This window comes from Mesorhizobium tianshanense, from assembly GCF_007830515.1.
GTDB classification, from domain to species: domain Bacteria; phylum Pseudomonadota; class Alphaproteobacteria; order Rhizobiales; family Rhizobiaceae; genus Mesorhizobium; species Mesorhizobium tianshanense.
Window position 1 is genome coordinate 1 of the sequence record NZ_VLKT01000052.1, and the last position, 48619, is coordinate 48619.

The window sequence follows — 48619 nt, forward strand, 5'->3', positions numbered from 1 at the left end:
ACAGCGGCCCCGTCTCGAACACGACCCGCCAGGCATACGGTGCGCGCTTGCGGATCACCGCCGCGAGCAGTTGCGGGTCGGACGCGCACTTGCCCCGCCAAATCCTCTTGCCGTCCTGCCGGATCGAAATTGCCGTCTCTTTTATGGATACGTCGAGACCGATATACTGCTTCATGGCTGTCCTCCGTTCGATGCCTGGGCCCGGTGTCCATCGTGAGCCCGTTCTTCATCCTAGCGGGGGACAGCCAGCCGGCTAGAGCTCCGAACATCGCCGCCACAGCTTTGGTGGCCACCGCTCCCGCGATTACGTCATGTTCGTTCTTCGGCCCTTTTCGGTTGTTCAATGATACGCGTCGCGATGGCTGGTTATGGCGCAATCACGCCATTCCGGCAGATATGAAAGGCAAAGTCCCACCCAACCTTGCCGTTCCGAGGCCAGGCTTTCACCACTAGGCGCCTGCCTTCTTCCAGCCGTTCTTGATGTGCTTGTAGCCTTCGCGATAAACGGCTTCCGGGCTTTCGGAAAAATCGCGCCACACCTTGGTGGCCGCCGCCAGATCTTTCAGCGAGCGACCGAAGGCTTCGATCGTCAGCCAGTCGTCATAGCCGTTCTTGCGGATGGCCGAAAACGTCTCTTTCCACGGGATGTGGCCGCGCCCAGGCACGCCGCGATCATTCTCCGAAATATGGATATGGACGACATTCCTGCGGTTGCGCGTATAGGCGTTAATCGGGTCGGCCTCCTCGATATTGGCGTGGAAGGTGTCATACATCGCCTTGATGTGCGGACGGTTGATTGCGTCGATATGCTCCGACAGATCGTCCATCGTGTTGAGCAGGTAGCACTCGAAGCGATTGAGTGCCTCCAACCCGATGGTGACGTTTTTCTTGCCGGCATGGTCGCCGATGGCGCGTTGCGAGGCAACCGAGCGCTTCTTCTCCGCCGCCGTCGGCCCACTGCCGGAGAAGGCGCCGAGCGTCGAATGCAGCGGGCCGCTCAACGTTTTGGCGCCAAGCGCTTGTGAGCAGTCGATCGCCCATTTCATATAGTCGATGCCGGCCTTGCGCGTTGAGCCATCGGCCGAGATCAAGTTCATCGCTGGATCGCCCATGGCCGAAACGGCGGTGCGCTCCAGTCCAATGCGGTCGAGCAGTTCGCCAAGTTTTGTGTAGTCGTCCGGCGTGCCGGCAAAGATCGGTATCTCGACGCCATCGAAGCCAGTCGCCTTGATATCCCTGAGCAACGGCTCGTGTTTCTTCGACACGGCCGTCGTCCATAAGAACATGCACATGCCGATTTTCATCGACGCCCCCTCCCCTTTGATCCCTTCCGCTTGTTAAATCAGAGCTTCGTCCAGGCCCCGTTCTTCTTCGAAGACTTCACGCAGGCCTCGATGAACGCCATGCCTTCGACGCCGTCCTGGATGGTCGGGAAGATGACATCCTTAGCCGGCTTGCCGCCTTTGCGGCGCGCCGCGCGGATGGCGCGGGCCGCCTCCTGGTAGATGTTGGCGAAACCTTCGAGATAGCCTTCCGGATGGCCTGAGGGAACACGGCTGACGCGCCCAGCGACGGGCAGCGCGCCGGCGCCATTTCGGGTGATCAACTGCTTCGGCTTGCCGAATGGCGTATACCAGAGATAGTTCGGGTCGGCCTGCACCCATTCGAGCCCGCCCTTCGTGCCGTAGATGCGCAGCTTCAGCCCATTCTCGTGGCCGGGGGCAACCTGGCTCGCCCACAACATGCCCTTGGCCGGGTGCGACTTGCCGACTGGCTTGAAGCGCAGCATCACGTTGACATTGTCATCGAGCTGCCGCCCCGGCACGAAGGCGTCGAGATCTGCGGATAGCGAATCGAGTTCCAACCCGGAGACGAAGCGCGCCAGATTATAGGCATGCGTGCCGATGTCGCCCAAAGCACCGCCCGCACCCGCCTGCTTGGGATCGGAGCGCCAGGCCGCCTGCTTCTGGCCGGTGGCGGCAAGGTCCTCGGTCAGCCAGTCCTGCGGATATTCCGACTGCACGATGCGGATGTCGCCAAGCTGGCCCTTGGCCACCATCTCGCGCGCTTGCCGTATCATCGGATAGGCGGTGTAGTTGTGGGTGAGGACGAAGACCTTGCCGGTCTTTTCGACCAATGCTGCCAGCCTCTTCGCTTCCGCAAGCGTCGTCGCCAGCGGCTTGTCGCAAATGACGTGGATGCCAGCCTCGAGAAAAGCCTTCGCCGCCGGTACGTGCACATTGTTGGGCGTGACGATGGCCACCGCCTCGATGCCGTCCGGCCGCTTGGCCTCGGCCTTGGCCATCTCGGCGAAGGAGCCGTAGCTGCGCGTCGGATCGAGCCCGAGTTCCGCGGCCGATGCCTTGGCACGCGCCGGATCCGACGACAGGGCGCCGGCCACCAGCACGAACTCATTGTCCATGCGCGCCGCGACCCGGTGCACCGCACCGATGAAGGCGCCTTGCCCGCCGCCGACCATGCCGTAGCGGATCGGGCCGCCTCCCGTTTCCGACTTCGATGCGCCGACCATGATTTTCTCCTAGCTGTTGCTTACCTCCCCCTTGAGGGGAGGTCGATCCGCGCAGCGGATCGGGTGGGGTCGCCGGGCGTGGAGCTCGATATGAACCGACCCCACCCGGCCCTTCGGGCTTCCCCTCCCCTCGAGAGGGAGGGGAAGCCGCTTCAAATTCCCATCATGGCGCGCAGCACCTTCTTGTCTGTCGCGCCGCCGGCGAAATCGTCGAATGCCTTTTCCGTCACCCTGATGATGTGGTGCTGGATGAACGGAGCGCCTTCGGCCGCCCCGTCCTCCGGATGCTTCAGGCAGCACTCCCATTCCAGCACCGCCCATGAATCGTAGTCATACTGGGCGAGCTTGGAGAAGATGCCGCCGAAATCCACCTGTCCATCGCCGAGCGAGCGGAAGCGTCCGGCCCGGTTCGTCCAACTCTGGTAACCCGAATAGACGCCTTGCCGGCCGGTCGGATTGAACTCGGCATCCTTGACGTGGAACGCCTTGATCCGCTCGTGGTAGATGTCGATGAAGTCGAGATAGTCGAGTTGCTGCAGCAGGAAATGCGACGGGTCGTAATTGATGTTGCAGCGCTTGTGGCCGCCGACAGCGTCGAGGAACATCTCGAAGGTCGCGCCGTCGAACACGTCCTCTCCTGGATGGATCTCGTAGCCGAGATCGACGCCATTGTCCTCATAGACGTCGAGGATCGGCTTCCAGCGTTTTCCCAGTTCGGAAAACGCTTCCTCGATCAATCCCGCCGGCCGTTGCGGCCAAGGATAAAGGTAGGGAAAAGCCAGTGCTCCGCAAAAGGATACCGACGCCTTGAGCCCGAGATTCTTCGAAGCCTTGGCGCCGAACTGCATCTGTTCGACCGCCCATTGCTGCCTGGCTTTGGGATTGTTGTGCACCGTCGGCGGCGCGAAGCCGTCGAACTGCGCGTCATAGGCCGGATGCACCGCCACCAACTGCCCCTGCAGGTGTGTCGACAGCTCGGTGATCTCGACGCCGGCGTCAGTGCAGATGCCCTTCACCTCGTCGCAATAGGCCTGGGAAGACGCCGCCTTCTCGAGGTCGAACAGCCGGCTGTCCCAGGTCGGGATCTGCACGCCCTTGTAGCCCAGCCCGGCCGCCCATTTGGTGATCGATGGCAGCGAATTGAACGGTGCGGCATCGCCCGCGAACTGCGCCAGAAACAGTCCGGGACCCTTCATCGTCGACGGCATCGATATCCTCCCTAATTATCCATGACCAAGCATAGCGCCGATTGAAAGCAGGGCCAGCCTCTTTGGTCTTTTCGTACAGTGCGCTGCGCACCGCTATTCTGGTATTACCAAATGTCAAAATCTGGTCAAGTCATCTGACTTGCCTTCCGAAGCCTGCAACTATGCCGAGTTATGCCGCATATTGCAATATAATCAATGCTGTAAACAGGGATCTGAGCAGCACTTCAGCACTTCTTGCCGTCCAGATGAAATTGCTGTAGACCTCCTTACAGGCCCAATTGGTCGAACCAGTTTACAAAAATGCTGGAGCGCCTTGGGGAGGAATCACGCAACGCACTCTGGTGGAGCGCGTCACGGGCGAATTGTTATAGGCGAATTCTGGGAAGGACAGACCATGCATCTTTCGACGCACAACTGGATGCGGGCGGAACCGTTGGAGACGACGCTCAGGCGCATCAAGAAATTCGGCTATGAATCGATCGAGATTTCCGGTGAACCCGAGCAGTACAAGACCAATGAGACGCGTGCGCTGCTGAAGGAGCACGGCATCCGCTGCTGGGGGGCGGTGACGTTGATGCTGGGCGAACGCAACCTGGCCGCCAAGGACCAGGGTCAGCGCGAGCGCTCCGTGCAGTATGTCAAGGACGTGCTGACCATGGTGAGCGAACTCGACGGCGAGATCATCACGCTCGTTCCCGCCACCGTCGGCAAGGTGGTGCCGGACGGCACCGAGGCGGAAGAATGGAAATGGGTGGTCGACGCCACCAGGGAATGCTTCACCCATGCCAAAAAGGTGGGCGTCAAGATCGCGGTCGAGCCGCTCAACCGCTTCGAGACCTATCTGTTCAACCGCGGCGCCCAGGCGCTGGCGCTGGCCGATGCGGTCAGCCCCGAATGCGGCGTCTGCCTCGACGCCTACCACATCCATATGGAAGAGTTTAACGTCTACGACGCCATCCGCCAGGTCGGCAAGCGCCTGTTCGACTTCCACGTGGCCGACAACAACCGCTTCGCCGCCGGCCTCGGACAGATCGACTGGCCGAAGATCGTCGGCACGCTGAAGGAAGTTGGTTACGACGGCGCGCTGACCAACGAGTTCGTCGCCCCCGTCGACCGCACGCCGGCCGCTCCCTATCCCGACATGGTCGAGCGCAATCCGGTCGACATCTCGCCGGAGCAGCTCAAATTCATCCAGGACCACGGTTCCAGCGTACTGACGGAAAAGTTCTACACCGATCAGATGCGCATCAACGCCGAAACGCTGCTGCCGCTGATCAAGTAGTCGATCCGTTTGGGAATGAGCCCTTCCGCCCTGACTGGCGGCTGGGCCGGGGATGAACATGCGCATCAAGACGGTCCAAGCCTGGTGGGTCCGCATACCGATCGAGGCCGCGAAGCAGCACCGCAGCGACTTCGGCCAGGTGACGACGTTCGACGCCGCCATCCTGCGCATCGAGACCAACGATGGGCTGGTCGGCTGGGGCGAAGGCAAGAACGCCGCCGGCAGCGCCGGCAGCTATGGCGCCCTCGTCCATATGCTGAACAATGAAGTTGGCCCGCAGCTGATCGGCTGCGATCCGGCCGACATCGGGGTGATCTGGGAGATGCTCTACAATGGCGTGCGCCACGACAGTGCCGCGCAAAATGGCCACGCCATGCCGCAACTGGCGCGGCGCGGCATCAGCGTCGCCGCGATCAGCGCCGTCGACATCGCGCTATGGGATATTCTGGGCAAGTCGCTGGGGGTTCCGGTTTGGCGGCTGCTCGGCGGCCGCAAGCTCGACCGCATGCCGGCCTATGCTTCCGGCGGCTGGGCCTCCACCGAGGCGATCGGCGACCAGTTGAAATCCTATATCGCCAAGGGCGGCTTCAAGGCGCTGAAGATGCGTGTCGGCGCGATGGACGGCGCTCCGCACATTTCCGCCGCCCGCGTCCGCGCCGCAAGACAGGCGCTCGGCCCCGACGTCGAGCTGATGGTCGATGCGCATGGCACCTATACGGTGGCGGAAGCCAAGCGCTTCATCCATCTCGCCGGCGATCTCGATCTGGCCTGGTTCGAGGAGCCGGTCATTGCCGACGACAAGCCAGGGATGGCCGAAGTGCGGGCGTCCGGCTCCATCCCGATCGCCACCGGCGAAAGCGAAGCGACGCGCTATGCCTTCCGCGACCTCGCCACGCTCAAGGCGGCCGATATCTTCCAGCCTGACCCCGCCTTTTGCGGCGGCATCAGCGAGGCGATGAAGATCGGCACCATCGCCAGCGCCTTCAATCTGCGCTTCGCGCCGCATCTGTGGGCCGGCGCGCCTTGCTTCTTTGCCGGGCTCCATGTCTGTGCCGCCTCGCCGGCGAGCTTCACCGTCGAATATTCGCTCGGCGCCAACCCGATGATCCACGACCTGGTCGAGGAGACTGTCGAAGCAAAGGACGGTATGATAGCGATCCCCGAAAAGCCCGGACTGGGATTCACCCTTTCGGAACGGTTCCTGGAGGCGCACGCGCTACGCGGCTGATCATGAAAGAAAAGAACCTTCTCGCGGAACTCGCCGCCCATCTGTTCTCCCACTCCGACAAGGCGACGGGCCGAACGCCGTCGGAGCGAGAACTGGCGGAGCATTTTGCGGTCAGCCGCGGCCAGATCCGCGAGGCGCTGGCCATCCTCGAAGCCATGCGCATCGTCGAGCGCCGGGCCAAATCCGGAATCTACATCGACACCAAGCAGGCCAGCGTCGAGGCGATGGCGCTGTTCGCGCGAGCCGGCCTGCCGCTCGATCCGATCCAGATCTACGAGACGGTCGAATTGCGCAAGATCCATGAGATCAAGGCGGCCGAGCTTGCCTGCTCGCGCGCCACCGAGGAAAATTTCGAACGGCTGCGCGAGATCCTGAAGGCTTCGGAAGAGCGCATTGCGGCAGGCGAGGGCCTCGCCAAGGAGGATCGCGAGTTTCACCTCGAGATCGTGCGGGCAACCAAGAACAGCGTTTTTCACAACATATGCAGCGTCTACTACATGATGGGCGAGCAACGCCTGCCGATCTATTTCAACGATCCAGAACGCAACGTGCGCTCGCATGCCGAGCACATCCAGATCTACGAGGCGCTGCTGCGCCGCGACGGCAATCTCGCCCAGGCGCTGATGAGCGCCCATCTGCAAGGTGCGGAGAGCTACTGGAAAGGCCTGATCGAGGGCGGCGGGGCGGAACCTCACAGCCCGGCGCTCGAACAGGTCTGATATGCCCAAGATCCTGTCGACGCACACGCTGCACCCGCGCGCCTCCGCCATGCTGACTGGTGCCGGCGACCTCGTTGTCGCCTCCGCCCTCGATGCGGGCACGCTGGCCGCCGAGGCGAGGGACGCCGATATCATCATCGTTCGCGCGCCGCTGCCATCAGCGCTTTTCGAAGGGGCGACGAAGCTCAGGGCCGCAATCCGCCACGGCGCCGGGCTCGACATGGTCCCGATGGAAGCGGCCAACGCAGCCGGCGTGCTGGTGGCCAACGTGCCGGCGGTCAATGCACGTTCGGTCGCCGAATATGTGATGTTCGCGGCCCTGGCGCTGCTTCGTCGTTTCCGCATGGTGGACCGCGACCTGCGGGCGAAAGGCTGGCTGGCCGGCCGCGACCACACCATTCTTGCCAGCGAGCTCGCCGGCAAGACAATCGGCATTGTCGGCCTCGGCGCCATCGGACGGGCCGTCGGCCATATCGCGGCGCATGGTTTCGACCTGAACGTGGTGGCGACGACGCGCAGCATGGGGCCAGCGCCGGACAGGGTCGGCTTCCTGTCGATCGACGCGCTGGTCGAGCAGAGCGACATCATCGTTCTGTGCTGCCCGCTGACGGCGGAGACGCGCGGATTGATGAGCCGCGAGCGCATCGCCCGGATGAAGCCGGATGCGCTGCTGATCAATATTTCGCGCGGGCCGGTGATCGACGACGACGCGCTGATCGAAGCGCTGCAAAAGGGCCGTATCGGCGGTGCTGCGCTCGATGTCTTTGCGACGCAGCCGCTGCCTTCGGATCATCCCTATTTCAGCTTCGATAATGTCATCGTCACCCCGCACATGGCCGGCATCACCGAACAGTCGATGATGCGCATGGGCGTCGGTTCGGCTGCTGAAACCTTGCTGGTGCTGGCCAACAAATTGCCGGTCAATCTGCGCAATCCCGAAGTGGTCGAGCACTACCGGCGGCGGTTTCCGGCCGACGCATAGCGCCACCGCCGTTTCGCCCCATTTCTCCATGACGCTGAGCCCATGCTTGTTCTTCGCCGCACGCCGCTGCCTGCTACCATCTTTTCGATCTGCGCCCTGCCCTCGGTCGCTGCGGCCGAGAGCAGTTATGTCTATTGCGACAACGGCCTGCGCTGTGTGATGGCGCCCTGTCCGTCGAACAGCGCGCTCGATCTTGCCACGGGCAAGATCATCAAGGGCGTGTCGATCGACATCGATGGGTTGCCGCAGGAGGACAAGGCGCTCGATCTCTCGGACAAGCTCTACGCCGGCAAGGTCGTCGTTGTCGGCTCCATCGAGAACCGGACCCAGACCCTCAACGGCAAGCAATACACTCTGCCCTGGCTGGTCGCTACCGGTATCGAACGCGCGTCCAGGAACAGCGAACGCGGCCACTGTTCGTCGCACTGACGTCCCATCCTCAACGGCCAAGCAGTGTCTCGACTTCCGCCGCGATGCGCAGGAGACGGTGGTCGTGGCCGTTGCGCGCCGCCAGCATCAGCCCGGCGGGGCGGGCCATTCCCGGCATCGGCAGCGAGATCGCACAGAGGTCGAACTGGTTGGCAACCTGCGTGTTGCGCAGCAGAAGGCCTTCCGTCCTGTCGCACAGACCCTCGTCGCTGGTCATCGACACGATGGTCGGCGCGGTGACCGGCGTGGTCGGCAGAGCCAGCACATCGACCGATGCCAGCCGCTCATCCATGGCCGCCAGAAGCGCCGTACGGCGGCGGACTGCCCTAATATAGGCCGTGGCCGGAACGGCGGCAGCGCGCGACAACGGCTCGCTCACCCGCGGATCGACCGGCGTCGTCGCGCCAGCCGCGAGCCAATCCGCATGGACCTCGGCGCCTTCCATTGCCGCGATCGAGGCCTGCTTGGTCACCGCACGCAAACCGGCAAGGAGGTCATCGATGGACAGATCGGCGAGGCCTGCACCGGCAAGCTCTATCTTGCGAACGCATTCGTCGAACGCCGCCGCGACCTCTTCTTCCGTATCCTCGAAGAGCACGCCGCGTGGCACGCCGATGCGCAGTCCGGCAAGCGGAAGCGGAATAAGCGCCGCAGGCTCCTCGCCCGCCATCACCGCGTCGGTTGCGGCACATTCGGCAACGGTGCGGGCAAGCGGACCAATCGAGTCCAGCGTGGCCGACAGCGGGAAAACGCCATCACGCGGCACGCGCCGTGCCGTCGGCTTGAAGCCGACGACACCGTTCAGCGATGCCGGGATGCGCACCGAACCGCCGGTGTCGGAACCGATCGAGATCTCGCTCGTGCCTTCGGCAACGGAAACACCGGCGCCGGAGGATGAACCGCCCGCAATCCGGCTGGCGTCGGTCGCATTGCCGGGCGTACCGTAATGCGGGTTGACGCCGATCGCGGTGAAGGCGAATTCGGTCATGTTGGTCTTGCCGAAGATGACGGCGCCCGCCTGCCGCAACCGTTGCACGATGACGGCATCCCGCAGCGCCGGCGCCGCGGTGCTGAGCAACAACGAACCGGCTGTGGTCGGCTCGCCGGCGACATCGAACAGATCCTTGATCGAGACGATCGCTCCGTCGAGCGGCCCGAACGTCACACCCGCCTTGCGCCGCGCATCGGCGGCATCGGCTGCCACCCGCGCGGCTTCCGGATAAAGTTTTACGAATACGCTTTCATTGTCCGCGCGGACGGCGAGACGCGAAAGGACGACTTCGAGACGGTCACGGACGGACTGCATTTTCGGTGTCGGACTCCGGACGCCTGCAACGTCTTACAGGCAACAGCCAGCACGTGGCTCGCGAGACATAACCCGGCATGGGCAGATTTGCACCCCTGTCGAACGGAAGGAGGAGACCTGATGCTCTACAAAGGCAGCTGCCACTGCGGCAAGGTGGCGTTCGAGGTCGAAGGCGAATTGACCGCAGCCCTGCGATGCAACTGCTCGATCTGCTCGCGCAAGCGTGCGCTGCTATGGGCCGTGCCGCATGGCACGTTGCGTGTGCTTGCCTGGGGCGATGATCTCGGCAGCTACACATTTGGCAATCACGTTATCGCGCACCGCTTCTGCCGCACCTGCGGCATTCACCCCTTCGCCGAGGATGTCAGCGAAGGGAATGAACGAAGTGCCTATGCCAACGTCAACTGCCTCGACGATCTCGACCTTGACGCGGTGCCGGTGATTGATTTCGACGGTCGCGCGGTTTGACCGAGCTCAACTGTCGGCTGCCTTTGGGCCGAGCAAGAACGCCGCCAAGGCCGCCAGCAAGGTCGCGATCCCGCAATAGGCGAAAGCGCTGGCAACGCCGGCATTGTCGACCAGCAGGCCGCCGAAAACAGCGCCCAGCGCGATGGCCACCTGGAATGTGGCGACCATCAGCCCGCCGGCGCTTTCGGCCTGGTCGGGAGCGGCCCGCACTAGCCAGGTCTGCAGCCCGACCGGCACCGCGCCGAAAGCGAAGCCCCAGGTTGCGACCGCCATTGCCGCCACCACTGGCGAGGCACCAAGAACGAGCAGCAGCAGCGCTGACAATGCAATCAGCAGAGGTGCCAGGCCGACGGCTGCCTTGAGGTTCCGCTCGGCCATGAACCCGCCGGCGAAATTGCCGAAGAACCCACCGATGCCGTAGGCCAGCAGTACAAGCGAGATCGTCTCTATGTCCAGCGCCGGAACCTGCTCGAGGAATGGCCGGACATAGGTGAAGCCGGCAAAGTGGCCCGAGGCGACCAGCAGAACCACCAAAAGTGCTGCCCTGATCGTCGGCCGCTTCATTACCTCAAGCAACGTGCGAAAACTGGCCACGCCCGCCGGCGGCAATCGCGGAATGGTGGCGATCTGCACCAGGAGCGCCAGGGCGCCGACGACGGCTGCGATCATGAAGGCGGTGCGCCATCCCCAGATGTCGCCGACATACGCGCCAACCGGGGCCGCGGTGACGGTTGCGACCGAAACGCCGGTGAGGATGATCGACATCGCGCGCGGCATCAACCGCATCGGCACGAGCCGCATGGCCATCGCCGCCGACATCGACCAGAAGCCGCCGAGGGCGATGCCAAGAACGACCCGGGCGGCCAGGAGAACGGGAAGCGACGACGCGAAGGCCGCCAGCAGGTTGGAGACAATCAGCAGCACCGTCAGTCCCCACATGACCAGCCTGCGGTCCAGCCGTTTGGTGACAATGGCCATGGTTGGCGCCGCGATTGCCCCGACCACAGCCGTTGCGGTGACCGCTTGTCCGGCCGCGCCCTCGGTGATGCCGAGATCTTGCGCCAGCCGCGTCAGCAGGCTCGCGGGCAGGAATTCGGCGGTCACCAGGCCGAACACGCCAAGTGCCAGCGACACCACCGCCCCCCAAGCCGGCTCGGCTCGTTCTTCGGATTCGGAGGAGTCGAGAACAGCGGCATCGATGATGCCTGTGGCGGGTTCGGTCATGATGGATCTCCGGTCTGGTTGCAGCGCAACATTTGGCTGCACTGCAACATGGGGGTGACTATCTGGAGTTTCCATGCTAGAAACACCGGAATGAATTACAATTCGTCCAAAACACCGCTGGCGACTTCCGGTGATCCCTTGACCGACATGCTGCGTGGCCTGCGCCTTGATGGCGTCGACTATGGACGCTGCGTGTTGGGAGAACCCTGGGCGGTGTCCTTCCCTGCTCAGAAGGCAGCACGGTTTCACTTTATCGGTCAGCAGGGCTGCTGGCTGTTCGCTCCGGCCAAGGAATGGATCGAACTGACGGTGGGCGATGCGCTGCTGATACCGCGCGGCGACGAGCATGTGCTGGCCAGCGCGCCGGGGGTCTCAGCCGTACCGATCGGCCGCTACAGCATCGAGCCAGTGTGCGAAAACATCTACGACGTCTCGAACGAGTGCGGCGGCCCCAAGACCCTGCTGTTTTGCGGCAGCATGCATTTCAATCTCGATGGATCGCATCCGCTTTTGGACATGATGCCCGACCTGATGAGGGCACATGAGCTGATGGCGAATGCGCCGGGCATCCAGCATCTGCTTGATGCGATGGCGGGCGAGGTGACGATGGACCGGGTTGGGTCCGGCGGCATCCTGGCGCGCCTTGCCGACGTGCTGGCGGCGACGATCATCCGTTCCTGGGTGGAGAATGGCTGCGGCGACGCCACTGGATGGATCGCGGCGGTCAGAAATCCGGATGTCGGCAAGGTGCTGGCGGCCATTCATCTGCAGCCGGAACGCGACTGGACGGTCGAAGCCCTGGCGCGGATGATGGGGGCCTCGCGCTCCGCCTTTGCCCAGCGCTTCGCGACAGTGGTCGGCGAGACGCCGGCCAAATATGTCCTGCGCGTGCGCATGCACCAGGCGCGGCAATGGCTGGCCCGCGACAGAATGAGAGTGTCCGTGGTCGCGGCGAAGCTGGGCTACGATTCAGAAGCGTCTTTCAGCCGCGCTTTCAAGCGGGTCATCGGCGTGGCGCCAAGCCATCTGCGCAATACCGGCGGCAGCGACGACGAGAGCTGAAACCGGAAAGCTCGGCCGTGCTGCCGGACCCTGGAGGAATTGCCAAGTCTTTTGGACGGAGTGTCATTGCCCGGCGGCGTTTCGTGAATAATTTGGCCAGCGGAGGAAACCTCGATGGCCAATTGCTTTCCATTGTTTGCGCTCGCCGCCTTGTCCTTCATTCCGGGCCGGGTGCTTGCCCTTGAAGACAGCTACCTGCCGGCCGACAAGATCCCTTTCGTCGCCGAAGTGCCTGACCAGCCGCATAGGCTCGGCCCGTTATGGGGCGAACGGGCCAAGGGCCCGGCGGGCACGTTGCTCAAAGTCCCCGGCAACTGGCACGCACCGGTTCATGCGCATACCGCCGATTACCGCGCGGTGGTCATTCAGGGGCTCTGGGCGCATTGGCAAATGGACGGCGGCGAAGCAACCAAGGTCGAACTGCCTCCGGGGTCGTATTGGACCCAGAAGGCCAATGAAATGCATGATGACGCCTGCCTCTCGGACACAGAATGCGTGATCCTGCTGATCAACGAAACGCCTTACGAGACCTACTTCCCGAAATAGTTGGGCGGCGGCCCACAAAACGACCAGCCTTGGCCTTAGCTGGATCGGCCGGCGGTCGTCGGCGATACCGTCGCGCAAAAGTGTGCAGCGGTTTTGCGATAACGACATGCATAAAAGCAACAACCTAAAGCGCGTCGCATGAGGCCGGCAAAACGCGACGCGCTTTAGCTGGCATGGCGGAGATTTATCCCGCTGCCCTTGTCGAACAGCACCACCTTGTCCGGGTTCCAGGCAAAGCGCACCGCCTGCTCGATCTCGACATCGGTCCTGGCCGGCACCGTGGCCCGCAGCATGGCGTCGCCAACCCGCAGCGTCAGGATCTTTTCTACGCCATGGTTCTCGACATCGTGGATGCGGGCTTCCACCGGCGCCCCGGTCTCGAGATAGACGTCCTCGGGACGAATACCGAAGACGAGCGGGCGGCCGTCCGCCGCCGCGCCCGTCTTGGCACCCCCCGCGAAAGGCAGTTCGAAATTCAGCGGCGCCATCACCGCCCGGCCGTCGACGAGCTTGCCGTCGATGAGGTTCATCGGTGGCGAACCGACGAAGCTCGCCACGTAGGTGTCGCGCGGATTGTTGTATATCTCGTGCGGCGTGCCGGTCTGGACGATGCGGCCATGGTTGAGCACGCCGACCTTGTCGCCCATCGACATCGCCTCGATCTGGTCGTGCGTCACAAACAGGAAGGTTGCTCCGAGCTGCATCTGCAGGTTCTTCAGCTCGGTGCGCAGTGCCTCGCGCAGTTTGGCGTCGAGCGCCGACAACGGCTCGTCCATCAGGAACACGCGCGGCTTGCGCACGATGGCGCGGCCGATCGAGACACGCTGCATCTCGCCGCCCGAAAGCCGGTCCGTCTTGCGGTCGAGCAGATGCTCTATCCGCAGTGTCCTGGCGGCGCGGTCGACACGATCCTTGATCTCGGCGTCGGGCAGCCGGCGTATCTTCGGCTTCAGCGGAAATTCGAGGTTTTCGCGCACCGTGTAGCGCGGATAGAGCGAATATTGCTGCAGCACCAGCGCCACGTCGCGCTCGGCCGCACCCCAGTTGGCGACATCGACGCCGTCGATGAAGACCTGGCCTTCGGTCGGCTTTTCCAACCCCGCGATCATGCGCAGCGTCGTCGTCTTGCCGGCGCCCGTCTCGCCGAGCAGGACGAAGAACTCGCCATCGGCGATGTCGAGATCGAGCCCGGTCAACGCGGTGTGATTGCCGAATGTCTTCGAGATGTTCTTGAGCTGGATATGGGCCATCAGAGTCTCACCCCCAGCGATTTGCCGCTCGCCGTATCGAAGAAATGCGCCTGGGCCGGATCGATCCTGGCGAAGACCTTCACGCCGGGCCCGCTGACGAACCCGCTCCTGGTGCGGGCACGCAGCATCTTGGAGCCGATCTTCAGGTCGACGATGTCGAAGGATCCGAGCGGCTCGACGATCTGCGCCTCGACCGGCAAGAACCCTTCCGCCGCTTCGCGGCGAACGATGACGCCTTCCGGCCGGATGCCGAGCGCGAGTTTGTCGCTGGCATGGCCGTTGAGCTTCGACAGCAGCGCGCGCGGGAACTCGAAGCCGGTGGCCGCTCCGCCGACCGTCACCGAGGCAGACGAGGCTTTTTCCGCCACAGCCACGTCGGCGACGTTCATCACCGGGCTGCCGACGAACTGCGCAACGAACAGATTGGCCGGCCGCGAGTAGACCTCGTCCGGCGAGCCGACCTGCTGCAGCACGCCTTCATGCATGATGACGATGCGGTCGGCGAGGCTCATCGCCTCGATCTGGTCATGGGTGACATAGATGGTCGTCGAGCCCTGCTTGATGTGGAGGCGCTTGATCTCGGCCCGCATCTCCTCGCGCAGCTTGGCGTCGAGCGCGCCGATCGGCTCGTCCATCAGCATCGCCTTCGGCCGCCGCACCAGCGCCCGGCCGATGGCCACGCGCTGCATGTCGCCGCCCGACAGCGCCGAGGGCTTCCTGGCGAGGAGATCGCTGATCTGCAGCGTCTTGGCGACCGAGCGCACCTCGCTGTCGATCTCGGCCTTACTCTTGCGCGTCGCCCTGAGCGGGAAGGCGATGTTCTCGTAGACGCTCATATGCGGATAGAGCGAGAACGACTGGAAGACCATGGCGATGTCGCGATCGGCCGCCTTGAGATGCTGGACCGGCTTGCCGTCGATGAGGACATCGCCGCCGTCGATCGTCTCCAGCCCGGCGATGGCGCGAAGCGTCGTCGTCTTGCCGCAGCCTGACTGGCCGAGCAGCACGATGAACTCGTTGTCGTCGATCTTAAGATTGAGGTCCTTGATGACCTGAACGGCGCCGAAATATTTCTGGACGCCGCGAAGCTCGATTTGGGTCACGTGCGGCCCTCATTGTGGTCGGAGACGTCGAAGACCCCGTCTGTTCTCTCGGTTTCATCGTCCGGCTTGCCGAACCAGTTGGTGCACAGGAAGGTAACGAGCCCGATCAGGATGATCGTCACCCCATAGCGGTGCAGGAAGAGATTCCACGGCTGGCAGAGCGCGATGATGCCGCACACCATCACGATCTCGGCCGTGCGCTGGATTGTAGCATGGCGGATCATTTGCGGATCGCTCCGAAGGACATGCCGCGCAAGAGGTGGTTGCGGAGCAGGAAGGTAAAGATGGCGACCGGCAGCAGGAACAGGAAGGTTCCGGCGGCAATCACCGTCCAGTCCGGCAGTCCGGAGCCGACCTGGCTGGGGATGAAGGGCGGTGCCGTCTGGGCGCGGCGGTTGGTCATGATCAGCGCAAAGGCATATTCGTTCCACGCCGTGATGAAGCAGAACACCGCGGTGGCGGCGATGCCGGTGGCGGCCTCCGGCAGCACGATCTTGAAGAAGGCCTCCATGCGCGTATAGCCGTCGACGAGGGCCGCCTCCTCATACTCCTTCGGAATCTCGTCCATGAACCCCTTCATCAGCCAGACCGAGAAGGACAGGTTGAAGGCGGTATAGAGGATGATCAGGCCCCAATGCGTGTCGTTGAGGCCGACGACCCGGTACATCAGGAACATCGGGATCGCCACCACCACTGGCGGCAGCATGCGCGTCGACAGGATGAAGAAGAGCAGGTCCTGTTCGCCCTTTATCTTGAAGCGCGAGAACCCGTAGGCCGTGAAGGTGCCCATGCCGACGGCGAGGACGGTGGAGGTGATGGCGACGATCAGCGAATTCATGAAGCGGTTCGGATAGCCCGACCACTGCACCTCGCCCCTGCCCGAGCGCACCACCTTCTCGCCGCCGTCAAACACCAGCCGCTCCCACCACGGGGCGGCGGCGTATTGTTCCGGCGTCGGCGCGGTGCGCAACTGCGACCGCTTGGTGAAGAGCTTTACGAAGGGCGATATCTCCGGTTGGAAAACCACCGTCGGCGGGATGGTGGTGGCAAGATTGCGCGGCTTGAACGCCGTCGAGGCTATCCAGTAGATCGGCGCCAGGAAGATCATCGTGACGATCAGCACACCAACGATGGCCAGCTTGTTGAGCGAACGCTCGGTAGAGGTGGTGACAGCGGCCATTCTAGCGCTCCTTCACCTTGTTCAGGTATTTGACGTAGATGTTGGTGATCGCCAGAATCATGATCAGCACGATGTAGGCGAGCGCGCAGGAGCGCCCGGTCTGCCATTCCTGGAACGCCATCTTGTAGAGCCGGATCGAGATCACCTCGGTGGTTGGCTGGCTGGTCAGGATGTAGGCGAGATCGAAGGTCTTGAACGCCTCCATGGTGCGGAAGATGATCGCGATCATCAGGATCGGCGCGACCAAGGGCAGCGTGATGCGAAAGAAGGTGTAGAACGAGCCGGCGCGGTCGATCGCCGCTGCCTCGTAGAGATGCTTCGGCACTGCCGACAGGCCGGCAAGCGACAGCAGCATCACGAAGGGCGACCACATCCAGATGTCGGTGATGGCAACCGCGTAGAGCGCCATGTCGGGGTTGGACAGCCACTCGAAGGAGCCGAGGCCCAGCGTATAGTTGATGATGCCGAAGGACGGATCGTAGAGCAGTTTCCAGAACAGGCCGACGACGGCCATCGACAGCATCATTGGCAACAGCAGCAGTGTCGTCAGCAGGCCCTTCAACGGGATATCGCGGTTGAGCAGCAACGCCACGCCGAAGCCGACGATGACCTGGCCGACGACGGAGACGATGACATATTTGGCGGTGATGGCGAAATTCGACCAGATGAACGGGTCGTTGAGCAGCTCGCGGTAATTCTGCAGTCCGACGAAATTGGCCGCCGCGGGGCTCGACGCGCGAAAGTCGGTGAACGAATAGCCGAGCGAATAGAGCAGTGGAAAGATGTTGAAAACGATCAGGAAGATGATCGTCGGAATGATGAAGAGATTGCGGATCGTGAGGTCGCTCATGCCTCGGGCGGCGGAGCGCGAATTGGGATCCAGCGTGGTCATGACTGCAGTGGCCAAGGCCCGTTCCTTCCTTGTCCGGAAAAGAAAACGGAAGGGGCGGGCTCCCACCCCCTCCGAGCGTTAGTGCCGTTTACTTCACGCGGTTGTATTTCTTGAACGTCGCGTTCCAGTCCGCCGCCAGCGAATCGAGCACTTCCTTGGCCGTGCCCTGATTGCCGGTGATGTACGGATAGACGCGTTGGTTCATCTGGATGAGCAGTTCCGCATATTCCGGCGTCGCCCAGAAGTCCTTCACCTTGAACATGGTTTCGTAAAAGGCCTTGTTGTAAGGCGTGGCGTTCTGGAATTCAGGCGACTCGAGGACCTTGGCGCTTGCGGTGTAGCCGCCGAGTTCCGCCCATTTCTTCTGCGTATCCTCCTTGATGAACCATTCCAGGAACTTCATCGCCTCTTCCTGATTCTGGGAATAGGAGATGACGGAGATGCCTTGGCCGCCGAGCGCGGCGAACTGGTCGCCGTTCGGTCCTGGCGGGTTGGCGAAGAAGCCGGTGACCTTGGCATTCGGGTTCGAGGCCTCGTTGATGAGCGCCGGGAAGAAGGCGAAGTAGTTCATGCTCATCGCCGCCAGGTTCTCGGTGATCGCCTGGTTGTCCTCGATAAAGAAGCTCTTGGCCCAACCAGGAGGGGTGAAGGAATAGAGCTCCTTATAGGCCTCGAGCGCCTTGACGTTCTGCTCGGAGTTGATGATCCCGTCGACCTTGTAAGTGGCATAGTCGCCAAGTTCGCCGCCGAAGGAGAAGATGGCGTTCTCGACGCCCATCACCAGAGCGTCATACGAGTTGTCGGTGTAGATGGCGATGCCGTAGCGCTTCTCGTCGGGACGGTGGAAGAATTCGGCGATGTCGCGCAGCGCCTTGAAATCCTTCGGCACGTCGAGATCGTAGCCATACTTGGCCTTGAAGGCTTCCTTTTCCTTGGGATCCTCGAACCAGTCCTTGCGGTAGGACCAGCCGACCGCGTCACCCTCGGCCGGGATCGACCAGTACTTGCCGGAGTTCGACGGATATTCGGCGTAGTACTTGACCGTCGCTGGCGCCATCACCTCCTTCAGATTGTGTTTGTTGAAGAAGTCGGTGAGGTCGACATAGTGGCCCGCCTCGGACGCGGCGCCGATCCACTGCGAGTCGCCGACCACCATGTCGTAGGCGCTGCCCTTGGCGTTGAATTCGGTGAATGCCTTGGTCTGGAAGTCGGACCAAGGCGTGGTTTCGACCGTGACTTTCACGCCGGTCTCGGCCTCGTAAAGGTTGACGAGTTCCTGCAGGTAATTGGCCGGATCCCATTCCGCCCAGAAAATCGTGAGCTCCTGCGAATACGCCGCCGTTCCGCTGGCCAGCGTCATCGCGATACCAGCAAGCATGCTGGTCATTGTCTTGCGCATAATGATTTCCTCCCTTGTGCGCATTCTACCGTATCATGCAAGCCGGCGGCGAGGCCGGCCCTGGTAGTTCCTCCCGTGATGGCACCGTTCCGGCTTTCGAGCCTCCTCGCCCAGCCGGAAATGGATCGCAGCCCTCACTCTTAAATCCGCTTTATTGTCCTGATCTGGTATTACCAATTTCGGACGCACGTCAAGCTCTTTCTTGAACGATGGTAGGCTCTCAGGCAAGCGGATTCCAGCAACATCTGCCTGTTTTTCTTAAATTTTCCTACTCCTTGATACGCAAGGGCCTTGTTTGCGCTACAGCACTGCGACTATTGTCAGCAATGGGCATCCTCATCTGGTCGAACCAGATCGACACTATTCCGTAGCTGTCGCCCGTGCGCTTCTGTCTCCTTCGGTCATCGATTCCACCACTGCAGCCCGTACCAGGGCGCCGGCTGCCCATTGCGCCACCGACATCATCTTGCGGCTGTCCAGCCCCCATATGTCTTTCAGCACGATGAGCACTTCGACGCCAAAGATCAATGACAGGGCCTGCGCCAGGCGCTTGAATTCGCGTGGCGGCAGCCGGTCCTTGAGCGGTGCGATCGCGTCCTTGAGCAGATCGACGCGATGGCCGCGCGTAAAGGCCGGCTCGCCGCCAAGCGTGCCGGCTTGCCGCCGCGCCCACTGGTCGAGCGACAGCTTCAGCGCCGCCTTGAACGTCGCCTCGAAGGCCTCTATGCGCGGCATCGCCGTGTCGAACAGTTCGGCGACCCGACGCTCGGGATCGGCGGAGTCCGATTGCCAGGTGAGGATCGGCCCGAGCCCCTCGTCGACCACCGCCTGCACCAGCGCCGCCTGGCTCGGAAAATAACGATAGGCGGTGGCGCGGGAGACTTCCGCCGCTTCGGCGACCTCGCTGACCGAGGGCGTGGCGCCGGCCTGCATCAGCCTTGTCGCCGTCTCCAGCATCAACCGTCTTGTGCGCGCGCGCGGTCCGCGCGCGGTTCCAAAGCCGGCATCGTCGGACATTGCCACTTGTTGACGTGAGACATTCATGTCAATACGATACGCGCGTCTCAAAATAATGCAATGGCTTCCCTTTTTGGAGTGGTTACGTTGACGCTCTACCGCGCCCCCTTTGAGCCAGCCGCTGAAGAGAGGCGCAGATGAAGCGCATCTATGTGGTGGGCACCGCCGATACCAAAGGCGAGGAACTCGCCTTTCTTGCCGATGCCATCACCGCCACCGGTGCCGTTGTTGCCCGCGTCGATGTCGGAACGCGTGGCGCGACCGTGCCGATCGACGTCTCGGCCGAAGAGGTCGCCGGCCATCATCCCGGCGGCGGCAGTGCCGTTCTGGGCATCGACGATCGCGGCACCGCGGTAGCGGCAATGGCCGTCGCCTTCACCCGGTTTGTCCAATCGCGCACCGACATATCCGGCATGATCGGCATCGGCGGCGGCGGCGGCACCTCGATCGTCACATCGGGCATGCGCACGCTTTCGCTCGGCTTGCCCAAGATCATGGTCTCGACGCTCGCCTCGGGCGACACGGCGCCTTATGTCGATGTCTCCGACATCGTCATGATGCCGTCGGTGACCGACATGGCCGGTCTGAACCGACTGTCCCGTGTCGTGCTGCACAATGCTGCCCAGGCGATATCCGGTATGGTCGCGAAGCCGCCGCCGCCGCCCGACGGCAAGCCATCGATCGGCCTCACCATGTTCGGCGTCACCACGCCATGCGTGACTTCCATCGCCGAGCAGCTTCGTTCGACCTATGACTGCATGGTCTTTCACGCCACCGGCACCGGCGGCCGCACCATGGAAAAGCTGGCCGACAGTGGCTTGCTGTCCGGCGTCATCGACATCACGACGACCGAAGTCTGCGACCTTCTGTTCGGCGGCGTGTTGCCGGCGACCGAAGACCGCTTCGGCGCGATCGCCCGCACGAGGCTGCCCTATGTTGGCTCGGTCGGCGCGCTTGACATGGTGAACTTTTGGGCGAGGCCAACCGTTCCGGAACGCTATCACGGACGCTTGTTCTACGAGCACAACCTGAACGTGACGCTGATGCGCACGACCTCTGAGGAAAGCCGCAAGATCGGCGAATGGATCGGCGCAAGACTGAGCCTCTGCGAGGGACCGGTCCGGTTCCTCATTCCCGAAAAGGGTGTCTCGGCGCTCGACATCGAAGGCGGCGCCTTCTTCGACCCTGAAGCCGATGCAGCACTCTTCGAGGCTATAGAGCGCGCGATCATGCCGACCGACACGCGACGCGTGACGCGCCTGCCGTTGCACATCAACGATCCCGAATTCGCCGAGGCAGCGGTTGCGGCCTTTCTCGACATCGTCAGACAGTGAGACACGAAACCATGCCCGCCATAACGCGCAAGAATATCCTGGAAAAATTCCGCAAGATGATTGCCGGCGGCGTGCCGATCGTCGGCGGCGGCGCCGGCACCGGCCTTTCGGCCAAGGCCGAGGAGGCCGGCGGCATCGACCTGATCATCATCTACAATTCCGGCCGCTACCGCATGGCCGGCCGCGGCTCGGCCGCCGGCCTGCTCGCCTATGGCAACGCCAACGAGATCGTCAAGGAAATGGCCTACGAGGTGCTGCCGGTGGTCAAGAAGACGCCGGTGCTGGCCGGCGTCAACGGCACCGATCCCTTCGTCATCATGCCGCTGCTGCTGGCCGAACTGAAGACGATGGGCTTTTCCGGCGTGCAGAACTTTCCGACCATCGGCCTGTTCGACGGCCAGATGCGGCAGAGTTTCGAGGAAACCGGCATGGGCTTCGGGCTCGAGGTCGACATGATCGCCGAGGCACACAAGCTCGACCTCCTGACCACGCCCTATGTGTTCAACCCCGACGAGGCGCGCGCCATGACCAAGGCCGGGGCCGACATCGTCGTCGCGCATATGGGCGTGACCACCGGCGGCTCGATCGGCGCGACATCGGCCAAGTCGCTGGACGACTGCGTCACGGAAATCGACGCCATCGCCGCGGCAGCGCGCTCGGTGCGCAAGGATGTCATCCTGCTTTGCCATGGCGGGCCGATCTCGATGCCGGACGACGCCCGCTACATCCTCGAACGCTGCAAGGGCCTGCACGGTTTCTACGGCGCCAGCTCGATGGAACGGCTGCCGGCGGAAGCGGCAATCGCCAGGCAGACGGCGGATTTCAAGGCCGTCACGCTGGAGCATCGGACCCAAAAGTGGGAACCGGTTTTGGGAAAATCCGATGCTCAAACAAAAAGACAAAGCGGCGCAATCGCCAAGAAAAAGAAGGGATAAGACGATGACCGACAAGAGCAAGGTGTTCGTGTATCCGAAGGACGTCAGCGCCTTCGGCTTCGAGTGGGGCAGACTGTCGCTGACGGTCGCGCCCGAGGTGAACGCCGCGACGCGCTTTTCCGGCGGCGTCGTCGACCTGCCGTCTGGCATGGGCCACACGCGCCACAATCATCCCGGTGCGGAGGAGATCATCTTCGTCATTTCAGGCAATGGCGAGCAGATGGTCGAGGACGAGAAGGGCAATCCGGTCGTCGAGAAGGTCGGCCCCGGCTGCACCATCTATGTTCCGGAAAGCCGCTTCCATTCGACGCTGAACACCGGCGACGGGCCGATGCAGCTTTTCGTCGTCTATTCGCCGGCCGGGCCTGAACTGGTGCTGCGCGACCTGCCGGATTTCCGGCTGCTGCCGCCGGGCGGGAGTCATTGACAGTACTGTTCACCGGTGGGAGTTCCTCTCACCGGTTTGCTGGCAAACCGTCGCGCCCCAGCTTCACCGGCGAAGCTTTGCCAATCACGCTTAACAGCCTATGCTGTCACATCGGCCGCCAGCTTGCTTCGGATGCCGCCGACAGTAAGAGGGTACTCGCTCTTGCCCGGGAGAGAGCCGTGCCCCAATCCCTCGTTCGCAACCATGTATTGAAAACCCTCTCTTCGGAGGATTTCGCGCTTTTGCAGCCGGCAATACGTCACGTCGAACTGGGCATCAAAGCCCGGCTTGAAATCCCATATCAGCCGATCGAGCATGTGTATTTTCCAGAGGCGGGTATCGCTTCGGTGGTCGCAACGCTGACCGGAGGGCGGCAAAGCGAAGTCGGCATCATCGGCAACGATGGCATGACCGGGGTTGCGGTCATTCTCGGCCAGGACAGCTCTCCCAATGAAACCTATATCCAGGTCGCCGGCAATGGCTGGATCCTGCCGGTTGAAGATCTTCGCTCTGCGATTGCAGAAAGCCAGTCCCTTCGCGAGTCACTGCTTCGTTATGCCCACGCGTTCCTTGTCCAGTCGTCGCGGACGGCACTGGTCAACGGCCATTCGAAAATCGAGGAGCGGCTCGCCCGCTGGTTGCTGATGGTCCACGACCGCGGTGAAGGAAACAAGATCTACCTGACGCATGAGTTTCTGGCGACCATGCTTGGCGCTCGGCGTCCCGGCGTTACCACAGCCCTTCAAATGCTTGAATATCGGGGGCTGGTTCACGCCAAACGCGGCGAGATCACGATCGTCGACCGCGCCGGAATGATAAAACTCACACATGGTGCTTATGGCGAGGAGGAGCAGCGCTATTTCGGCCTGGCTTCCGCCTGATTGTCCGCTTTCAGACATAAGCTTGAAGGCCGCTGCATGTTGGCCGTAAATCGTGTTGGTCAGGGTTTCAGGGAGGAAATTCTCGATGACCAACACTTTTCACACAGTCACGGTTGAAAGAGCCGCCGAAGCCTATGTTCTTTCCAGAGGCAAGGCCCGGTTCCTCTCCATCGCACAGGCAATCCGCGCCATCCGAACACTCATGCCGGCATGCAAGGCCACCGACCACGAGTTGGAGGAGATGCTGGCGGAGGCATGCATCGCTCACGGTGTGCCCGTCGCTTTCGACACAACAACGGCCGTTGGCGTAGAATCACGGCTCCACTCATAGGGCCGGAGATGCTCGCGCTCGCGCAGACGCCCACCGTATCGGACGTTCGCCAAGCGATCGTCTGCTATCTGATCGACAACATCGGCAGGGCGAGCATTTCGATTTCCGAGGCTAGCCATGCCGTGAGGAGAATGTTTCCGCTTTGCGAACTCACGGATTGGGAGCTTTGTGATCTCATTGCGCGAAGCGCGATCGACGCGGAATTTGCGATCGAATTCGACGCCACAGAGCTCTGAAAGGCTTGTCGAGACACCGTTCAGAGTGACGATTGGGCTTTGATAAGGCGCGCTCTAAGCCACCCCGCCCCTATTCCATCCCCGACCCCGATCGCCAAACATGACATAGCCGTTCTCGGTGACCGCCACCGTGTCCTCCAGCTTGATGAAGCCGCGTGTCGGGTGAAGCATGGTCGTCTCGATTGAGAGCACCATGTTCTTCTCCAGCGGCTTTTCGGCATAGGTGCCCTCATAGGTCACCGGATGGTTGGTCATCAGGAACGGCGCTTCATGCGTGATCAGTCCCATGCCGTGGGCGAAGAAATCGGTATAGGGCGCGACCTTGGATTTCTTCAGCACGCCTTCCGCGTGGGAGATCATGTCGCCGCCAAGCGTGCCCGCCCTGACCTTGGAGAAGGCCGCCTGCTGCACCGTCTCGACCTCGGCCAGCAGATCCTCCAGCTCGGCATCCGGCTCGCCGAGAATACCCATGCGGCAGAGGTCGCCGATATAGCCGTGATAGTTGCCGCCGGAATCGATCGACAACACCTCGCCCTTCTTCCAGGCCTGCGGCGAGGCGGCCCGGTTGTGGCTGGCGCCCAGCGTCAGCAGGCAATATTCGAAATGCGCGCCACGATTGGTCTCCTCGCGCCGCAACTGCTCGATGATTTCGCTCTTGGTCATGCCTTCGCGCGCCCAGGCAATGGTCGCCAGCATGGAATCGGTGATCAACTCGGAGGCAATGCGCAGCTTTTCCAGCTCAGCTTCCGTCTTGATCGCCCGCATCCGCTCCAGCATATCAGTCGCATCGATCAGCTTAGCGTCGGGCAACGCCTTGCGGATCAGCGTGTAGGCGTCGGACGGCAGGAAAGCCGGCTCGATGCCGATGCGGGCATCGCCCTTGCCGATTTTCATCAGGTGCTCGACCGCGAGATTGGCGGCGTCGAGCGTGCCCCAGCAGGCGGCGTGCAATGTCGGCGTCCAGAACGGGTGGTTCTGATGCTCGCCGCCCTCCATGCGGTTGCCGATATAGGCGGCATGCTCCGGCCCGCCTTTCTCGTAGACGACAACAGGCAAATATCGGCTGTGGCCGATCGCATCCATGGCCGCGAAGAAGATGAACTTGTAGCCGCCAAGCAGATACTGCGTGTTGTGCTTGGAGGTGGCGAGCAGCACATCGATGCCGGCCTCCTCCATCAGCCGATCGACCCTGGCATGATCGAACGGGATGGTGCTGACGGCGTTCTTGCCCGGAGCGACGTTCATCTTTCTCTCTCCCTGAATTCCCTGGCCGACTGGTCGGATCGCCTGGCTGCCGGTCAAATCTGCACTAGTTTACCCAGTCTGGTCCAGCCAGAAATAGTTAGAACCGCCGCGGCGACGCACTCTGCAGTCGTATACGGCGGCGCCAAATCTGATCTGGTCCTACCAGACAGGTCGACTTGAACCGCTTCCCACTGGTCCAGCGGACGGAATTTTCAAAGCCACAAGAGGATGCGCCAAATCCGTCTCTGGCGAAACCCTTGGCAAGGCTCATAATCACCTTGCAAGGATGCCGTGTAGCATCCGAGGGTATCGGCCCACCCGGCCGGGTGACTGAGAGGGGGCGGAGTTCGATCATGTCAGAGTTCACGATTTCCCGGCGCACGGTGCTTGCCGGTTCGGCATTTCTGCTGGCTTCGACGGCGCTGCCGACCATCGGTCTGGCACAAACGCCGAGGAAAGGCGGGCGCCTCGTCGTCGCCGCCGATTCCGAGCCGCGCAACCTCAACCCGGCGATCGTCGCTTCCAACGGCGTGTTCTTCATTTCGAGCAAGGTCGTGGAAACGCTGGCCGAGGCGTCATTCGACGGCAAGGACGGGCTCGACCCGCGCCTCGCGCTCAGTTGGGAAGGCGCTGCCGACGGCCTGTCGGTGACATTCAAATTGCGCGACGGCGTCAAATGGCATGACGGCAAACCCTTCACCTCCGCCGACGTTGCGTTCTCGGCGCTGCAAATCTGGAAGCCGCTGCAGAATCTCGGCCGCACCGTGTTCAAGGATCTGGAGGCGGTCGACACGCCTGACGAACTGACCGCGGTGTTCAAATTCGCCAAGCCGACACCGTTCCAGCTGATCCGCAATGCCTTGCCGGCGCTGAGCAGCGTGGTGCCCAAGCACATCTACGAGACCGGAAAGATCGAAGAGAACCCGGCCACCAACGCGCCGATCGGCACCGGCCCGTTCAAATTCGCCGAGCACAAACCCGGCGAATATTACCGGCTGGAGAAGAATGCCGACTATTGGGTCAAGGACGAGCCCTACCTCGACGAGATCATCTATCAGGTGCTGCCCGACCGCACCTCGGCGGCAAGCGCGCTCGAGGCGGAAGAGATCCAGCTCGCCGCCTTTTCCGCAGTGCCGCTGGCCGACCTCGACCGCATCTCCAAGCTGCCTGGCCTCAAGGTGATCACCAAGGGTTATGAGGGGCTGACCTATCAGCTCGTCGTCGAGATCAACCATCGCCGCAAGGAGCTGGCCGACCTGAAGGTGCGCCAGGCGATCGCTCACGCCATCGACAAGGATTTCGTCGTCAAGACGGTGTTCCTCGGTTACGCCACCACAGCCACCGGCCCTGTGCCGAAAAACGATCCGCAATTCTATACGGCCGACGTGCCGACCTATGCCTTCGACGTGGCCAAGGCCAACGCCCTGCTCGACGAAGCCGGCTACAGCAAAGGCGACGACGGCAAACGCTTTTCGCTGAAACTGCTGCCGGCGCCCTATTTCAACGAGACCAAGCAGTTCGGCGACTATCTGCGCCAGGCGCTCGCCGCCATCGGCATCGACGCCCAGCTGATCAATAACGACTCGGCCGCGCACATCAAGGCCGTCTACACCGACCACGCCTTCGACCTTGCGGTCGGGCCGCCGGTGTTCCGCGGCGATCCGGCGATTTCGACCACCATTCTGGTGCAGAGCGGCATTCCGGACGGCGTGCCTTTCTCCAACCAGGGCGGCTACAAGAGCGACGAACTCGACGCCCTCATCGCCAAGGCATCAGAGACGCTCGACACGGCAGCCCGCACCGAACTCTACAAGGCGTTCCAGAAGAAGGTGGCCGAAGACCTGCCGCTGATCAACGTCGCCGAATGGAGCTTCATCAGCGTTGTCAGAGACACGGTTGGGAATATCGCCAACAACCCGCGCTGGGCGGTGTCGAACTGGGCGGACACCTATTTGGCGGGTTGATCTCCAGACTTGCAGATCGACTGTCTGGGTGCTCAGTTTCGACAATGAGAGTTCCTTCGCGCCCCCCTCTGTCCTGCCGGACATCTCCCCCACGAGGGGGGAGATCGGCTGTCATCGCGGCTTTCGCCAATCTCCAACGTTGCGGAACTGAGCGAGACGCCAAAACTGCCAATCTCCCCGCTCGTGGGGGAGATGTCCGGCAGGACAGAGGGGGGCGCCGTAGAACGCGACCTCAAGTGGCCGCCAGCGGTGTCCTTTCCCCATGAACCGCGCCCTCACCCTCATCCGTCGCCGCCTCATCGGCGGCATCTTCGTGCTGCTGATTGTCGTCATCGGCACCTTCCTTTTGCTGGAAGCAGCGCCCGGCGATGCGGTCGACGCCTATATCGCCTCGACCGGAGGCGACGCCGGTATGATCGAATTGCTGCGCCATAACTGGGGCCTCGACCAATCGGCGCTGACGCGGCTGGCCAACTATCTCTGGGCCCTGCTGCATCTCGACCTCGGCCAGTCCTTGGCCTTTTCGCGGCCGATCCGCGAGGTGATCCTTGAACGCCTGCCCAACACGCTGCTTCTGATGGGCAGCGCCACCGCGCTCTCCTTCGGCCTCGGCTCGGCGCTTGGCATCTATGCCGGCGCCAGGCCCGGCAGCTTCCGCGACCGCTTCCTGTCGATCGGCTCGCTGGCGCTCTATGCCGTGCCGGGCTTCTGGTTCGGGCTGGTGCTGATCATCGTCTTTGCCGTCGACCTGCGCTGGTTTCCGATCGGCGGCATCGAGAGCATCGCCTCGGGCAAGGCCGGCCTCGACCGGGCCGTCGATATCGCCCGCCATCTCATCCTGCCGGTGTCGGCACTCGGCTTCATCTACCTCGCGCTCTATCTGCGCATGATGCGCGCTGGAATGGCCGAGGCCTGGCGACAGGATTTTGTCCTCGCCGCCCGCGCCAGGGGACTGTCCCGCCGCCGCATCGTGCTCGCTCACGTCGCCCGCAACGCGCTGTTGCCGCTGGTCACGATGCTTGGCCTGCAGTCGGCGCAGATGCTCGGCGGCAGCGTCGTCATCGAAAGCGTTTTTTCCGTGCCCGGCCTTGGCCGGCTGGCGCAGGAAGCGGTGGCCGCGCGCGACACACCATTGTTGCTCGGCATCATCTTGGTCAGCGCTGTGCTCGTCATCCTGATCAACCTTCTCGTCGACATCGCCTACGCTGTCCTTGATCCGCGCGTCGGCGCCAGCGAGGCCGGCGCGTGAGCCCGCTTTGCCGTTTCCTTCGCACGCCGGAAGCGGTCGCAGGCGCGATCATTCTGGTAGCGCTGTTCGCCATGGCGCTGACAGCGCCGCTGTTCTTTCCCCGCGACCCGCAAGCCATTGCCGGACCGGCGCTGCTGCCGCCGTTCCAGGATTGGTCGCTGCCGCTCGGCACCGATCGGCTCGGCCGCGACGTAACGGCCGAGCTTTTCCACGGCGCCCGCACCTCGCTGGCGGTCGGGCTGGCGGCGGCAGCCGCGGCCCTTGTCATAGGTGCGGTGGTCGGCACGCTGGCCGGCTTTGCCGGCGGCCTCGTCGACGAGATGCTGATGCGGATCACCGACGCGTTCCAGACCGTGCCGAGCTTCCTGCTGGCGCTGGCCTTCGTCAGCGTCGTCGGGCCGTCGCTCGGCGTCGTCGTCGCGGCGATCGCGCTCGGCGCCTGGACCGGGCCGGCGCGTGTCGCCCGCGCCGAGGTACTGTCGATCCGCGAACGCGATTTTGTCGCCGGCGCTCGCGTCATCGGCATGCATCCGCTGGAGATCGCCTTTCGCGAGGTGCTGCCCAACGCATTGCCGCCGGTGCTGGCATTGTCGTCGGTGATCGTCGCCGCCGCGATCCTTACCGAAGCGGCACTTTCGTTTCTCGGCCTCGGCGATCCCAATCGCGTGACCTGGGGTGGCATGATCGCCGAAGGCCGCACTGTCTTGCGCACCGCGCCCTTCCTGTCGATCGTTCCTGGCATAGCACTCGTGCTGACCGTGCTCGGCGTCTATCTCGCCGGCGAAGGCGTCGTCGAGACGACGGCGGTGAGAAGGAGCCTGTCGTGACGGCGCTGCTTTCGATCCGCGATTTGACGGTGACCTACCGCCGCGATGGCAGCGAGGCGCTGAAACATGTCAGCCTCGATGTCGCCGCCGGCGAACGCTTGGCTGTCATCGGCGAGAGCGGTTCGGGCAAAAGCACGCTGGCGCTGGCCATTGCCGGGCTGCTGCCGGCTTCCACTAGGATTGAGGGCTGCATCGATTGGTTTTTGCCGTCACGCTCCGGTGTCACAGAACGCAAAGCTCAAAGGTCTAGTGCCAAAACAACCCACATCCCTTTGGGTGGCCGCGACATCGGCTTCGTCTTCCAGGATCCCTCGGCCAGCCTCGATCCGGTAATGACGGTTGGCAAGCAGATCGCCGAGGTCGCCTACACCCATCTCGGCCTTGGTTGGTCGGCCGCCTATGCCAAGGCAAAAACCCTGCTTGAACGCGTCCGCCTGCCCGACCCGAACGCTGCCTTGCGCGCCTATCCGCATCAGCTTTCGGGTGGCCAAAAACAGCGCGTGGCGATCGCCGCCGCAATCGCGGCCGGTCCGAAACTGCTGATCGCCGATGAGGCGACCAGCGCGCTCGACACCATCGTGCAGGCCGAGATCGTCGCGCTGATCCGGCAATTGGTGGCCGAGGACGGCATGACGCTGCTGTTCGTCAGCCACGACATCGCGCTGGCCGCAGAGCTTGCTAAACGCATCGCCGTGTTCCGGCACGGCGACCTGGTGGAAATCGGCACGACCGCGCAGGTCATCAATACCCCGCACAACGCCTATACAAGAGCGCTGCTCGATGCCCATCTCGGCCTCGACGCCGAACCACTGCTACAGCAGGCTGGAACGTCGCCATGAGCAGTCCGTTGCTGACTGTCTCGGGCCTGACCAAAGGATACCGCCGCACTGGCAAGACCATCGCTGCGGTCGACGGAATTTCCTTTCACATCGAACCAGGCGAGACGCTGGCGCTGGCTGGGCCTTCCGGCAGCGGCAAGTCGACGATCGGGCGGCTGATGCTACGCCTCATCGAACCCGACGCCGGCCATATCGAGTTCGAAGGCGGCGATTTCCTATCGCTGAACGGCGCCGCCCTGCGCGCCCGGCGTGCGCGTCTGCAAATGGTGTTCCAGGATCCGCTCGCCGCCTTCAACCCGCGCGCCACCGTGGCGCGCGTGCTCGACGATCCGCTGCGCATCCATGGCATCACATCCCGGCGAGAGCGCCCGCGCCGCATCGCCGCTTTGCTGGAGCGCGTCGGCCTCAGCGCTGATCTGGTCGCTCGCGCCATCCACGAGATCTCCGGCGGCCAGCGCCAGCGCATCGCGATTGCCCGCGCCATCGCGACCAACCCGTCGCTGATCGTCCTCGACGAGGCGGTGTCCGCGCTCGACGTATCGGTGCGTGGACAGATCCTGCAGTTGCTGCTCGATCTGCAACGCGAGGAACGGATCGCCTATCTGTTCATTTCGCATGATCTCGGCGTTATCAGCGCCATCGCTCATCGTATCGCCATCCTCGACGCGGGGCGGATCGCCGAGAGCGGCAATGCCCGTACCGTGATCGACGCGCCGCAGTCGGCGATCGGCAAGGCGCTGGTGGCGGCAGCGCCAAAACTGAACAGGACCAGCGTGCGGGATGCCTCGTGACAGACCCGAAACCAGCTGAAACCGTTGCGCAAGCGATCGATGTCTGCTTCGTGGCAAGACTCAGACGCGGCCGATCGTCAGTAACCCAGCGCGCAACCATCCTTGCGCGGATCGGATGCGCCGGTAAGCGTACCCTTGTCCCAATCGATCAGCACCAGCTGGCCGCCGCCATGCGGCTCGGCCGCGATGGACAGCTGGTGGCCTCGCTCGCGCAGGCCGGCTATCGCATCGGCCGGAATTCCACGCTCGGCCTCCACCATGTCCTGTCTGTAAAACACCCTCGGCGCATCCAGCGCCTCCTGCGGGTCCATGCCGAAATCGATCATGTTGGTGAGCAGGTGGACGTGGCCGAAGGGCTGGTAGCCGCCGCCCATCACGCCGAACGGCATGACCGCCCGGCCGTTGGCTGTCATCATGCCCGGCATGATGGTGTGCATCGGGCGTTTTCCCGGTGCGATGCGGTTTGGATGGTCGGCCGCCAGGCGGAAGCTGCTGCCGCGGTTCTGCAGGACGACCCCGGTCCTAGGGCCGACCACGCCGCTGCCGAACGAACCAAAGGTCGAGTTGATGAAGCTGACCGCATTGCGGTCGCGGTCGACCACGGAGATGTAGACGGTGTCGCTCGGCTGAAGCTCGAGGCGAGGCAGATGCGTCATCGCGCGCCCCGGGTCGATCTCGGCGCGAAGCCGGTCCGCATGGGATGTGGACAACAACTGCTCCACGGGAACATGGACGACATCCAGGTCGCCGATGAAATTGTCGCGATCCTGATAGGCAAGCCGGCCCGCTTCGATCTCGAGGTGAAGCCGCTCGGCGCCGTTCGGTTCCAGCGAGCCGAGCGAGAAGCCCGACAGCACATTCAGCATGATCAGTGCCGTCAGCCCCTGGTTGTTCGGCGGCATCTGATGGATGTCGTAGCCTCGGTAGGACGTACTGACCGGCCTGACATAGTCGCCCTTGGTGGCCGCAAAATCCTCGAGCGCATGCAGCCCGCCAAGCGCACGCAGACGCGATACGATGTCGTCGGCGACCTCGCCCTCGTAGAAGCCGGCGCGGCCTTGGCGCGAGACTATGCGCAATGTGGCGGCCAGTTGCGGCTGCCGGTGCAGTTCGCCGGCCCGCGGTGCCCGACCATCCGGCAGGAAGATCCGCGCGGCATGTTCGTCCGCGGCAAGCAAGGTAGCGCTTTCGGCCCAGTCGAAGGCCACGCGGTCCTGGACGACATAGCCTTGCTCAGCGTAGCGAATGGCGGGCGCGAGCACGGCGTCGATGCCCTTTCTGCCGTGATCCTCGAGCAGCCGGCACCAGGCGTCGATGGCGCCCGGCACGGTGACCGCATGCGGCCCGGATTCGGGCAGCGCGTCATGCCCCCTGTCCAGATACCATTCAGGGGTCGCCGCGGCGGGTGCGCGGCCCGAGCCGTTGAAAGCGATGACCTCGCCCTGGCCGTTGGGACAGTAGAGGACGAAGCAGTCGCCGCCGATACCGGTCGATTGCGGTTCGACGACCGCCTGCACCGCGGCCGCGCATACGGCCGCGTCCATTGCATTGCCGCCGAACCGCAGCATCTCGACCGCCGCCAGCGTCGCCAGCGGGTGCGATGTCGCGGCCATCGCTTCCGTCGCACGAACCGGCGACCGTCCGGGGAATTGAAAATCACGCATGCAGGATCAATAGCCTCTGACGAATCAGATGTGAACTGGCGACGGCGGCCAAAGAGCTGTGCCACCGGGCAGCATGACCGACAGCACGATCACCCCGGCGGCGCTAGATACTGGAAAATTTCCGGCCTCAATCAGCGAATTTGAACCGATCCGTAGTGTAGTCGGGATAGGCGTCCAGACTGTCGAAAAGGCCGCCCAGATCAGGGGCGTCCGCCAATATTCCGGACAAGACCAGCGCAGTCGCCACACCGGCACCAGTTCCGCCGGCGACATCGTGCTCGACACTGTCGCCGACACAGACCACGCTGCTGCGGTCCGGATTGCCCGCCAGCGCCAGCGCGGCGTCGAAGATCGGGGCGTAGGGCTTGCCGATACGGGTGACGCTGCCACCGAGGCTCTCGTAGAGATCCGCTAATCGGCCGGCGCCAAAGCGAGGCCCCACCGCCGTCAGCATGATCTTGTCGGGGTTGGTGCAGAAGCACGGCACCTGCCGCATTGCAGCCGGTGCAAAAAGTCTGCGATAGTGGTCTATGTCGTAGCGGTCGCCCTCGCTGGCGGCGATCAGCACCAGCTCGGCATCGTCGCCTTCGCCGGTCAGCGCGAAAGGCAGGTCTTCAATCGCCGAGCGATCGCCCTCACGGCTGATCAGCAGGCACTTTGTGTTTGGGCGCAGCTTTCCGGATACCGCCATTTCTTGAAATGACCGCCACGCGATCTCGCCGGAAGAGACAAAGTGATCCCAGCTTCCCGGTTCGAAGCCGAGCTTCAGCAAGCGGGTCTCGTTGGGCCGCGCCCGCCTGCCGGAGTTCGAGACCAGCACGACCGTCTTGCCTGCGTGCTTCAGCGCCGACAATGCCTCCACGGCACCCGGATAAGGACTTGTGCCGTCGTGCAGCACGCCGAACTGATCGAGCAGGAACACCTGATAGCGCTCGACCAGCGCTCCGATGCCGTCGAGATGTTCAACTGTTTTCGTGCTCACAAAAGCCCCGCTTCGATTGCGCCAATCAGCGCCAGCCGCGCCGTGCCGGCGGCCGCCTCATCCGAAAGCGCCGGCAAAAAATCGACGCCCAGCTTGCGCTGCCGGATCGCCGTCCAGGCGGGATTTGCCGCACCGCCGCCGACACTTCTGACCGACATCAGCCGAGGCGCGCCGAGTTCGGCAAGCCGGCGATAGCCGAGCGCCTCGATCCCGGCAATGCCCTCCAGCATCGCTTTCAGATAGTCGGCGTCGTCCGCCGGCCGCGGCGTCAGACGTGGCGGCAGCGCGGGATCGGCCACGGGGAAGCGTTCGCCGACGGCGGGAAGCGGATAGTAGTCGAGGCCGGTTTCGGTCATGGGGTCGATCGCCGCACTCAGCTCGATGATGCGCGCGAGAGGGAAATGCTGCGCCAGCACCTTGCCGCCCGAATTCGACGCGCCACCCGCCAGATAGGCATTTCCCATCCGGTGACTATAGATGCCGAACTGCGGCGCCGAGATCGGCCGGTCGGAGAGTATCTTGATGGTCAGCGAGGACCCCAGCGCGGTCACGCCGTCGCCAACTGCCGTAGCACCCGTCGCCAGGAACGACGCGCAGCCATCCGTCGTCCCGGCGACCACGGCCACGTCGCGCGCCAGGCCGAACAGGTCCGCGGCGCTCGCGGTGAGCGTGCCGGCGACATCGCCCGGCCCGATGGCACCAGGCAGGAATTCCATGCGCATGCCGGTCGCCGCGATCCAGTCCGGCCAGCGGCGGGCCTCGACGTCGTAGCCGGTTTTCAGGGCATTGTTCTCGTCGCTGATATCAAAGCGGCCGGAGAACTGTCCCGCGATCCAGTCGGCCTGGTGCAGCACCGCGGCGACGCCGGGCAAGCGCTGGAACAACAGCGCCTTGGCGAGACCGGACGTCGCCCCAAGCGCTGCGCTCGCTGCCGGCGCCTCGCGCGCGATCGCGGCCAGAATGGCCTCGTCGTCGACCTTGTCGTTGTACATCAGCGGCTCGGCCAGCGGCCGCCCGGCGCCGTCGACCGGCAGCAGTGTGCCGGAAGTGCCGTCGACGGCGATCGACCGGACCGCCGCGCGATCGATGCCTGAAAGCAGTTCCGTCAACGACGCGCCGACCGCCGACCACCACACTGAGGGGTCGCGGGCGTTCTGGCCAAATCTGTCGAGCGGAACGGCGGAACGCGCGGCAATCGAAAGGTTCGGGCGCATGGCGACGGCGCGCGCACCTGACGTCCCGATGTCGATGCCTATCGAAAGGGGGGCGATCGAAAGCGGGCCGGTTGAAAGCGCCATGTCAGCTGCCGGCTGCATTGAGTTTCTGGCGATACTGCTCGGCGTCCCAGTTGATCAGTTCGTCGTTCTCGGCGGCGGTGAGGTAGTTCAGCTTAGCCGCAACGTCGACCCGCGCCGTCACGTCGGCAAGGCAGCGTTGCAGGGCGTTGGCGCCGGCGCCGGCGTCGCCGCGCATCAGCACCCCAAGCCCGGGAAACAGGACTGCCACGGGTGCCGTGCCGTGCCGTTCGGTGACGCGCTTCACGTCCTCTCCGGGTCTCGCCACGACCGAACTCTGGCCGAGAAAGATGACGTGATCTGGATAGAGGCTGCCACCCGACGCCATCCGGCAGCTTTCAGGATCGATCGCGGCCGCATGCGCCTCGACATCCGCCGGCAACCTGTAACCGGTGGGTCCGATGAGCGCCGTCAATGCAACAATGTCGGGCTCCGCCACCTTGCGCGGCGGCCGCGCCAGAAGTCCTTTGACGCGACGCAGCAACGCCTCGGCGCCGGCGACGGTCTCGGCTGCGACGACCAGGCCGTGATTGGCGAGGATCAGGACATCGACGCCAGGCCGTAGGCGCTCGGCAATGCCCTGGGCAAGCGGCAGGCCCGGCCGGCGATAAGGAACATACGCCCATTCGAGGCCATCCAGGCGCTTGGCGACCTGAGCCTCGCAGTCGGCCTGTACCGCAAGCGAAATAGTGTTGACGCAATGGACATGCAGAACGACGCGCTGCGGCATCAGGGCATGAACCGTGGTCTCGATCGAGGGCCGCAGCCTGCTCGTGTTGAGCGCCTCGATGGCGAAGCCCTGTGGCTGGTCGGCGGCCGGGTCGCGCTGTTCGACAGCCCTGAGCAGTGGAGGGATCGCCACGGGAACCATGATGTCCTGCGCGAGTGCATCCTTCAACCAGGTACCGGAAGCCTTGATCCAGAGCGTGTCGCCGGCCTTCAACGAAGTGTTGCCGCCAGCGGCCTGGGTCAAATGCGGGTCGCGCCCGATGCTGGCCGACAGCGACCGCAAAGCAGCCAATTCCTGCGCATCCGCATAGGTTGCCATCGAAATTCCTCCACAAACCGGCCGCGTGGCCACGGGTTTGGATGTCCCGTTGCCGGGATTAATGGTTGACGCTGGTATCGCAGATACGAGTAAGTTACGTCAATAGTGATCTTATCCCGTCAAATCGAGCTTGCAATCCGATACGTGTTGAGTAAGTTGCACCAATTGCTGTGGCAAATGGCATTTCGGGAGGGTATCCGTTGAGCGACTCCGGCCGCCAGCGTCAGATCGTCGAGTTGTTGCGGGATCGCCCCTTCGCTTCGGTGCGCGAGCTGCAGGAGCGGCTCGGCGTGTCGGCCGCAACGGTGCGTCGCGACATCGACAAGATCGATGAGGCCGGCGAAGCGCGGAAGGTCTATGGCGGCATCTCGGCGCTCGATGGCGCTTCGCAGGCGGGTGTCGCCTATGCCAGGCCCTATGACGAGAACCGCGATCTCGCAGTCGAGGCCAAACGGCAGATCGCCGCTCTCGCGGCGACCATGGTGCGCGATGGCGACGCCGTCATCGTGCATGGCGGTTCGACCTGCTTCCATCTCGGCGCCAAGCTCGCCGACCGCAACATCCGGCTCTATACCAACTCGATGCCGCTCGTGGCCTATTTGAGCGACCACGGCCATTGCAGCCTGACCGTTGCCGGCGGCGAACTGCATCGCGAGCCTGGCATCATCCATTCGCTCACCCAGTCCGTGCCCTTCTACGCGTCGAAGTTCTTCCTTGGCGCGCAGGGCATCGGCCAGGAAGGCGTGCTGGAATCGCATCCGCTGCTGGTTCGCTCCATCGTCGAACTCAGCCTATGCGCCGACCAGATCGTGGTGCTGGCCGACAGCCGCAAACTGTCGATTCACGCGCGCAATGTCGCGCTGCCCCTGTCTCGCATCGGCACGCTGGTCACCGACGACGGCCTGTCCGACGCCGACGCACGCATGCTCGAAGACGCCGGTATCACGGTGCGGATCGCCTCCTCTTCAGGAGCCCTCCAGTGAAGGTAGCCGTCCTCGACTTCGGCAAGACCAACTCGAAGCTCTTCGTCTTCGGTCAGGACGGGCGGATCCTCGATGAGCGCCGGACCCAGCCGAACTGGACGCGCAAAGGCGGCTTCAGCGTGCTCTACGAGACAGCGCTTCACGACTGGGCGGCTCGCGCCGTCGGCGAAGCGGTCGACATTCATGGCATAGAGGCGCTGATGGTTTCGGGCCATGGCTGCACCTTCGCCTTGGTCGACGATGCGGCGCTCACGCATCCAATCCTTGACTACGAGCAGGAACCGCCGGCAGTAATTGCCGCGCAGATCGATCGCCGCATTCCGGATTTTGCCGAAACCTTCTCGCCGCGTCTACCGCTCGGCTTCAACTATGGTCGCCACATGCTGTGGCTGAAGGCGGTGCAACCCGGTGCTTTCACCGCGGCGAAGTCGATCCTCGGCTATCCGCAATACTGGAGCTGGCGCTTTGGCGGCCGGGCAGTGTCGGAAGTATCCTATCTCGGCTGTCACTCGCATTTGTGGGCGCCGCGCAAACGTGATTTCAGTTCGCTGGTCGACGCCGAGGGCTGGCGCGGCCAGATGCCTTCCTGCGAGCGTGCCGGCGCCGTGATCGGCGAGCAGCGCTTCGGCGAGGCGACGCGACCGATCGCCATCCACAACGGTGTCCATGACAGCAATGCCGCGCTCTATGCCTATCGCCGGCAGGAGCTTGGTCCGGTCACGGTCGTCTCGACCGGCACTTGGGTCGTCGTGCTCAATCCGGACTGTCCGCTCGACGCCCTCGATCGCGACCGCGACATGCTGGTCAATGTCGATGTCGATGGCGGTCCGGTGCCGACTATCCGCTTCATGGGCGGCCGTGAATTCGCGACGATCAGCGCCGGCTGGCAGGACGCAATCGCCCGCTCCTCGGTGCAGCAGGTGATCGACGTCGGCATCATGGCGCTGCCCAGCTTCGCGCCGGGCGGGCCGATGCCTGGCCATCCCGGCGAATTGGTCGGGCGCGCACCCAACGCGAAGGAGCGCGCGGCTGTGGCGCTGCTTTATGTCGCGCTGATGGTCGATCTGTGTCTCGACCTGATCCATTCGAACAACACCGTAATCGTCGATGGCGGGCTGAACAGTGGCGGCCTGCTCGCCAGCCTGCTGGCGCAGCTGCGTCCCAGCCAGGCCTTCATGCAGGGCGCCACGCTGGAGGGCAGCGCCACAGGAGCGGCGGCTCTGGCCTTCGAGAGCGTCGGACGCGAATTTGCCGCCGAGGCGCCGGAGCCTGTTCGTGCTTCAAGCTTCGCCGGGCTTGCCGGCTATCGCGACAGCTGGCGCGGCCTCGCCGCCGACCGAGGCGTCGTTGGTGCAGCAGCGGGAGGCGCACGATGACAGCTGCTGCCCGGATCGAGACAGCACGCCGGCCGGTGCTGGAGATGCGCCACATCTCCAAGACGTTCGGCCCGATCCGCGCCTTGCAGGATGTATCGCTGACCGTCCACGCCGGCGAACTGCACGCGCTGATGGGTGAAAACGGCGCCGGCAAGTCGACACTGATGAAGGTGCTGTCCGGCGCCTATCGGCCTGATACCGGCGGCGAGATCCTGATGGACGGCATGCCGGCCGCGACCGGCGACCCGATCAAGGCGCGCGCCAACGGCATTGCCGTCATCTATCAGGAGCTGTCGCTGGCGCCCAACCTGACGGTTGCGCAGAACATCTTCCTCGGCAACGAACCGAGACGGTTCGGCATCGTCGACCGCGACCAGTGCAACCGGCGCGCCAAGGAGATCATCGCGCGGCTCGGCGTCTCCTTCTCGGCGCGCGCCTCCGTCTCCAGCCTGTCGCTCGGCGAACGCCAGCTGGTCGAGATCGCTCGCGCGCTGTCGACCAGCGCGCGCATCATCGTCATGGACGAGCCGACCACCTCGCTGACCTCGCGCGAGACCGACCGGCTGTTCGAGGTCATCGCGACGCTGAAGTCGCAAGGCATCGCCATCATCTACATCAGCCACCGCATGGAAGAGGTCTACCAGCTTGCCGATCGCGTCAGCGTGCTGCGCGACAGCGGCTATGTCGGCACGCTCGAACGCAGCGACCTGAACGCCTCGCGCCTCGTCTCGATGATGGTCGGCCGTGATCTGTCCGCCTTCTACAAGAAGGATCACCGCCCGCCGGACAGCAAGCGCGCGATCGCCTTGTCGGTGCGCGGCATGTCAGACGGCAATCTTCTAAAGGACTGTTCCTTCGATCTGCACAAGGGCGAAGTCTTGGCGCTGGCGGGCCTGGTCGGCTCGGGCCGTACCGAGCTCGCGCGGCTGATCTTCGGCGCCGACAGGCACACATCAGGCACGCTGGAACTCGACGGCGAGCCGATAACCATCGGCTCGCCGCGCGAGGCGCTGGATGCCGGTATCGCCTACCTCACCGAGGACCGCAAGGAACTCGGCCTGTTCCTCGACATGTCGATTTCCGACAATATCAGCATGGGCGTGCTCGCACGGGACGCGCGGGCCGGCGGCTTGCGCGACTTCGCCACGGCCGAAAGGCGGGCTTCCAAGGCCGTTTCCGACCTCTCCATCCGCACCAGGTCGGTGCAGGCCAATGCCGGCTCGCTGTCGGGCGGCAACCAGCAGAAGGTGCTGCTCGCTCGCCTGCTCGAAACCGAGCCGCGGGTCCTCATCCTCGACGAACCGACCCGCGGCGTCGATGTCGGGGCAAAATCGGAAATCTACCGGCTGATCGACGATCTCGCCAAGAAGGGCATCGCCATCCTGATGATCTCCAGCGAACTGCCGGAGGTGATCGGCGTCGCCGACCGCGTCCTGGTGATGCGCGACGGCGCCATATCAGGCGAGGTGACGGCATCCGAAGGTCAGCCGCTCAGCCAGGAAACAATCATGGAACTTGCAACGGGAGCGGCCAAGGGATGACCGACAAGGCAACCGAGATGAGCGACCAGGCTGTCGGCCGGAGCCGGCGGCTGCGCACCGCCTTCGCCGCGCTTGGCATGCTGCCGGTCCTGATCCTTTTGGCTGCCGGCTTCCAGTTCATGAACCCGCGCTTCCTCACCGAGACCAATCTTCTGATCGTCACGCAGCAGTCGTCGATCAACATCGTGCTTGCGGCCGGCATGACCTTCGTCATCCTGACCGGCGGCATCGACCTGTCCGTCGGCTCCATCCTTGCCGCCTCGGCGATGGTGGCGGTGATGGTGTCGCTGGTGCCGGAGTGGGGCATGCTCGGCGTGCCGGCGGCCATTCTGGTCGGCCTCGGCTTCGGCGTCATCAACGGGCTGCTCGTCGCCTACATCAAGCTGCCGCCCTTCATCGTCACGCTGGGTTCGCTGACAGCCGTGCGCGGCGTCGCCCGCCTGCTCGGCCAGGACACCACGGTGTTCAACTCGGACCTGCCGTTCGACTTCATCGGCAACGGTTCGCTGTTCGGCATTCCCTGGCTGGTCATCATCGCTCTGTCGGTCGTGGTGCTGTCCTGGCTGGTGCTCAAGCGCACCGTCCTCGGCACCTGGATCTATGCCGTCGGCGGCAATGCCGAGGCGGCGCGACTGACCGGCATCAAGGTGCCGCTGGTGCTGCTCTTCGTCTATGGCGTTTCCGGCCTTCTGGCCGGCCTTGGCGGCGCCATGTCGGCGGCCCGGCTCTACGCGGCCAATGGGCTGCAGCTTGGGCAGTCCTACGAACTCGACGCCATTGCCGCGGTCATTCTCGGCGGTACCAGCTTCGTCGGCGGCGTCGGCTCGATCTGGGGCACGCTGATCGGCGGGCTGATCATCGCGGTGCTCTCCAACGGGCTCATCCTGGCCGGTGTTTCGGACATCTGGCAGTACATCATCAAGGGATTGGTCATCATCGTGGCGGTCGCCCTCGACCGCTACAGGCTCCAGGCAGGAGCAAGAACGTGATTGACCTTAGTCGCCGGCGTCAAAGACCCGGTTTCATGTAACGCACCGTGAGAGGCGCGGGGCATCAGGAGGAAAACAGTGAAGACCATCGCTAAACTGCTCTGCGGCGTTGCCCTCGCGGCTGTCGCCATCGCACCGGCTTCGGCCAAGGATCTGAACAAGGTCGGCATCTCGGTCGGCCTGCTCGGCAACCCCTTCTTCGTCGCCACCATCAAGGGCATCGAGGACGCCGCCAAGACGATCAACCCGAATGTCGAGGTGACGTCGGTGTCGGCTGACTACGACCTCAACAAGCAGGTCTCGCAGGTCGACTCCTTCATCGCGGCCGGCGTCGACGTGATCATGCTCAATGCCGTCGATGCCAAGGCGATCGCGCCGGCGGTGAAGAAGGCGCAGGCGGCGGGCATCGTGGTTGCCGCGTTCGACGTTTCGGCGCCGGGCGCCGACGTCACCGTGATGACCAACAACGTCAAGGCAGGCGAAGCGGCCTGCCAGTATCTGGTCGACCAAACCGGTGGCAAGGGCGACTACGTCATCCTGAACGGCCCGGCGTCGTCATCGATCCTGGAGAGGGTCAAGGGCTGCAAGGACGTCCTGGCAAAACACCCCGACATCAAGATCCTTTCCGACGACCAGAATGCCGAAGGCTCACGCGACGGCGGCCTGAAGGTGTTCCAGTCGCTGCTGACCCGCTTCGACAAGATCGACGCGGTGTTCGCCATCAACGATCCGACGGCGATCGGCGCCCAGCTTGCGGCCAAGCAGCTCAACCGTTCTGAGTTCATCTTCACCGCAGTCGACGGCGCGCCCGACATCGAGAAGGAACTCTCGTCCGGGACATCGATGATCAAAGCCTCGGCCTCGCAGGACCCCTATGTGATGGCTGGCCGGTCCCTGCAGATGGCAGCCGAAGTGCTTGCCGGCAAGAAGCCGGCCGAGGCGACGGTGCTGCTCGACCCGCAGCTGATTACGGCCGAGAACCTGAAGGATTACAAGGGCTGGACCGCGGCCCGCTAAGCCTCCCAAGGCAGGTGCGGCCGGGACGACCGGCCGCACCACTTTTGTTTGAGCTTCGGAGACGATCATGTCGCGTATTGGAATCCATTCTTTCGTCTGGTCGGCGAGCTCGGCGCAAGGCGACCTCGAACGGACGCTGGCCAACACCAAAGAGGCAGGTTTCGACCTGATCGAATTCTCCTATCTCGACCCTGCCAATGTCGATGTTGGCGGGCTGGCCAAGCGCATCGCCGATCTCGATCTCGGCGTGGCGATCAGCATCGGGCTGCCGGCCGACGGCGACATTTCAAGCGCCGACACGGCGATCGCCGCGCACGGCGTCGAAATCCTCAACAACACGATCGCGCTCACCCGCGATCTCGGCGGCCGGAAGGTCGCCGGCATCCTCTCGACCAGCCATGGATTGCAGAGCGAGGCGCCGACGCGCGATCAATGGGACCGCAGCGCAGGCACGCTTGCCAAGGTCGCGGAGACGGCCAAGGCGGCCGGCGTCACGCTTAACCTCGAAATCGTCAATCGCTTCGAAAGCAATCTGCTCAACACCGCGGCGCAAGGCCTGGCCTTCATCGAGGAGACCGGCTCCGACAACATCTTCCTGCATCTCGACACCTTCCACATGAACATCGAGGAGGCCGATGTCGGACTGGCTATCCGCCATGCGGCTGACAAGATCGGCTATGTCCATATCGGCGAGAGCCATCGCGGCTTCCTCGGCACCGGCAACATCGACTTTGCCGCGATCTTCGATGCGCTGACTGCAATCGGCTACAGCGACGACCTCAGCTTCGAATCCTTCTCGTCGGAGATCGTCGACGAGAACCTGTCGAAGAGGACCGCCATCTGGCGCAATCTATGGACCGACAATATGGAGCTGGCCCGGCATGCGCGCCGCTTCATCGCCATCGGGCTGGAGACGGCACGGCGCAAGGCCGAGCTTGTTTCATCAAGCCACCAGCCTTAGCACCACCCGACACTGACCGGGCGTGGCGCCCAAGCATCAGACCCCAAAAGTGGGTACCGGTTACATACCTAAATCCTGGGTCTTCGTTCCCGCTTGCGATCCCTAGGCCAGCCCAAAACGCTCCACGGCGCGCATGATGCCACGCAGCTCCGCGAGGCCTTTCAGGCGGCCGATCAACGAGTAGCCGGGGTTGATCCTGGTCTTGCCGATATCGTCGGCGAGCAGATGGCCATGGTCGGGGCGCATGGGAATCCGCCAGTCGGCGCGGCCTTCGCCCCGCCGTCGCGCCTCTTCCTTCATCAGCGCCAGTATGACGGACGCCATGTCGGTCGAGCCTTCCAGGTGTTCGGCTTCGAAGAACGAGCCGTCTTCTTCGCGCGTCACATTGCGCAGATGCACGAAATGGATGCGCGGCCCGAATTCCTCGACCATCGCGATGATATCGTTGTCAGCGCGGGTGCCGTACGAACCGGTGCACAGCGTCAGCCCGTTGGCCTGGCTGTCGGCGGCGTCGAGGATGAAGCGTGCATCATCGGCGGTCGAAACTATGCGCGGCAAACCGTAGAGCGAAAAGGGAGGATCGTCGGGATGGATGCACATGCGCGCGCCGACTTCTTCGGCGACCGGAATGATTTCCTTCAGGAACCAGGCAAGGTTTTCCCGCAGTTCCGCCGGCCCGATCGCGTCGTAGTCGGCCAGCGCCTGCTTCATCGTCTCGCGGTTGTAGCTGCGCTCGGTCGCCGGCAGGCCAGCAATGAGGTTGCGCTCAATCCTGTCTATCCGCTCGTCGCTCAGCGCCTTGAAACGCAATTCCGCTTCCGCGATACGTGCCGCGCTGTAGCTGGCCTCGGCATTCCTGCGCTTCAGGACGAAGAGGTCGTATGCGGCAAAATCGATCGCATCGAAACGCAGGGCGTAGCCCGTCGTTGGAAGCAGATAGGCAAGATCGGTGCGGGTCCAGTCGACCACAGGCATGAAGTTGTAGCAGATGGTCTTTATGCCGGCCTTCGCCAGCGCGCGGATGGAATCCTTGTACCAGCCCGCGTAACGCTGCCTTTCCGCCGAGCCGATCTTGATCGAATTGTGGACGGGAATGCTCTCCACGACAGACCACGTCAGCCCTTCGGCCTCGATGATCCGCTTGCGCTCCAATATGCTGTCGAGCGGCCAGGCGCGCCCGTCATAGATGTCGTGCAGGGCCGTGACCACGCCCGTCGCGCCTGCCTGCTTGACATGATTGAGCGTCACCGGATCGTCCGGTCCATACCAGCGCCAACATTGTTCCATTGAGCTTTCCCTTTGCGATAAAACAGAAGCGTATTGTTGGGCCACAATGGAAGTCAAACTAAAGCCGGCTGCCGACGGCCAATGAGGGAGTTTCCGCAATGAAGGATTTCGACGGCAAGATCGCTCTGGTGACGGGGACGACCGGGATCGGGCTGGCAACCGCCAGACGTCTCGCGGCAGGCGGCGCGGCGATCATCGCCTGCGGCATCGACCGCGCGGCCAATGCGGCGATGAGAGCGGAACTGGAAAGCTCCGGCGCCGAGGCGCTGGTCACGGCCGTCGACGTCTCCGTGCCGGATCAGGTTCGCGACGCGGTCGCGGCCGGTGTCGAGCGCTTCGGCGGCCTCGATGTCATCGTCAATTCCGCGGCAATCCATCCGTATGGAACCGCGACCAGCACCGATTTCGACACCTGGAACCAGGCGATGTCCGTCAATGTCGGCTCAATTTACCTGACCGCGCATTTCGGCATCCCGGAAATGATCAGGCGGGGCGGCGGCGCCATCGTCAACGTGGCTTCGGTGCAGGGCTTTGCCTGCCAGCAGAACGTCGTCGCCTATGCTACGACCAAGGGCGCTATCCACACGCTGACGCGCTCTCTGGCGCTCGACTACGCGCGCTCCGGCATCCGCGTCAATTCCGTCAGCCCAGGCTCGATTCGCTCCCCGATCCTGGAAAAGGCGGCTCGCGGCGAGAATGGCACCGATGCCGATGTCGAGGCCGCCTACCGGCGCTTCGGCGAAGCCCACCCCATCGGGCGCATCGGCGAGCCGGAGGAAGTGGCGGACCTCATCGCCTTCCTGTGTTCGTCGAAAGCCGGGTTCTGCACCGGTGCGGACTACAAGATCGATGGCGGCCTGACTGCCGGTATCGGCGTGAAGTAGCGCCTGCGCGCCGCGTTTGAGCGGTCTCGTGTCTATTTCAGGAATTGACGGAAGCGGCGAAGCGAAAGACCAAACAGCGCCGTTCCGATAATCAGCAGCGCCGCAAGCTGCGGCCAGACAACGTCGAGGCCCGCGCCGCGGAACAGGACGGCCTGGGCCAACATGACGAAGTGCGTGTTTGGTGCGACGAACATGATGGCCTGGATGATCTCGGGCATGCTCTCACGCGGCGTGACGCCGCCGGACAATAGCTGAAGCGGAAGAAGCACCATCATCAGCAGCAGCCCGAATTGCGGCATCGAGCCCGCGATGGTCGCGAGGAATATGTCCAGCGCCGCTCCTGTCATGAACAGCAGTGCGGATCCGTTCGTGGGCACGGCGAGCATGCCTTGCACGACGAAGCCCAGCGAGAGCCCGGAAGCCACCAGCACGATGAGACCCATCGACCAGACCTTGCTCAGCATGATTTCGAACGGCGTTGCGGGCATGACCAGCAGGTGCTCGATCGTTCCATGCTCGCGCTCGCGGATGAGTGCGGCGCCGGTCAGGATGATCGACAGCATCGTGATCGAATCGATCATGTCGGAGATTGCGCCGAACCAGCCTTTGTTGAGTTCGGGATTGAACCGCGCACGCAAGTCGAGAGCGACCGGTAGGGACGTCTCGGCGCGGTAGCGATCGAGAAATTCGCTCACTTCCCCCGATACGATCGACTGGACATATCCCCCGCCGGTGAAAGCCTGCGACATGCGCGTCGCATCGACATTGATGCTGGATCGTAGGCGATCTGCCGGCCAGAAGATCGCGCTGGAAGTTCGGAGGGATGTCGAGTGCGAATGTGTCCACGCCGGAATCCATGCGGCTGTCCATTTCGGGCTGCGAGATGAGCTGCGGCGCCGTGAATAGGGAGGGTAGAACGCGGTTACGATGCGCGAGGATACCGGCGATTGGTCTTCGTCGACAATCGCGATCGGAGCCCGGTTGAGGGTTTCGGGCATCGCCTTGGAGTGTAGATGGCCAACGTGAAGGCATAGGCGATCAGCACGATCAGCATCGGATTGCGCGCAAGACCGCGCAGTTCCTTGAGACCAAGCTGGAGAATATTGACGAAGCGCATTTCAGCGAGCCTGCTTCCTGAGAAGAACTATTCCGAGGCCCAGCAATACGGGAATGGCGATGAGGAGCGGCAAGAATGCACTTGACAGATCGCCAAAGCCGAGTGCCTTCGAGAAGGTACCGCGCGAGATGATGACGAAATAGGTCATCGGGTAGATCTGGCCGATGAAGGCGCCCACACCCTCGAGCGACGAGACCGGATTGATCATGCCCGAATACTGAGATGCCGGAATCATGGTGATCGGTGCGGTTCCGAAGATCGCCGAGATCTGACTGCTCATGAAGGTCGAGAGCAGCAGCCCCATCCCCGTCGTGACAATGACATAGAGAAAGGCGGCAGCGGCGAAGGTTGCAAAACTGCCGGTGAACGGCACGCCGAAAACGAAGATGGCGAGGGCTGTCAGCAGCAGGAAGTTCAGCATCGCAAGTACGACATAGGGAATCTGCTTGCCGAGCAGGAATTCGAACCTGGTGACCGGCGTGACGTAGAAATTGATGATCGAGCCGAGTTCCTTTTCGCGCACGACGCTCAGCACGGCGAGCATCGACGGTATCAGCAGGAGAAGCATCGGGATCACCGCCGGCACGATGGCATCGAGGCTCCGGACATCGGGGTTGCAATCGTGGAAAGACCCGTGCCGACACAGCCTGATCCGGTTGGCTGCGCGACTTCCTGTCGTGAGGCGTCGACATAAGTCTTGCCGGCGCGCATCGGCCTCGTCGGCGATGCTCCGCGTTTTCAGCGTGCACAGCGGATCAATGCCGGCATAACACGCGCGAGTGCGCATAGTGCACTTGCAGCCGAGTCAACCGTCTGATTCCCTTGGTCACGCTGGGCTGTCCTGATTCGCTCACTGTCCAAGGTCCTGCAGTGTGCGGGGAACAAGCCTTCCACCGACCGCTGCGCTGGCGCATTCAAGGGGAGAAACGGCAAATGAACACCGCAACAAGGCCGGCAATCTCGGAGATGAGGCCCAAGATATCCGTCATCGGCGTTGGCGGCGGTGGCGGCAATGCCGTCAACAACATGATCGCCGAAGGCCTGCAGGGCACGGAATTCATCGTCGCCAACACCGATGCCCAGGCGCTCGCCATGTCGAAGGCAACGCGGCTGATCCAATTGGGAGCGCACATCACGGAAGGCCTGGGTGCAGGATCGCTGCCCGAGGTCGGCCATGCCGCGGCCGTGGAATCGATCGACGAAATCATGGACCATCTCGCGGGAACGCATATGTGTTTCGTGACCGCGGGCATGGGAGGCGGCACTGGAACGGGTGCCGCGCCGATCATAGCGCAGGCCGCGCGGAACGCGGGAATACTGACCGTGGCCGTCGTCACCAAGCCGTTCGTCTTCGAGGGGAACCGTCGAATGCATGCGGCCGATGAGGGCATCGAGCGGCTTCGCGAAAGCGCCGATACCGTCATCGTCATCCCGAACCAGAACCTCTTCAGGATCGCCGATGCCAAGACGACGTTCGCGGACGCGTTCGCGATGGCGGACCGCGTCCTTTATGCGGGCGTCGGCTGCATCACCGATCTCATCGTCAAGGAAGGGCTGATCAATCTCGACTTTGCCGATGTGAAGTCGGTGATGCGCGACATGGGTCGCGCGATGATGGGGACCGGCGAAGCCACCGGGGAGGACCGCGCCAGGAAGGCGGCCGAAGCGGCAATCGCAAACCCGCTTCTCGACGAAGCGTCCATGATGGGCGCCAAGGGCGTTCTCGTCTCGATATCGGGAGGCACGGACATGACGCTGTTCGAGGTCGACGAAGCCGCCACCCGCATCCGCGAGGAGGTCGACGCCGACGCCGACATCATCGTCGGCGCCATTTTCGACAAGGCGCTCGCCGGAAAGTTCAGGGTGTCGGTCGTTGCGACGGGATTGCGGCGGGGGCTTGAGATACCGCTGACGGCTGGGTCGGAAAACCGTGTGAATTGATCGCAAGCGGTAAGCCGTGGCCCTGCTTGACAGTTGAAAGCAGTTGGCGCTGTAGTTCCCCAAATAAAGGGGGGAACACACAATGACAAGCGCAGGTAAGTCCGCGGCCATAAGCGCCGTTGCTGTCGTGGCGATCGGATACATGATCCTATCCAGCGATGAGGCTCCCAGCACCGCGCTCGCCACGCTTCAGTATGTCCTGCTGGCGGCAGGTTTAGTTGGAGTCGTCGGCTCCCTGATGAAGGTCAGCCGAGGCGAATAGTCCCCACCGCTGGGAAAGCCCAGCGGCCATCGTTCCTATGATGCCGACTAAAGATAGTCGACCGTGAACAATCCGGGCCCTAAGCGGCGACCGACTTCGGCCGAAGTTGAAGCAGGGCGATCAAGAGCGACAAAAAATCCTTCAGCCACCTGAGCAGGAGGGAGAAGTTGTAGCCGGCGGCGGCCAGGATGGCGTTGAGGGCGTCGCCCTGGCGGCCGGCGAGGTAGTTGCGGCCCATTCTGTGTTCGCTCTTGATGTGGCCGATGACGGGCTCGACCGCCGACCGCCGCCGCATCTGGCGCTTGATGGCTGGGGTGACGCGGCGCTTCTGGCCGGCGGTGAAGACCCTGAACTTGTGGCTCTGCGGTGCGTTGTGGCCGCGATAGCC

46 protein-coding genes and 3 pseudogenes are annotated in these 48619 nt (G+C 63.3%); 27 read left to right on the top strand and 22 right to left on the bottom strand.

Going from position 1 to position 48619, the window contains the following annotated elements; all coding sequences use genetic code 11:
• The 4 genes and pseudogenes from IQ26_RS30510 to IQ26_RS30525 all read right to left on the bottom strand — a co-directional run.
• Positions 1–175 (bottom strand): annotated as a pseudogene (locus IQ26_RS30510) (IS110 family transposase); the annotation flags it as partial.
• A gap of 274 nt (positions 176–449) precedes the next feature.
• On the bottom strand, positions 450–1304 hold the full coding sequence (locus IQ26_RS30515) for a sugar phosphate isomerase/epimerase family protein (protein ID WP_145722112.1): 855 nt from the start codon (positions 1302–1304) through the stop codon (positions 450–452).
• Positions 1305–1342: 38 nt separating this feature from the next.
• On the bottom strand, positions 1343–2530 hold the full coding sequence (locus tag IQ26_RS30520) for a Gfo/Idh/MocA family protein (protein ID WP_145722113.1): 1188 nt from the start codon (positions 2528–2530) through the stop codon (positions 1343–1345).
• Positions 2531–2682: 152 nt separating this feature from the next.
• A complete protein-coding gene (locus IQ26_RS30525) occupies positions 2683–3738 on the bottom strand; it encodes a sugar phosphate isomerase/epimerase family protein (protein ID WP_145722114.1) in 1056 nt (351 codons plus the stop codon).
• A 394-nt stretch (positions 3739–4132) separates the two neighbouring features.
• On the opposite strand from IQ26_RS30525, the gene IQ26_RS30530 reads away from it, so the two are divergent.
• From IQ26_RS30530 to IQ26_RS30550, 5 genes are read left to right on the top strand one after another with little or no spacing between them, the layout of a single operon-like run.
• The gene (locus IQ26_RS30530; RefSeq protein WP_145722115.1) at positions 4133–5020 is read left to right on the top strand and encodes a sugar phosphate isomerase/epimerase family protein; all 888 of its coding nucleotides are present in this window, start codon (positions 4133–4135) and stop codon (positions 5018–5020) included.
• A gap of 58 nt (positions 5021–5078) precedes the next feature.
• On the top strand, positions 5079–6248 hold the full coding sequence (locus IQ26_RS30535) for a mandelate racemase/muconate lactonizing enzyme family protein (RefSeq protein ID WP_145722116.1): 1170 nt from the start codon (positions 5079–5081) through the stop codon (positions 6246–6248).
• A gap of 2 nt (positions 6249–6250) precedes the next feature.
• On the top strand, positions 6251–6967 hold the full coding sequence (locus tag IQ26_RS30540; RefSeq protein WP_145722117.1) for a FadR/GntR family transcriptional regulator: 717 nt from the start codon (positions 6251–6253) through the stop codon (positions 6965–6967).
• 1 nt (position 6968) lies between these two features.
• Positions 6969–7949 (top strand): hydroxyacid dehydrogenase, encoded by a 981-nt coding sequence (locus IQ26_RS30545; protein WP_145722118.1) that lies wholly within the window; start codon positions 6969–6971, stop codon positions 7947–7949.
• A 42-nt stretch (positions 7950–7991) separates the two neighbouring features.
• A complete protein-coding gene (locus IQ26_RS30550; RefSeq protein ID WP_145722119.1) occupies positions 7992–8378 on the top strand; it encodes a hypothetical protein in 387 nt (128 codons plus the stop codon).
• A gap of 10 nt (positions 8379–8388) precedes the next feature.
• Here the strand turns inward: IQ26_RS30550 and IQ26_RS30555 are convergent, their stop codons facing one another.
• Positions 8389–9684 (bottom strand): amidase, encoded by a 1296-nt coding sequence (locus IQ26_RS30555; protein ID WP_145722120.1) that lies wholly within the window; start codon positions 9682–9684, stop codon positions 8389–8391.
• Between the two features lie 120 nt (positions 9685–9804).
• Between IQ26_RS30555 and IQ26_RS30560 the strand changes: the two genes are divergently transcribed.
• Positions 9805–10152, top strand: a complete 348-nt coding sequence (locus IQ26_RS30560; RefSeq protein WP_145722121.1) for a GFA family protein — start codon at positions 9805–9807, stop codon at positions 10150–10152.
• 6 nt (positions 10153–10158) lie between these two features.
• On the opposite strand, the gene IQ26_RS30565 is transcribed toward IQ26_RS30560, so the two are convergent.
• Entirely contained in the window at positions 10159–11376 is a 1218-nt protein-coding gene (locus IQ26_RS30565) for an MFS transporter (RefSeq protein WP_145722122.1), read from the bottom strand.
• Positions 11377–11466: 90 nt separating this feature from the next.
• On the opposite strand from IQ26_RS30565, the gene IQ26_RS30570 reads away from it, so the two are divergent.
• Both IQ26_RS30570 and IQ26_RS30575 read left to right on the top strand, forming a co-directional pair.
• The gene (locus IQ26_RS30570) at positions 11467–12438 is read left to right on the top strand and encodes an AraC family transcriptional regulator (protein WP_145722123.1); all 972 of its coding nucleotides are present in this window, start codon (positions 11467–11469) and stop codon (positions 12436–12438) included.
• A 114-nt stretch (positions 12439–12552) separates the two neighbouring features.
• Positions 12553–12984 carry a DUF4437 domain-containing protein gene (locus tag IQ26_RS30575; RefSeq protein WP_145722124.1) on the top strand — a complete coding sequence of 144 codons (432 nt, stop codon included), beginning with the start codon at positions 12553–12555 and terminating at the stop codon, positions 12982–12984.
• A gap of 164 nt (positions 12985–13148) precedes the next feature.
• On the opposite strand, the gene IQ26_RS30580 is transcribed toward IQ26_RS30575, so the two are convergent.
• From IQ26_RS30580 to IQ26_RS30610, 7 genes are all read right to left on the bottom strand, one after another.
• On the bottom strand, positions 13149–14234 hold the full coding sequence (locus IQ26_RS30580; RefSeq protein WP_145722125.1) for an ABC transporter ATP-binding protein: 1086 nt from the start codon (positions 14232–14234) through the stop codon (positions 13149–13151).
• Positions 14234–15337: an ABC transporter ATP-binding protein gene (locus IQ26_RS30585; protein ID WP_145722126.1), complete on the bottom strand. Its 1104-nt coding sequence runs from the start codon at positions 15335–15337 to the stop codon at positions 14234–14236. The genes IQ26_RS30580 and IQ26_RS30585 overlap by 1 nt, the downstream gene beginning before the upstream one ends.
• Positions 15334–15561, bottom strand: coding sequence for a hypothetical protein (locus IQ26_RS30590; protein WP_145722127.1), 228 nt, complete (start codon positions 15559–15561; stop codon positions 15334–15336). Before IQ26_RS30590 ends, IQ26_RS30585 begins: the two co-directional genes overlap by 4 nt.
• Positions 15558–16517 carry a carbohydrate ABC transporter permease gene (locus tag IQ26_RS30595; RefSeq protein ID WP_145722128.1) on the bottom strand — a complete coding sequence of 320 codons (960 nt, stop codon included), beginning with the start codon at positions 16515–16517 and terminating at the stop codon, positions 15558–15560. The genes IQ26_RS30590 and IQ26_RS30595 overlap by 4 nt, the downstream gene beginning before the upstream one ends.
• A gap of 1 nt (position 16518) precedes the next feature.
• Positions 16519–17424 carry a carbohydrate ABC transporter permease gene (locus tag IQ26_RS30600; protein ID WP_145722129.1) on the bottom strand — a complete coding sequence of 302 codons (906 nt, stop codon included), beginning with the start codon at positions 17422–17424 and terminating at the stop codon, positions 16519–16521.
• Between the two features lie 73 nt (positions 17425–17497).
• Complete coding sequence (locus IQ26_RS30605) at positions 17498–18808, bottom strand: ABC transporter substrate-binding protein (protein WP_145722130.1); 1311 nt, start codon at positions 18806–18808, stop codon at positions 17498–17500.
• Between the two features lie 360 nt (positions 18809–19168).
• On the bottom strand, positions 19169–19852 hold the full coding sequence (locus tag IQ26_RS30610; protein ID WP_145722131.1) for a TetR/AcrR family transcriptional regulator: 684 nt from the start codon (positions 19850–19852) through the stop codon (positions 19169–19171).
• A 110-nt stretch (positions 19853–19962) separates the two neighbouring features.
• Between IQ26_RS30610 and IQ26_RS30615 the strand changes: the two genes are divergently transcribed.
• From IQ26_RS30615 to IQ26_RS30640, 6 genes are all read left to right on the top strand, one after another.
• Positions 19963–21159 carry a Tm-1-like ATP-binding domain-containing protein gene (locus IQ26_RS30615; protein WP_145722132.1) on the top strand — a complete coding sequence of 399 codons (1197 nt, stop codon included), beginning with the start codon at positions 19963–19965 and terminating at the stop codon, positions 21157–21159.
• Positions 21160–21170: 11 nt separating this feature from the next.
• Positions 21171–22094 carry a phosphoenolpyruvate hydrolase family protein gene (locus IQ26_RS30620; protein ID WP_240547307.1) on the top strand — a complete coding sequence of 308 codons (924 nt, stop codon included), beginning with the start codon at positions 21171–21173 and terminating at the stop codon, positions 22092–22094.
• 4 nt (positions 22095–22098) lie between these two features.
• On the top strand, positions 22099–22521 hold the full coding sequence (locus IQ26_RS30625; RefSeq protein WP_145722133.1) for a cupin domain-containing protein: 423 nt from the start codon (positions 22099–22101) through the stop codon (positions 22519–22521).
• A complete protein-coding gene (locus tag IQ26_RS30630; RefSeq protein WP_240547308.1) occupies positions 22518–23402 on the top strand; it encodes a Crp/Fnr family transcriptional regulator in 885 nt (294 codons plus the stop codon). Before IQ26_RS30625 ends, IQ26_RS30630 begins: the two co-directional genes overlap by 4 nt.
• A gap of 85 nt (positions 23403–23487) precedes the next feature.
• A complete protein-coding gene (locus tag IQ26_RS30635; protein WP_145722134.1) occupies positions 23488–23733 on the top strand; it encodes a hypothetical protein in 246 nt (81 codons plus the stop codon).
• A gap of 8 nt (positions 23734–23741) precedes the next feature.
• Positions 23742–23969, top strand: coding sequence for a hypothetical protein (locus IQ26_RS30640; protein WP_145722135.1), 228 nt, complete (start codon positions 23742–23744; stop codon positions 23967–23969).
• Positions 23970–24023: 54 nt separating this feature from the next.
• Here IQ26_RS30640 and IQ26_RS30645 read toward each other — a convergent pair whose 3' ends face one another.
• Positions 24024–25214: a M24 family metallopeptidase gene (locus IQ26_RS30645; protein ID WP_145722136.1), complete on the bottom strand. Its 1191-nt coding sequence runs from the start codon at positions 25212–25214 to the stop codon at positions 24024–24026.
• 353 nt (positions 25215–25567) lie between these two features.
• Here IQ26_RS30645 and IQ26_RS30650 point away from each other — a divergent pair, with 353 nt between their 5' ends.
• The 5 genes from IQ26_RS30650 to IQ26_RS30675 all read left to right on the top strand — a co-directional run bounded on the left by IQ26_RS30650 (position 25568) and on the right by IQ26_RS30675 (position 30884).
• Positions 25568–27178, top strand: a complete 1611-nt coding sequence (locus IQ26_RS30650) for an ABC transporter substrate-binding protein (protein ID WP_145722137.1) — start codon at positions 25568–25570, stop codon at positions 27176–27178.
• 262 nt (positions 27179–27440) lie between these two features.
• On the top strand, positions 27441–28427 hold the full coding sequence (locus IQ26_RS30660) for an ABC transporter permease (protein WP_145722138.1): 987 nt from the start codon (positions 27441–27443) through the stop codon (positions 28425–28427).
• Entirely contained in the window at positions 28424–29254 is an 831-nt protein-coding gene (locus tag IQ26_RS30665) for an ABC transporter permease (RefSeq protein WP_145722139.1), read from the top strand. Before IQ26_RS30660 ends, IQ26_RS30665 begins: the two co-directional genes overlap by 4 nt.
• Positions 29251–30093: an ABC transporter ATP-binding protein gene (locus tag IQ26_RS30670; RefSeq protein WP_162458121.1), complete on the top strand. Its 843-nt coding sequence runs from the start codon at positions 29251–29253 to the stop codon at positions 30091–30093. Before IQ26_RS30665 ends, IQ26_RS30670 begins: the two co-directional genes overlap by 4 nt.
• Positions 30090–30884 (top strand): ABC transporter ATP-binding protein, encoded by a 795-nt coding sequence (locus tag IQ26_RS30675; protein ID WP_145722140.1) that lies wholly within the window; start codon positions 30090–30092, stop codon positions 30882–30884. Before IQ26_RS30670 ends, IQ26_RS30675 begins: the two co-directional genes overlap by 4 nt.
• Positions 30885–30961: 77 nt before the next feature.
• Here IQ26_RS30675 and ggt read toward each other — a convergent pair whose 3' ends face one another.
• The 4 genes from ggt to IQ26_RS30695 all read right to left on the bottom strand — a co-directional run bounded on the left by ggt (position 30962) and on the right by IQ26_RS30695 (position 35873).
• Positions 30962–32548 carry a gamma-glutamyltransferase gene (ggt, locus tag IQ26_RS30680; RefSeq protein ID WP_145722141.1) on the bottom strand — a complete coding sequence of 529 codons (1587 nt, stop codon included), beginning with the start codon at positions 32546–32548 and terminating at the stop codon, positions 30962–30964.
• 127 nt (positions 32549–32675) lie between these two features.
• A complete protein-coding gene (locus tag IQ26_RS30685) occupies positions 32676–33530 on the bottom strand; it encodes a TIGR01459 family HAD-type hydrolase (protein WP_145722142.1) in 855 nt (284 codons plus the stop codon).
• Entirely contained in the window at positions 33527–34828 is a 1302-nt protein-coding gene (locus tag IQ26_RS30690) for an FGGY-family carbohydrate kinase (RefSeq protein ID WP_145722143.1), read from the bottom strand. Before IQ26_RS30690 ends, IQ26_RS30685 begins: the two co-directional genes overlap by 4 nt.
• A gap of 1 nt (position 34829) precedes the next feature.
• A complete protein-coding gene (locus IQ26_RS30695; protein ID WP_145722144.1) occupies positions 34830–35873 on the bottom strand; it encodes a class II aldolase/adducin family protein in 1044 nt (347 codons plus the stop codon).
• 200 nt (positions 35874–36073) lie between these two features.
• Between IQ26_RS30695 and IQ26_RS30700 the strand changes: the two genes are divergently transcribed.
• From IQ26_RS30700 to IQ26_RS30725, 6 genes are all read left to right on the top strand, one after another.
• Positions 36074–36856, top strand: coding sequence for a DeoR/GlpR family DNA-binding transcription regulator (locus IQ26_RS30700; RefSeq protein WP_145722145.1), 783 nt, complete (start codon positions 36074–36076; stop codon positions 36854–36856).
• On the top strand, positions 36853–38232 hold the full coding sequence (locus IQ26_RS30705) for an acetate and sugar kinases/Hsc70/actin family protein (protein ID WP_145722146.1): 1380 nt from the start codon (positions 36853–36855) through the stop codon (positions 38230–38232). The genes IQ26_RS30700 and IQ26_RS30705 overlap by 4 nt, the downstream gene beginning before the upstream one ends.
• Complete coding sequence (locus IQ26_RS30710; protein ID WP_145722147.1) at positions 38229–39773, top strand: sugar ABC transporter ATP-binding protein; 1545 nt, start codon at positions 38229–38231, stop codon at positions 39771–39773. Before IQ26_RS30705 ends, IQ26_RS30710 begins: the two co-directional genes overlap by 4 nt.
• Complete coding sequence (locus IQ26_RS30715) at positions 39770–40762, top strand: ABC transporter permease subunit (protein ID WP_145722148.1); 993 nt, start codon at positions 39770–39772, stop codon at positions 40760–40762. The genes IQ26_RS30710 and IQ26_RS30715 overlap by 4 nt, the downstream gene beginning before the upstream one ends.
• A gap of 78 nt (positions 40763–40840) precedes the next feature.
• Entirely contained in the window at positions 40841–41779 is a 939-nt protein-coding gene (locus tag IQ26_RS30720; protein ID WP_145722149.1) for an ABC transporter substrate-binding protein, read from the top strand.
• Positions 41780–41846: 67 nt separating this feature from the next.
• Entirely contained in the window at positions 41847–42740 is an 894-nt protein-coding gene (locus tag IQ26_RS30725) for a sugar phosphate isomerase/epimerase family protein (RefSeq protein WP_145722150.1), read from the top strand.
• Between the two features lie 102 nt (positions 42741–42842).
• On the opposite strand, the gene uxuA is transcribed toward IQ26_RS30725, so the two are convergent.
• The gene (uxuA, locus tag IQ26_RS30730; protein ID WP_145722151.1) at positions 42843–44027 is read right to left on the bottom strand and encodes a mannonate dehydratase; all 1185 of its coding nucleotides are present in this window, start codon (positions 44025–44027) and stop codon (positions 42843–42845) included.
• A 98-nt stretch (positions 44028–44125) separates the two neighbouring features.
• On the opposite strand from uxuA, the gene IQ26_RS30735 reads away from it, so the two are divergent.
• Positions 44126–44911 (top strand): SDR family NAD(P)-dependent oxidoreductase, encoded by a 786-nt coding sequence (locus tag IQ26_RS30735; protein WP_145722152.1) that lies wholly within the window; start codon positions 44126–44128, stop codon positions 44909–44911.
• Positions 44912–44943: 32 nt separating this feature from the next.
• Here IQ26_RS30735 and IQ26_RS30740 read toward each other — a convergent pair.
• A pseudogene (locus IQ26_RS30740) lies at positions 44944–46028 on the bottom strand (ABC transporter permease).
• 1 nt (position 46029) lies between these two features.
• Positions 46030–46644 (bottom strand): annotated as a pseudogene (locus IQ26_RS30745) (ABC transporter permease); the annotation flags it as partial.
• 317 nt (positions 46645–46961) lie between these two features.
• On the opposite strand from IQ26_RS30745, the gene ftsZ reads away from it, so the two are divergent.
• Positions 46962–47969 (top strand): cell division protein FtsZ, encoded by a 1008-nt coding sequence (gene ftsZ / locus IQ26_RS30750; protein WP_145722154.1) that lies wholly within the window; start codon positions 46962–46964, stop codon positions 47967–47969.
• 341 nt (positions 47970–48310) lie between these two features.
• On the opposite strand, the gene IQ26_RS30755 is transcribed toward ftsZ, so the two are convergent.
• On the bottom strand, positions 48311–48619 hold a 309-nt coding region (locus IQ26_RS30755), incomplete at its 5' end, for a transposase (RefSeq protein ID WP_208760248.1).

Excerpts from the sequence above, each read along its gene's own strand:
- IQ26_RS30675 (WP_145722140.1), top strand. The coding sequence starts at position 30,090 with ATGAGCAGTCCGTTGCTGACTGTCTCGGGCCTGACCAAAGGATACCGC.
- IQ26_RS30570 (WP_145722123.1), top strand. The coding sequence starts at position 11,467 with ATGAATTACAATTCGTCCAAAACACCGCTGGCGACTTCCGGTGATCCC.
- IQ26_RS30610 (WP_145722131.1), bottom strand. The coding sequence starts at position 19,852 with ATGAATGTCTCACGTCAACAAGTGGCAATGTCCGACGATGCCGGCTTT.
- IQ26_RS30525 (WP_145722114.1), bottom strand. The coding sequence starts at position 3,738 with ATGCCGTCGACGATGAAGGGTCCCGGACTGTTTCTGGCGCAGTTCGCG.
- IQ26_RS30595 (WP_145722128.1), bottom strand. The coding sequence starts at position 16,517 with ATGGCCGCTGTCACCACCTCTACCGAGCGTTCGCTCAACAAGCTGGCC.
- IQ26_RS30530 (WP_145722115.1), top strand. The coding sequence starts at position 4,133 with ATGCATCTTTCGACGCACAACTGGATGCGGGCGGAACCGTTGGAGACG.
- IQ26_RS30540 (WP_145722117.1), top strand. The coding sequence starts at position 6,251 with ATGAAAGAAAAGAACCTTCTCGCGGAACTCGCCGCCCATCTGTTCTCC.
- IQ26_RS30605 (WP_145722130.1), bottom strand. The coding sequence starts at position 18,808 with ATGCGCAAGACAATGACCAGCATGCTTGCTGGTATCGCGATGACGCTG.
- ftsZ (WP_145722154.1), top strand. The coding sequence starts at position 46,962 with ATGAACACCGCAACAAGGCCGGCAATCTCGGAGATGAGGCCCAAGATA.
- IQ26_RS30725 (WP_145722150.1), top strand. The coding sequence starts at position 41,847 with ATGTCGCGTATTGGAATCCATTCTTTCGTCTGGTCGGCGAGCTCGGCG.
- IQ26_RS30695 (WP_145722144.1), bottom strand. The coding sequence starts at position 35,873 with ATGGCAACCTATGCGGATGCGCAGGAATTGGCTGCTTTGCGGTCGCTG.
- IQ26_RS30535 (WP_145722116.1), top strand. The coding sequence starts at position 5,079 with ATGCGCATCAAGACGGTCCAAGCCTGGTGGGTCCGCATACCGATCGAG.
- IQ26_RS30645 (WP_145722136.1), bottom strand. The coding sequence starts at position 25,214 with ATGAACGTCGCTCCGGGCAAGAACGCCGTCAGCACCATCCCGTTCGAT.
- IQ26_RS30690 (WP_145722143.1), bottom strand. The coding sequence starts at position 34,828 with ATGGCGCTTTCAACCGGCCCGCTTTCGATCGCCCCCCTTTCGATAGGC.
- IQ26_RS30555 (WP_145722120.1), bottom strand. The coding sequence starts at position 9,684 with ATGCAGTCCGTCCGTGACCGTCTCGAAGTCGTCCTTTCGCGTCTCGCC.
- ggt (WP_145722141.1), bottom strand. The coding sequence starts at position 32,548 with ATGCGTGATTTTCAATTCCCCGGACGGTCGCCGGTTCGTGCGACGGAA.
- IQ26_RS30735 (WP_145722152.1), top strand. The coding sequence starts at position 44,126 with ATGAAGGATTTCGACGGCAAGATCGCTCTGGTGACGGGGACGACCGGG.
- IQ26_RS30550 (WP_145722119.1), top strand. The coding sequence starts at position 7,992 with ATGCTTGTTCTTCGCCGCACGCCGCTGCCTGCTACCATCTTTTCGATC.
- IQ26_RS30580 (WP_145722125.1), bottom strand. The coding sequence starts at position 14,234 with ATGGCCCATATCCAGCTCAAGAACATCTCGAAGACATTCGGCAATCAC.
- IQ26_RS30565 (WP_145722122.1), bottom strand. The coding sequence starts at position 11,376 with ATGACCGAACCCGCCACAGGCATCATCGATGCCGCTGTTCTCGACTCC.
- IQ26_RS30620 (WP_240547307.1), top strand. The coding sequence starts at position 21,171 with ATGCCCGCCATAACGCGCAAGAATATCCTGGAAAAATTCCGCAAGATG.
- IQ26_RS30650 (WP_145722137.1), top strand. The coding sequence starts at position 25,568 with ATGTCAGAGTTCACGATTTCCCGGCGCACGGTGCTTGCCGGTTCGGCA.
- IQ26_RS30590 (WP_145722127.1), bottom strand. The coding sequence starts at position 15,561 with ATGATCCGCCATGCTACAATCCAGCGCACGGCCGAGATCGTGATGGTG.
- IQ26_RS30575 (WP_145722124.1), top strand. The coding sequence starts at position 12,553 with ATGGCCAATTGCTTTCCATTGTTTGCGCTCGCCGCCTTGTCCTTCATT.
- IQ26_RS30635 (WP_145722134.1), top strand. The coding sequence starts at position 23,488 with ATGACCAACACTTTTCACACAGTCACGGTTGAAAGAGCCGCCGAAGCC.
- IQ26_RS30615 (WP_145722132.1), top strand. The coding sequence starts at position 19,963 with ATGAAGCGCATCTATGTGGTGGGCACCGCCGATACCAAAGGCGAGGAA.
- uxuA (WP_145722151.1), bottom strand. The coding sequence starts at position 44,027 with ATGGAACAATGTTGGCGCTGGTATGGACCGGACGATCCGGTGACGCTC.
- IQ26_RS30515 (WP_145722112.1), bottom strand. The coding sequence starts at position 1,304 with ATGAAAATCGGCATGTGCATGTTCTTATGGACGACGGCCGTGTCGAAG.
- IQ26_RS30715 (WP_145722148.1), top strand. The coding sequence starts at position 39,770 with ATGACCGACAAGGCAACCGAGATGAGCGACCAGGCTGTCGGCCGGAGC.
- IQ26_RS30710 (WP_145722147.1), top strand. The coding sequence starts at position 38,229 with ATGACAGCTGCTGCCCGGATCGAGACAGCACGCCGGCCGGTGCTGGAG.
- IQ26_RS30660 (WP_145722138.1), top strand. The coding sequence starts at position 27,441 with ATGAACCGCGCCCTCACCCTCATCCGTCGCCGCCTCATCGGCGGCATC.
- IQ26_RS30625 (WP_145722133.1), top strand. The coding sequence starts at position 22,099 with ATGACCGACAAGAGCAAGGTGTTCGTGTATCCGAAGGACGTCAGCGCC.
- IQ26_RS30640 (WP_145722135.1), top strand. The coding sequence starts at position 23,742 with ATGCTCGCGCTCGCGCAGACGCCCACCGTATCGGACGTTCGCCAAGCG.
- IQ26_RS30545 (WP_145722118.1), top strand. The coding sequence starts at position 6,969 with ATGCCCAAGATCCTGTCGACGCACACGCTGCACCCGCGCGCCTCCGCC.
- IQ26_RS30520 (WP_145722113.1), bottom strand. The coding sequence starts at position 2,530 with ATGGTCGGCGCATCGAAGTCGGAAACGGGAGGCGGCCCGATCCGCTAC.
- IQ26_RS30560 (WP_145722121.1), top strand. The coding sequence starts at position 9,805 with ATGCTCTACAAAGGCAGCTGCCACTGCGGCAAGGTGGCGTTCGAGGTC.